Source organism: Streptomyces sp. ATexAB-D23 (assembly GCF_000373645.1).
Taxonomy (GTDB): domain Bacteria; phylum Actinomycetota; class Actinomycetes; order Streptomycetales; family Streptomycetaceae; genus Streptomyces; species Streptomyces castrisilvae.
In genome coordinates, this window is record NZ_KB892019.1 from 1 (window position 1) to 57671 (window position 57671).

50 protein-coding genes, 1 pseudogene and 1 riboswitch (1 of these 52 running past the window's edge) are annotated in these 57671 nt (G+C 73.0%); of the genes and pseudogenes, 24 read left to right on the forward strand and 27 right to left on the reverse strand.

Annotated features, from left to right (window positions below):
* Positions 1-377: 377 nt before the first annotated feature.
* Together B082_RS0118335 and B082_RS0118340 are read left to right on the forward strand one after the other, a co-directional pair.
* Positions 378-1337 carry a 5-dehydro-4-deoxyglucarate dehydratase gene (locus B082_RS0118335; protein ID WP_018553276.1) on the forward strand — a complete coding sequence of 320 codons (960 nt, stop codon included), beginning with the start codon at positions 378-380 and terminating at the stop codon, positions 1335-1337.
* Entirely contained in the window at positions 1334-2509 is a 1176-nt protein-coding gene (locus B082_RS0118340) for a hypothetical protein (protein WP_018553277.1), read from the forward strand. Before B082_RS0118335 ends, B082_RS0118340 begins: the two co-directional genes overlap by 4 nt.
* On the opposite strand, the gene B082_RS0118345 is transcribed toward B082_RS0118340, so the two are convergent.
* On the reverse strand, positions 2495-3700 hold the full coding sequence (locus B082_RS0118345; RefSeq protein ID WP_018553278.1) for an MFS transporter: 1206 nt from the start codon (positions 3698-3700) through the stop codon (positions 2495-2497). The genes B082_RS0118340 and B082_RS0118345 overlap by 15 nt on opposite strands.
* Positions 3701-3965: 265 nt before the next feature.
* Between B082_RS0118345 and B082_RS0118350 the strand changes: the two genes are divergently transcribed.
* The 11 genes from B082_RS0118350 to B082_RS0118405 all read left to right on the forward strand — a co-directional run bounded on the left by B082_RS0118350 (position 3966) and on the right by B082_RS0118405 (position 17264).
* Positions 3966-4622, forward strand: a complete 657-nt coding sequence (locus tag B082_RS0118350; protein WP_018553279.1) for a GntR family transcriptional regulator — start codon at positions 3966-3968, stop codon at positions 4620-4622.
* Between the two features lie 29 nt (positions 4623-4651).
* A complete protein-coding gene (locus B082_RS0118355) occupies positions 4652-5554 on the forward strand; it encodes a dihydrodipicolinate synthase family protein (protein WP_018553280.1) in 903 nt (300 codons plus the stop codon).
* A complete protein-coding gene (gene araD, locus B082_RS0118360; protein ID WP_018553281.1) occupies positions 5551-7281 on the forward strand; it encodes an L-arabinonate dehydratase in 1731 nt (576 codons plus the stop codon). Before B082_RS0118355 ends, araD begins: the two co-directional genes overlap by 4 nt.
* A 138-nt stretch (positions 7282-7419) precedes the next feature.
* Complete coding sequence (locus B082_RS0118365; protein WP_018553282.1) at positions 7420-8349, forward strand: carbohydrate ABC transporter permease; 930 nt, start codon at positions 7420-7422, stop codon at positions 8347-8349.
* Positions 8346-9263 carry a carbohydrate ABC transporter permease gene (locus B082_RS0118370; RefSeq protein ID WP_018553283.1) on the forward strand — a complete coding sequence of 306 codons (918 nt, stop codon included), beginning with the start codon at positions 8346-8348 and terminating at the stop codon, positions 9261-9263. Before B082_RS0118365 ends, B082_RS0118370 begins: the two co-directional genes overlap by 4 nt.
* A 5-nt stretch (positions 9264-9268) precedes the next feature.
* Positions 9269-10450 (forward strand): Gfo/Idh/MocA family protein, encoded by a 1182-nt coding sequence (locus tag B082_RS0118375; protein WP_037710449.1) that lies wholly within the window; start codon positions 9269-9271, stop codon positions 10448-10450.
* Positions 10447-11271, forward strand: coding sequence for a PmoA family protein (locus B082_RS0118380; RefSeq protein ID WP_018553285.1), 825 nt, complete (start codon positions 10447-10449; stop codon positions 11269-11271). The genes B082_RS0118375 and B082_RS0118380 overlap by 4 nt, the downstream gene beginning before the upstream one ends.
* Positions 11268-12815: a glycoside hydrolase 43 family protein gene (locus B082_RS0118385; protein WP_018553286.1), complete on the forward strand. Its 1548-nt coding sequence runs from the start codon at positions 11268-11270 to the stop codon at positions 12813-12815. Before B082_RS0118380 ends, B082_RS0118385 begins: the two co-directional genes overlap by 4 nt.
* 86 nt (positions 12816-12901) lie before the next feature.
* Positions 12902-14236 (forward strand): ABC transporter substrate-binding protein, encoded by a 1335-nt coding sequence (locus B082_RS0118390; protein ID WP_018553287.1) that lies wholly within the window; start codon positions 12902-12904, stop codon positions 14234-14236.
* 505 nt (positions 14237-14741) lie between these two features.
* Positions 14742-16076, forward strand: a complete 1335-nt coding sequence (locus B082_RS0118400; RefSeq protein ID WP_026249927.1) for a pectate lyase family protein — start codon at positions 14742-14744, stop codon at positions 16074-16076.
* Between the two features lie 96 nt (positions 16077-16172).
* Entirely contained in the window at positions 16173-17264 is a 1092-nt protein-coding gene (locus B082_RS0118405; protein ID WP_026249928.1) for a pectinesterase family protein, read from the forward strand.
* Between the two features lie 42 nt (positions 17265-17306).
* Here the strand turns inward: B082_RS0118405 and B082_RS0118410 are convergent, their stop codons facing one another.
* The 7 genes from B082_RS0118410 to B082_RS0118440 all read right to left on the reverse strand — a co-directional run bounded on the left by B082_RS0118410 (position 17307) and on the right by B082_RS0118440 (position 23489).
* The gene (locus B082_RS0118410; RefSeq protein WP_018553291.1) at positions 17307-18026 is read right to left on the reverse strand and encodes a hypothetical protein; all 720 of its coding nucleotides are present in this window, start codon (positions 18024-18026) and stop codon (positions 17307-17309) included.
* Positions 18027-18108: 82 nt separating this feature from the next.
* Positions 18109-18756 carry a SigE family RNA polymerase sigma factor gene (locus tag B082_RS0118415; RefSeq protein WP_018553292.1) on the reverse strand — a complete coding sequence of 216 codons (648 nt, stop codon included), beginning with the start codon at positions 18754-18756 and terminating at the stop codon, positions 18109-18111.
* 117 nt (positions 18757-18873) lie between these two features.
* Positions 18874-20319, reverse strand: coding sequence for a peptidoglycan D,D-transpeptidase FtsI family protein (locus tag B082_RS0118420; protein ID WP_018553293.1), 1446 nt, complete (start codon positions 20317-20319; stop codon positions 18874-18876).
* A gap of 95 nt (positions 20320-20414) precedes the next feature.
* On the reverse strand, positions 20415-21074 hold the full coding sequence (locus tag B082_RS0118425; RefSeq protein WP_018553294.1) for a response regulator transcription factor: 660 nt from the start codon (positions 21072-21074) through the stop codon (positions 20415-20417).
* Entirely contained in the window at positions 21071-22336 is a 1266-nt protein-coding gene (locus tag B082_RS0118430; protein WP_018553295.1) for a sensor histidine kinase, read from the reverse strand. Before B082_RS0118430 ends, B082_RS0118425 begins: the two co-directional genes overlap by 4 nt.
* Positions 22333-22632 carry a hypothetical protein gene (locus B082_RS0118435; RefSeq protein WP_018553296.1) on the reverse strand — a complete coding sequence of 100 codons (300 nt, stop codon included), beginning with the start codon at positions 22630-22632 and terminating at the stop codon, positions 22333-22335. Before B082_RS0118435 ends, B082_RS0118430 begins: the two co-directional genes overlap by 4 nt.
* An 86-nt stretch (positions 22633-22718) precedes the next feature.
* The gene (locus B082_RS0118440) at positions 22719-23489 is read right to left on the reverse strand and encodes an IclR family transcriptional regulator (protein ID WP_018553297.1); all 771 of its coding nucleotides are present in this window, start codon (positions 23487-23489) and stop codon (positions 22719-22721) included.
* 169 nt (positions 23490-23658) lie between these two features.
* Between B082_RS0118440 and B082_RS0118445 the strand changes: the two genes are divergently transcribed.
* From B082_RS0118445 to B082_RS0118475, 6 genes are all read left to right on the forward strand, one after another.
* Positions 23659-25179 (forward strand): aldehyde dehydrogenase (NADP(+)), encoded by a 1521-nt coding sequence (locus tag B082_RS0118445; RefSeq protein ID WP_078622598.1) that lies wholly within the window; start codon positions 23659-23661, stop codon positions 25177-25179.
* Positions 25176-25787 (forward strand): DUF1349 domain-containing protein, encoded by a 612-nt coding sequence (locus B082_RS0118450; protein WP_018553299.1) that lies wholly within the window; start codon positions 25176-25178, stop codon positions 25785-25787. Before B082_RS0118445 ends, B082_RS0118450 begins: the two co-directional genes overlap by 4 nt.
* A gap of 114 nt (positions 25788-25901) precedes the next feature.
* Positions 25902-26630 carry a hypothetical protein gene (locus B082_RS0118460; protein WP_018553300.1) on the forward strand — a complete coding sequence of 243 codons (729 nt, stop codon included), beginning with the start codon at positions 25902-25904 and terminating at the stop codon, positions 26628-26630.
* 45 nt (positions 26631-26675) lie between these two features.
* Entirely contained in the window at positions 26676-27161 is a 486-nt protein-coding gene (locus B082_RS0118465) for a GNAT family N-acetyltransferase (protein WP_026249929.1), read from the forward strand.
* Between the two features lie 113 nt (positions 27162-27274).
* On the forward strand, positions 27275-27994 hold the full coding sequence (locus B082_RS0118470) for a DsbA family oxidoreductase (RefSeq protein ID WP_018553302.1): 720 nt from the start codon (positions 27275-27277) through the stop codon (positions 27992-27994).
* A gap of 100 nt (positions 27995-28094) precedes the next feature.
* Positions 28095-29156 (forward strand): aminotransferase class V-fold PLP-dependent enzyme, encoded by a 1062-nt coding sequence (locus tag B082_RS0118475; RefSeq protein ID WP_018553303.1) that lies wholly within the window; start codon positions 28095-28097, stop codon positions 29154-29156.
* 152 nt (positions 29157-29308) lie between these two features.
* On the opposite strand, the gene B082_RS0118480 is transcribed toward B082_RS0118475, so the two are convergent.
* Genes B082_RS0118480 through B082_RS0118495 form a run of 4 tightly spaced genes read right to left on the reverse strand, consistent with a single transcriptional unit; the run spans position 29309 to position 33493 of the window.
* Positions 29309-30343: a LacI family DNA-binding transcriptional regulator gene (locus B082_RS0118480; protein ID WP_018553304.1), complete on the reverse strand. Its 1035-nt coding sequence runs from the start codon at positions 30341-30343 to the stop codon at positions 29309-29311.
* Positions 30344-30384: 41 nt separating this feature from the next.
* Positions 30385-31251 (reverse strand): carbohydrate ABC transporter permease, encoded by an 867-nt coding sequence (locus B082_RS0118485; protein WP_018553305.1) that lies wholly within the window; start codon positions 31249-31251, stop codon positions 30385-30387.
* The gene (locus B082_RS0118490) at positions 31248-32174 is read right to left on the reverse strand and encodes a carbohydrate ABC transporter permease (protein WP_018553306.1); all 927 of its coding nucleotides are present in this window, start codon (positions 32172-32174) and stop codon (positions 31248-31250) included. The genes B082_RS0118485 and B082_RS0118490 overlap by 4 nt, the downstream gene beginning before the upstream one ends.
* Positions 32171-33493, reverse strand: a complete 1323-nt coding sequence (locus B082_RS0118495; RefSeq protein WP_018553307.1) for an extracellular solute-binding protein — start codon at positions 33491-33493, stop codon at positions 32171-32173. The genes B082_RS0118490 and B082_RS0118495 overlap by 4 nt, the downstream gene beginning before the upstream one ends.
* A 179-nt stretch (positions 33494-33672) precedes the next feature.
* On the opposite strand from B082_RS0118495, the gene B082_RS0118500 reads away from it, so the two are divergent.
* Entirely contained in the window at positions 33673-35718 is a 2046-nt protein-coding gene (locus B082_RS0118500; protein ID WP_018553308.1) for a beta-galactosidase, read from the forward strand.
* A gap of 169 nt (positions 35719-35887) precedes the next feature.
* Here B082_RS0118500 and B082_RS0118505 read toward each other — a convergent pair whose 3' ends face one another.
* The 7 genes from B082_RS0118505 to B082_RS0118535 all read right to left on the reverse strand — a co-directional run bounded on the left by B082_RS0118505 (position 35888) and on the right by B082_RS0118535 (position 42792).
* Positions 35888-36913 (reverse strand): VOC family protein, encoded by a 1026-nt coding sequence (locus tag B082_RS0118505; protein WP_018553309.1) that lies wholly within the window; start codon positions 36911-36913, stop codon positions 35888-35890.
* 97 nt (positions 36914-37010) lie between these two features.
* Positions 37011-37961, reverse strand: a complete 951-nt coding sequence (locus B082_RS0118510) for a hypothetical protein (RefSeq protein WP_106435511.1) — start codon at positions 37959-37961, stop codon at positions 37011-37013.
* A gap of 157 nt (positions 37962-38118) precedes the next feature.
* Positions 38119-39012 carry an ectoine hydroxylase gene (gene thpD, locus B082_RS0118515; protein ID WP_018553311.1) on the reverse strand — a complete coding sequence of 298 codons (894 nt, stop codon included), beginning with the start codon at positions 39010-39012 and terminating at the stop codon, positions 38119-38121.
* 4 nt (positions 39013-39016) lie between these two features.
* Complete coding sequence (locus B082_RS0118520) at positions 39017-39415, reverse strand: ectoine synthase (RefSeq protein ID WP_018553312.1); 399 nt, start codon at positions 39413-39415, stop codon at positions 39017-39019.
* Between the two features lie 71 nt (positions 39416-39486).
* On the reverse strand, positions 39487-40749 hold the full coding sequence (gene ectB / locus B082_RS0118525) for a diaminobutyrate--2-oxoglutarate transaminase (RefSeq protein WP_018553313.1): 1263 nt from the start codon (positions 40747-40749) through the stop codon (positions 39487-39489).
* A gap of 86 nt (positions 40750-40835) precedes the next feature.
* Positions 40836-41300, reverse strand: coding sequence for a diaminobutyrate acetyltransferase (ectA, locus tag B082_RS0118530; protein WP_018553314.1), 465 nt, complete (start codon positions 41298-41300; stop codon positions 40836-40838).
* 385 nt (positions 41301-41685) lie between these two features.
* Positions 41686-42792, reverse strand: coding sequence for an aminotransferase class V-fold PLP-dependent enzyme (locus tag B082_RS0118535; RefSeq protein WP_018553315.1), 1107 nt, complete (start codon positions 42790-42792; stop codon positions 41686-41688).
* Positions 42793-42928: 136 nt separating this feature from the next.
* Here B082_RS0118535 and B082_RS0118540 point away from each other — a divergent pair, with 136 nt between their 5' ends.
* Together B082_RS0118540 and B082_RS0118545 are read left to right on the forward strand one after the other, a co-directional pair.
* Positions 42929-44029 carry an amidohydrolase family protein gene (locus B082_RS0118540; RefSeq protein ID WP_063831062.1) on the forward strand — a complete coding sequence of 367 codons (1101 nt, stop codon included), beginning with the start codon at positions 42929-42931 and terminating at the stop codon, positions 44027-44029.
* Between the two features lie 322 nt (positions 44030-44351).
* A complete protein-coding gene (locus B082_RS0118545; protein ID WP_018553317.1) occupies positions 44352-45473 on the forward strand; it encodes an SCO1860 family LAETG-anchored protein in 1122 nt (373 codons plus the stop codon).
* Positions 45474-45912: 439 nt separating this feature from the next.
* Here the strand turns inward: B082_RS0118545 and cobC are convergent.
* Positions 45913-47459: pseudogene (gene cobC / locus B082_RS0118550) on the reverse strand (Rv2231c family pyridoxal phosphate-dependent protein CobC).
* Positions 47460-47573: 114 nt separating this feature from the next.
* On the opposite strand from cobC, the gene B082_RS0118560 reads away from it, so the two are divergent.
* Complete coding sequence (locus tag B082_RS0118560; protein ID WP_018553320.1) at positions 47574-48296, forward strand: ZIP family metal transporter; 723 nt, start codon at positions 47574-47576, stop codon at positions 48294-48296.
* Positions 48297-48301: 5 nt separating this feature from the next.
* Here B082_RS0118560 and B082_RS0118565 read toward each other — a convergent pair whose 3' ends face one another.
* The 7 genes from B082_RS0118565 to B082_RS0118595 all read right to left on the reverse strand — a co-directional run bounded on the left by B082_RS0118565 (position 48302) and on the right by B082_RS0118595 (position 57005).
* Positions 48302-49813, reverse strand: coding sequence for a cobyrinate a,c-diamide synthase (locus B082_RS0118565; protein ID WP_018553321.1), 1512 nt, complete (start codon positions 49811-49813; stop codon positions 48302-48304).
* Positions 49807-50406, reverse strand: a complete 600-nt coding sequence (gene cobO, locus B082_RS0118570) for a cob(I)yrinic acid a,c-diamide adenosyltransferase (protein WP_018553322.1) — start codon at positions 50404-50406, stop codon at positions 49807-49809. The genes B082_RS0118565 and cobO overlap by 7 nt, the downstream gene beginning before the upstream one ends.
* A complete protein-coding gene (locus tag B082_RS0118575; RefSeq protein WP_018553323.1) occupies positions 50406-52457 on the reverse strand; it encodes a putative cobaltochelatase in 2052 nt (683 codons plus the stop codon). The genes cobO and B082_RS0118575 overlap by 1 nt, the downstream gene beginning before the upstream one ends.
* Positions 52454-54016 carry a cobyric acid synthase gene (locus B082_RS0118580; RefSeq protein ID WP_018553324.1) on the reverse strand — a complete coding sequence of 521 codons (1563 nt, stop codon included), beginning with the start codon at positions 54014-54016 and terminating at the stop codon, positions 52454-52456. Before B082_RS0118580 ends, B082_RS0118575 begins: the two co-directional genes overlap by 4 nt.
* Positions 54013-55026, reverse strand: coding sequence for a cobalamin biosynthesis protein (locus B082_RS0118585; RefSeq protein ID WP_018553325.1), 1014 nt, complete (start codon positions 55024-55026; stop codon positions 54013-54015). Before B082_RS0118585 ends, B082_RS0118580 begins: the two co-directional genes overlap by 4 nt.
* 143 nt (positions 55027-55169) lie before the next feature.
* Positions 55170-55301: riboswitch (cobalamin riboswitch) on the reverse strand.
* 148 nt (positions 55302-55449) lie between these two features.
* Positions 55450-55683 (reverse strand): hypothetical protein, encoded by a 234-nt coding sequence (locus B082_RS0118590; protein WP_018553326.1) that lies wholly within the window; start codon positions 55681-55683, stop codon positions 55450-55452.
* Positions 55684-55733: 50 nt separating this feature from the next.
* The gene (locus B082_RS0118595; protein ID WP_018553327.1) at positions 55734-57005 is read right to left on the reverse strand and encodes an inorganic phosphate transporter; all 1272 of its coding nucleotides are present in this window, start codon (positions 57003-57005) and stop codon (positions 55734-55736) included.
* A 132-nt stretch (positions 57006-57137) separates the two neighbouring features.
* On the opposite strand from B082_RS0118595, the gene B082_RS0118600 reads away from it, so the two are divergent.
* Positions 57138-57671: the 5' portion of a class II aldolase/adducin family protein gene (locus B082_RS0118600; RefSeq protein ID WP_018553328.1), read on the forward strand. It continues 126 nt past the right edge of the window; 534 of the gene's 660 nt are visible here — the first part of the coding sequence; its start codon is at positions 57138-57140; its stop codon lies beyond the right edge, outside the window.

Consider the following 57671-nt stretch of genomic DNA (forward strand, 5'->3'; position numbering starts at 1 on the left):
CGGTCCGGGGGCGTGCAGGGGAGTCCCCGCAGGACGACGAACGGATACCCGGGTACGACTGCGTACCGGCGGAACGTTCGTCGTTTGAGGAGACGCCCCGGAGGGACCCCGGNCCCCACCCACGGCGCGCAGGCGTGCTTTTGAGCCCGTCCGGCGATTGGGGACGGAACCCTCCACCCCGGGACGGGGCAAGCCCGCGGGGGCCGGCGGCGCGTTCAAGCCTGTCCGGCGGTTGAGGACGGAACCGGTCGGCCCGGGACGGGGCGAGCCCCCGGGGGTGCCGCCCGCCTTGACCGCGGCGCCCGGAGGGGCCTAGCTTGGAGGGCGTTCATATGTGTGGACGTTAATCAGAGATGCGCACGCTTCAGGGAGCGCCCGTGAGCTCAGATCCGCTTGCCGTCCGGCTTACCGCTGTCGCCGGGCCGCTGTTCTTCCCCGTTACCGCCTTCCGCGCGGACGGCTCCGTCGACGTGGAGGCCTTCCGGGCCCACGTCCGCCGGGGCGTCGACGCCGGTGCGGCGGCGGTGTTCGCGTGCTGTGGCACGGGGGAGTTCCACGCGCTGACGCCGGAGGAGTTCCGGCTCGTCGTCGCCGCCGCGGTGGAGGAGACCGCGGGACAGGTGCCGGTCGTGGCGGGAGCCGGATACGGCACCGCGCTGGCGGTCCGGTTCGCGGAGCTGGCCGAGGAGGCCGGCGCGGACGGGCTGCTGGCGATGCCGCCGTACCTGGTGCAGGCGGACCAGGCGGGGCTGCTGGCGCACTACACGGCGCTGGCCGGGGCCACCGGCATCGAGACGATCGTGTACCAGCGCGACAACGCGGTCTTCGCCCCGGAGACGGTCGTCGCCCTGGCGCAGACGCCGGGGATCATCGGCCTCAAGGACGGCTACGGCGACCTGGACCTGATGCAGCGCATCGTCAGCGCGGTCAGGACCGGGCTGCCGGGGCGGGACTTCCTGTACTTCAACGGGCTGCCCACCGCGGAACTCACCGGCCTCGCCTACCGCGGCATCGGCGTCACGCTCTATTCGTCCGCCGTCTTCGCCTTCGCCCCGGACATCGCCCTGGCCTTCTACCGGGCCCTGGACTCCGGCGACGACGGGCTGGTCAACGCGCTGCTGGACACGTTCTACCGGCCGCTCGTCGAGCTGCGGGCCCGGGGGCGCGGTTACGCCGTGTCGCTGGTCAAGGCGGGCGTCCGGCTCCAGGGGCTGGACGTCGGGGAGGTGCGCAGCCCGCTCACCGAGCCGCCGGCCGCGCACATCGAGGAGCTGACGGAGATCATCGCGAGCGGCCGCGCGCTGCTGGAGCGGCACGGGGCCGGGGGGCGCGCGTGAGGGCCTCCGTCTTCCTCTATCCGTGGGACGTCGTGGGGGACCCCGACGCCGCCGCCCGCATCGCGGACCTCGGAGTCCAGCAGGTGACGCTCGCCTCCGCCTACCACTCGACCCGGGCGCTGACCCCCCGCCATCCCGCCCGCCGCATCGTCACCGCCGAGCACGCGGCGGTGCTGTATCCGCCGGACGCCTCGCGGTGGGCGGGGCGGGCGCTGCGCCCGTACGAGCAGGCGTGGGTCGCCTCGGACGACCCCTTCGCCGAGGCAGCGGGCGCGCTGGCCGGTGCCGGGCTCGACGTGCACAGCTGGGTGGTGCTCGCGCACAACTCCCGGCTGGGCGCGGAGCATCCGCGGACCTCCGTGGTCAATGCCTACGGGGACCTCTACCCGTGGGCGCCCTGCGTCGCGCAGCCGGAGGTCCGGGCCTATCTGGTGGACCTGGCGGCGGAGGCCGCGGTGCGGGAGGGGGTGCGGGGCACCGAGCTGGAGTCCTGCGGCTGGTACGGCTTCGCCCATCTGCACGCCCACGACAAGGTGGCGGGCGTCGGGCTCGGGGACGCGGCGCAGTATCTGATGTCGCTGTGCTTCTGCGGTGCCTGCCGGGCCGGTTACGCCGGGCAGGGGCTGGACGCCGAGGAACTGGGCGCGGCCGTACGGGGTGCGCTGGAGCCGGTCTGGGCCGGTGGCGGGGCCCCGGACGCCGGGTGGGACGCGGTCGGCCGGCTGCTCGGCGCCGATCTCGCGGCGGCCACCCTGCGGTGGCGGACCGAGGTGGCCCAGGGGCTTCAGGAGGCGGTGGCCGGTGCGGTGCGGGAGGCCGCGGCGCCCGGGTTCCAGGTGCTGCTGCACGCCGATCCGGCACCGTACAGGTCCGGGGCGAACGTGGGAGTCGAACCCGGGCACGTCCTGACCGTGGCGGACGGGGTGGTGCTGCCCTGCACCGGTACCGACGCGGTGCGGGAGGCCGTGCTCGGGCCGTTCGCCGGCCGGGACGGGATCATCGCGGCCAACCTCACCGTGGTGCGGGGAATGGGCGGCAGCCCGGACACGCTGGAGCGGGACGCCGCCCACGCGGCCTCGCTCGGGGCGGACCAACTGCGGCTGTACCACGGGGGGCTGGCCTCCGGCCCGGACCTGGAAGCCGTCGCCGGGGCACTCTCACGCCTCGGGTGACACGCGCGGGCCGGCGGGGACGGGTTCCCGCCGGCCCGTGAGCAGGAGCGCCGCCGTCAGCAGGGCCACCGCGCCCACCAGCGGCAGCAGCACCGCCATCTCCACCCGGGCCACCAGTACCGCGCCGATACCCAGCGCCACCGCGTTCGGCGACATCATCAGCGTGTCCGCGCTCGCCGCCGTACGGCCCAGCACCGCGTCCGGCGTCTCCCGCTGCACCGCCGTCAGCGCGGCGATCAGCACGCACGGCAGCCCGGCCCCGATCAGGGCGCAGGCGGTGAGCGCCACCGCGTCGTCGGGCACCGCCCGCAGGCCCACCGCCAGCCCGAACACGGCGATCCCGGCCGCCGGGAACACCCGTCCCGGCAACCGGCGCATCAGCGGGCCCGCCAGCAGCCCGATCGCGACGGACCCGACGCCCTGCGCGACGGAGAGCAGCCCCGCGAACGTGGGGGAGTGGCCCAGCGTGCCGTCCACGACGGCGTACAGGGTCGCCCCGTTGAGCCCCGCGCACAGCATCGTGGCCGAGGCGGCGAGGACCAGGGGGCGCAGCACCGGGGAGCCCCACAGCTGCCGAAGCCCGGCGGACCAGCCGCCCGCGCCACGGGGTGCGGGGGCCGTCCGCCGCACCCGCAGCAGACCGTAGAGTCCGGCGGCCAGGGTGAAGGAGACCGCGTCCAGCAGGGCCACCGCGCCGCCGCCGAAGCGGGCGTACAGCGCGGCGCCGGTCAGCGGGGCCACCAGCTTCATGCCCTCGTTGGCCGTCATCCGCAGGCCGTTGAAGTCCCCGAGCAGGGCGGGGGCCACGGCCCCCGCGACCAGGGCCGATTCGGCGGAGTCCAGCAGGACCGAGGCGCAGCCGTACAGCACCAGGACCGCGAACAGCAGCCAGACCCGTCCCGCCGAGTCCACCGTCGTGAGGGTGGTCAGCAGCGCGGCCATGGTGAGGTTCGTGCCCACGAGGAGCGGCTTGCGCGGCAGGCGGTCGGCCAGTGCGCCGAGCAGCGGGCCGCACAGGACCGGGAGCCAGACGGCGAACAGCGCGAGCGCGGCCAGACTGTCCGAGCCCGTCAGCGACTTGACCCAGATCCCGGCTGCCAGGGTCATCGCCGAACTGCCGAATCCCGACACGACGACCGCCGCGAGGAACAGCCCCGCCGTCCGGTCCCTCAGTACCCGCCCCGCCGCCATCGCACCCACCGAACCTTCCTGACCTGCGCATCCGTTGCCCAGTCAGGCTGGCGACTGAGGCCCCCGCGAGGCATCGGGCAGTTGCCGTACCCCGCCGGGCCCCCGGGAGGGGACGCGGAATACGTGTACGGCGCATGTCCTGGTTCCGCGAAGTTCTTTTGTCAGAAGCGTTGACGAAACATTTGCGGCGCCTCTAGCTTCATCGCGTCGTACTTCGTACGTCATATATGAGACGCGATACGCGAGATGTGAGAGCCCTTCACCCATGACCTTTGCGCCCACCCCGATTCCGTCCCGCACCCAGTACGTGCTGGAGGCGATCAAGCACGCGATCCTCACGGCGCAACTGAGGCCGGGGCAGGCGCTCGTGGAGACCGAGCTCGCCGCACAGTTCGGGGTCTCCAAGACCCCCGTCCGTGAGGCGCTCAAGACGCTCGCCGGCACCGGGCTCGTCGTCATGAGCCAGTACAAGGGCGCCACCGTGCGGCTGGTCGACGCGGCCATGGCCCGCGAGGTGTATGACGTACGGCTGCTGCTCGAACCCGAGGCGCTGCGCCGCGCCATCACCCGCAAGGCGTCCCTCGACGCGGCGCAGGAGGCCCTGGAGCGGGCGGACTCGGCGGGCGACAAGGCCGACCGCTCGCTCGCCAACCGGGACTTCCACCGGGCGCTCTACCTGCCCTGCGGCAACCCGCTGCTGGCGCGGATGCTCGACGAGGTCCGCGATCAGGCGGCGCTCGTGTCGACGGTCGCCTGGTCGGCCATCCCGTCCTGGGAGCGGGAGGCGGCCGAGCACCGGGAGATCCTGCGGCTCGCGCTCTCCGACGACGCGGACGCGGCCGCCGGGGCTCTGCACGACCACATCGCGTCGTTCGTCCGCCGCGCCTTCCCCGACGACGAGGACGGGGGCGACGCGGCGTGACCCCGCACACCGACGAAAGGCCAGTCCGCATGGACCTCACACCGCTGAAGGCGGCCCTCGCAGATGTCGTGGCGATCCCGGTCACCCCGTTCGCCGAGGACGGGACCATCGACACGGCGGCGCACCGCGCCCTGCTGCACCGGCTGCTCGACGGCGGCGTGCGCATCGTCACCCCGAACGGCAACACCGGGGAGTTCTACGCGCTCACCCCCGAGGAGCGGCGCACCGTCACCGAGCTGACCATCGAGGAGGCCGGCGGCCGGGCCACGGTCCTGGTCGGCGTCGGGCACGATGTGCCGACCGCAGTCGCCGCCGCCGAGCACGCCCGGGACGCGGGCGCCGAGATGGTGATGGTGCACCAGCCCGTCCACCCGTACGTCTCGCAGGACGGCTGGGTCGACTACCACCGGGCCATCGCCGAGGCCGTCCCCGGACTCGGCGTCGTCCCCTACATCCGCAACCCGCACCTCGACGGCGCCTGCCTCGCGGCCCTCGCCGACAGCTGCCCCAACGTCATCGGCGTCAAGTACGCCGTGCCGGACGCCGCCCGGTTCGCCGCGTTCGCCCGGGACGCGGGGCTGGAGCGGTTCGTCTGGGTCGCCGGGCTCGCCGAGCTGTACGCGCCGTCCTACTTCTCCGCCGGGGCCACCGGATTCACCTCCGGTCTCGTCAACGTGGCGCCCGGCGTCTCGCTGGCCATGCTGGAGGCGCTGCGGGCCGGGGACCACCCGGCCGCCATGAAGGTCTGGGAGCAGATCCGCCGCTTCGAGGAGCTGCGCGCCGACCGGCAGTCCGCCAACAACGTCACCGTCATCAAGGAGGCCCTGGCCGCCCTCGGGCTGTGCGACCGCGCGGTGCGCCCGCCCAGCCGGGAGCTGCCCGAGGCCCAGCGTGCCGAGGTCGCCGACGAGATCGCCGGGTGGTCCATATGACCGCCGCCCGCATCGCCCCCGAGGAACTGCGCAGCCACCAGTGGTACGGCACCGACGGGCTGCGCTCCTTCAGCCACCGCGCCCGCACCCGGCAGCTCGGCTACCTCCCCGAGGAGCATCTCGGCAAGCCGGTCGTCGCGATCCTCAACACCTGGTCCGACATCAACCCCTGCCACGTCCACCTCCGCGAACGCGCGCAGGCCGTCAAGCGCGGGGTCTGGCAGGCGGGCGGCTTCCCGCTCGAATTCCCGGTCTCCACGCTCTCGGAGACGTTCCAGAAGCCGACCCCGATGCTCTACCGCAACATGCTGGCGATGGAGACCGAGGAGCTGCTGCGCTCCTATCCGGTCGACGGCGCGGTGCTGCTCGGCGGCTGCGACAAGTCGACCCCGGCGCTGCTGATGGGCGCCGCGTCGGTCGACCTGCCGACCGTCTTCGTACCGGCCGGGCCGATGCTCCCCGGGCACTGGCGCAACGAAGTCCTCGGCTCCGGCACCGACATGTGGAAGTACTGGGACGACAAGCGCGCCGGGCTCATCGGCGACTGCGAGATGGGCGAACTGGAGAACGGCCTCGCCCGCTCACCCGGCCACTGCATGACCATGGGCACCGCCTCCACCCTCACCGCCACCGCCGAGGCCCTCGGCGTCACCGTCCCCGGCGCCTCCTCCATCCCGGCCGTCGACTCCGGCCACGACCGGATGGCCGCGCGGTCCGGGCTCCGGATCGTCGAACTGGTGTGGCAGCAGCGGAAACTGTCGGAGATCCTCACGGCGGAGGCGTACGAGGACGCCGTCGCCACCGTCCTCGCTCTCGGCGGCTCCACCAACGCCGTCATCCACCTCATCGCGATGGCGGGCCGCTCCGGGATCAAGCTGACGCTGGACGACTTCGACCGCATCGCCCGTACCGTCCCCGTGCTCGCCAACCTCCGGCCCGGCGGGCAGTACCTCATGGAGGACTTCCACTTCGCCGGCGGGCTGCCCGGCTTCCTCGCCCGGCTGACCGACGTCCTGCACCTGGACCGGCCCACCGTCGCCCACGACACCCTGCGCGAACAGCTCGACGGGGCGCTCGTGCACAACAGCGACGTCATCCGGGAGCGCGACCACCCCCTCGCCGACGAGGGCGGGGTGGCGGTGCTGCGCGGCAACCTCTGCCCGGACGGCGCGGTCATCAAGCACATCGCCGCCGAACCGCACCTGCTGCGCCACACCGGTCCCGCGGTCGTCTTCGACGACTACAAGGAGATGCAGCGCACCATCAACGACCCGGCGCTCGCGCTCACCGCGGACCACGTCCTGGTGCTCCGCAACGCCGGTCCCAAGGGCGGTCCTGGCATGCCCGAGTACGGCATGCTGCCGATCCCCGACTACCTGCTGAAGCAGGGCGTACGGGACATGGTGCGGCTCTCCGACGCCCGGATGAGCGGCACCAGCTACGGCGCCTGCGTGCTGCACATCGCGCCCGAGTCCTACGTCGGCGGGCCCCTCGCGCTCGTCCGTACCGGTGACCTCATCACCCTGGACGTCGAGGCGCGGCGGCTGGACCTCGGCGTGTCCGACGAGGAGCTGACCCGGCGCCGGGCCGAGTGGACCCCGCCGCCCCAGCGGTACGAGCGCGGCTACGGCGCGCTCTACCAGGACCAGATCACCCAGGCCGACACCGGCTGCGACTTCGCCTTCCTGGCCCGGCCGGGAGAAGTGCCCGACCCGTACGCCGGCTGAACGGCCCCAGAGGAATTCCGGCGCCCGCCTTGTTCGGCATACCGAACACCATGCGGTAAGCGCTTGCGCACTGCACGCACCGCCCGGCACCACCCCCGCACCACCCGCACCCCCGTACAGAGAGAACGGAGACGTGTCATGGCCCAAGCCTCCGCCGCGGCCACACCGCCCAAGGTGCCCAGGCGCCGCTCCGCGAGCCCCCGCCGGCTGCCGTATCTGCTGATCGCCCCCGCGGGGCTGCTGATGCTCGGCTTCATCGCCTACCCGGTGGTCAGCGTCTTCTATTACAGCCTGCAGAACTACAACGTCACCAAACCCTGGCGGAACGGCTTCGCGGGCTTCGACAACTTCACCCGGATCTTCACCGAGGACGACCAGTTCTGGACGACGCTCGGCTTCAGCGCCCAGTGGGTCGTGGTGCAGGTCGCGCTCCAGCTCACCCTCGGGCTCGCACTGGCCCTGATCGTGAACCAGAGCTTCATCGGCCGGGGCATCTCCCGCGCCATGGTCTTCTCGCCCTGGGCCGTCTCCGGCGTGCTGACCAGCACCATCTGGATCCTGCTCTACAACTCCTCGACGGGCTTCAGCCGCTACCTCGCGGACGCCGGGATCGGCGACTACGGCACCTCCGTGCTCTCCGACACCGGAACCGTCTTCTGGGCCGCGACCGTCGCCGAACTCTGGCGCGGGGTCCCCTTCTTCGCCATCCTCATCCTCGCCGACCTCCAGTCCGTCTCCAAGGAGCTGTACGAGGCGGCCTCCGTCGACGGCGCCGGACGGATGCGGCAGTTCTTCCACATCACCCTGCCCCACCTGCGCGACGCGATCATCCTGTCCACGCTGCTGCGCGGCGTCTGGGAGTTCAACAACGTCGACCTCCTCTACACGCTCACCGGCGGCGGACCGGCCGGCGAGACCACCACCCTGCCGCTCTACGTCGCCAACACAGGCATCGAGGGCCACGACTTCGGCTACGCCTCCGCGCTCACCACCGTCGCCTTCGTGATCCTCCTCTTCTGCTCGATCGTCTATCTGCGCCTGAGCAAGTTCGGAGGCGACCACAAGTGACTGCCGCCCTCGCCGAGAAGAACGGCACCCACTCCGCTCGGCCGGCCGCCCCCGCCGGCCCGCCGCCCGCCACGCCCCGCCGCAGGCCCGGCCGTGAGCGCGCCTTCGACGAGGTGCCGCGCTGGCAGATCTACGTGCCGCTCGGCGTCTACCTGGTCTTCACACTCGTCCCGTTCTACTGGATGTTCCTCTTCGCCGTCCGGCCCGCCGGCTCCACCTCGCTGGTGCCGTGGCCGATGACCGGGGAGCACTTCTCCAAGGTCTGGAACGAGCGCAGCTTCGCCCTCTTCTTCCAGAACAGCATGATCGTCGGGATCTGCACCCTGATCAGCACCACCCTCGTCGCGCTGGCGGGCGGTTACGCGCTCGCCCGGTTCGACTTCAAGATCAAGAACGGCTTCATGCTGGCGCTGCTGTGCTCGCAGTTCATCCCCGGCGCGCTGATGCTCGTACCGCTCTTCGAGATCTTCAAGAACCTCCAGCTGATCAACTCCCTGGGGAGCGTGGTCATCGCCGAGACCGTCTTCCAGCTGCCCCTCTCCATCATCCTGATCAGCGGATTCATCAAGAACGTGCCCCCTTCGCTGGAGGAGGCCGCCTGGGTGGACGGCTGCTCGCGCTTCCGGGCCTTCTGCGCGGTCGTGCTGCCGCTGCTGCGGCCCGGCCTCATCGCCGTCGGCTCCTTCGCCTTCGTGCACAGCTGGAACCACTTCCTGTTCGCGCTGATGTTCCTCAGCGAGCAGGACAAGCAGACGATCCCGGTCGGCCTGAACACCCTCATCGGCGCGGACAGCGTCGACCTGGGCGCGCTGGCGGCGGGCGGGGTGATCGCCGCGGTCCCCGTGGTGATCGTCTTCGCCTTCATCCAGAAGTGGCTGATCACCGGCTTCAGCGCCGGCGCCGTGAAGGGGTGACGGACATGAACACGCCGCTCGCCACCACGCCCGTCCCGATCGTCCTCGCCGGCGCCCGGGGACACGGCCGCTGGCACCTCGCCAACATCCGCCGCCTCCAGCACCAGGGCCTCGTCCGGCTCGCCGGCATCTGCGAACTCACCCCGCTGGACGCCTCCGAACTCGACGCCTTCGCCGGTGAACTCCCCGAGCAGTCAGCCGACTTCGGCGCCCTCCTGGACTCCACCGGGGCCCGCGCCGCCGTCATCTGCACCCCCATCCAGACCCACACCGACCTCGCCCTCACCGCGGCCGGACGCGGCGTCCACCTCCTCCTGGAGAAGCCGCCCGCCGCGACCCGCGCCGACTTCGACCGCATCCTGGCCGGGGTGCGCGACGCCGGCATCGCCTGCCAGGTCGGCTTCCAGTCCTTCGGCTCGCACGCCGTACCCGCCATCCGCGAACTCGTGCGCACCGGAGCCATCGGCACCGTACGGGGCTACGGGGCCGCGGGCGCCTGGGTCCGCGACGACGCCTACTACCGGCGGGCGCCCTGGGCCGGGCGGCGCAGGCTCGGCGGCACCGACGTGGTCGACGGCGTCCTGACCAACCCGCTCGCCCACGCCGTCGCCACCGCACTCGAACTCGCCGGCACCACCACCGCCGAGGACGTCGCCTCCATCGACCTGGAACTCTTCCGCGCCCACGACATCGAGGCCGACGACACCTCCTGCGTACGCGTCACCACCACCTCCGGCCCGCCCGTCACCGCCGCCGTCACCCTCTGCGCGGAACAGGCCGGGGAGCCCTACGTCATCGTCCACGGCGACCGCGGCCGCATCACCTTCTGGTACAAGCAGGACCGCGTCCTCGTGCAGCGGGCCGGGCACGGCCCCCTGGAGACGGTGCACGGGCGGACCGACCTTCTGGAGAACCTGGTCGACCACCTCGTGCGGGACACGCCGCTCCTCGTACCGCCGCGGAACACCGGCGCGTTCATGGAGGTCGTCGAGGCCGTACGAACCGCCCCCGAACCCCGCGCCCTGCCGTCCGGCGCCTGGCACACCGCCGCCGCGCCCGGCTCCGGCGCCACCCGCCGGGTGGTGCGCGGCATCGACGCCCTCGTCGCGTCCGGCGCCGAGACCCTCGCGCTCTTCTCCGAACTCGGCGCCCCCTGGGCACTCCCCACGGAGGTGAGCTCCCCGTGACCACCGCACTCCTCAGCTGCGCCGGCCGCCCGGTCGGCCGCTACACCTACCTCCCCGCCACCGCGGGACGCCCCTACCTCCACCCGGTCACCACCCTCGGCGGCACCCCCGTCACCGAGGAGCGCCCCGCCGACCACCTCCATCACCTGGGCGCATCCGTCGCCGTCCCCGACGTCGCCGGGCGCAACTTCTGGGGCGGGCGCACCTTCGTTCGTGGCCGGGGGCCGACCGAGCTGGACAACCACGGCGTGCAGCGCCACCTCGGCTGGAAGCTGTGCGACCCGGACGGATTCGTCCAGGAGCTGAGCTGGGAGGCCGACGGCGGCGAACTGCTGCGCGAACACCGCACGGTGGCCACCGTCGCGCTCTCCGACACCGCCTGGGCGCTCGACCTCTCCTTCTCGCTCACCAACCCCGGCTCCACGGACCTGTCCATCGGCAGCCCCGCGACCAACGGCCGCCCCGGCGCCGGATACGGCGGCTTCTTCTGGCGCGCCCCCAAGGAGCCCGCGCCGCCCGCCGTGTTCAGCGCTTCGGCGGACGGCGAGGAGGCGGTGCACGGGCGGGCCGCCGACTGGGTCGCGCTCCGCGGCGACGGCTGGTCCCTGGTCTTCGCCGGGGCGACCGACGAGACCCGCCGCGACCCGTGGTTCGTGCGGACCGCCGAGTACCCGGGCGTCGGCTCGTCCCTCGCCGCCGCCGAACGGCTCCCCGTCCCCGCGGGCGCCACCCTCGTCCGCCGGATCGTCACCGTCGTCGCGGACGGCCGGCTCGACCGGGCCGGCGCCGCCGCCCTCGTCCGCCGGGCGGTGACCGCGTGAACGCCCCCGCCGAGCGCCCCCGGACCGCCGATCAGGGCGACGGCACCTACCGCAACCCGGTGCTCGACGCGGACTGGTCCGACCCCGACGTCGTGCGGGTCGGCGACGACTTCTACCTCACCGCCTCCAGCTTCGGCCGCGTCCCCGGGCTCCCGCTGCTGCACTCGCGCGACCTCGTCAACTGGACCCTGACCGGGCACGCCCTGGACCGCCTGGAGCCGGCCGCCGACTTCGCCGTGCCCCGCCACGACTGCGGGGTGTGGGCGCCGTCGCTGCGCCACCACGCCGGACGGTTCTGGATCTTCTGGGGCGATCCCGACCACGGCATCCAGCAGATCAGCGCCGAGGACATCCGGGGCCCGTGGACCGAGCCCCACCTCCTCAAGGCCGGCCAGGGGCTGATCGACCCCTGCCCGCTGTGGGACGAGGAGACCGGCGAGGCCTATCTCGTCCACGCCTGGGCCAAGTCCCGTTCCGGCGTCAAGAACCGGCTCACCGGCCACCGGATGAGCCCCGACGGGCGGGAACTGCTCGACGAGGGCAGGATCCTGATCGACGCCGACACGCTGCCCGGCTGGTTCACGCTGGAGGGCCCCAAGCTCCACCGGCGCGACGGCGAGTTCTGGATCCTGGCCCCGGCGGGCGGGGTGGCGACGGGCTGGCAGGGCGCCTTCCGCTCGCGCGAGTTCTTCGGACCGTACGAGGAACGCGTCGTGCTCGCCCAGGGCCGCACCGACGTCAACGGCCCGCACCAGGGCGCCTGGGTCACGACCCCGGCCGGTGAGGACTGGTTCCTGCACTTCCAGGAGCGCGGGGCCTACGGGCGGGTGGTCCACCTCCAGCCGATGCGCTGGGACAGCGACGGCTGGCCGGTCATCGGCGACGCGGGCGAACCCGTCACCAGGCACACCAAGCCCGCTCTGCCCGCCCAGCCCGTGGAAGCCCCGGCCTGCGACGACAGCTTTCCGGGCGGCCGCCACGGCAGGCAGTGGCAGTGGACCGCCAACCCGCGCCCCGGCTGGACCGTCGAGCACGCCGGGGACGGGCTGCGGCTCAGCTGTGTACGGACCGCGTACGCGCACGACCTGCGGGCCCTGCCCCACGTGCTGGTCCAGCGGCTGCCCGCCGAGACGTTCACCGTCGAGGTCGCGCTCGCCCTCGACAGCGAGGCCCCCGGGGCGAAGGCGGGGCTGGCGGTGCTCGGGGACGCGTTCGGCTGGATCGGCCTGGAGCGGCCGGCCGGGGGCGGGGTACGGCTCGTGCACCGGTTCGCCGAGCCGGGCGCCACCGCCGAGCGCGACGCCGCGCCCGGCAGGCCCGCGCCCGGGGCCACGGCCCGGCTGCGGATCGAGGTCGCCCCGGGCGCCCGCTGCCGGTTCTCTGCCGACACCGGGGACGGGGCCGGGTTCCGGCCGTCCGGCCAGGTCTTCGCCGCCACCCCGTGGCGCTGGGTCGGCGCGCTGCTCGGCCTGTTCGCCACCGCGCCGCCCGGTACCGGCCCGGCCGGGACCGCCCGCTTCACCCGCTTCCACGTCACCGCGTGACCGCACCCGTACCGGCCGGGACCACCGGCCACCGAACCCCCCACTCATGCGTACGAACCGAGAGAACCGAGAGAGAAGAGCCGATCATGAACATCTCGAAGTCGCAGCGGGGGCGCGCCACGGCCGCCGTTTCCCTCGCGGCGGTGCTCGCCCTGACCGCGACCGCGTGCGGCGACGACGGCAGCGACACCGGCAACGAGGGCAGCGGCAAGGGCGAGATCACCTTCTGGGACAACAACGGCGGTCCCCGTACCGCCGTCTGGACCGAGATCATCAAGGACTTCGAGAAGAAGTACCCGGACATCAAGGTCAAGTACGTGCCGATCCCGATCGCCGACGTGCAGTCCAAGTACGACACGGCCATCGCGGGCGGCGGCCTGCCGGACGTCGGCGGCGTCGGCACCGCCTACCTCGCCAACATGGTGTCGCAGGAGGCACTGGAGCCGCTGGGCGACCGGATCAAGGACTCCTCGCTCGACGGCAAGCTCGTCGAGGGCATGGTCGAGAGCGTCAAGGACGCGGCGGGGCGCGGCGACGACATGTACACCGTGCCGACCTCGGCGAACAACGGCGCCCTCTGGTACCGCACCGACCTGTTCGAGGCGGCCGGTCTCGAAGCGCCCACCACCTGGGCCAAGTTCTACGAGGCGGCCGAGAAGCTCACCGACTCCAAGCACAACAAGTTCGGCTACACCATCCGCGGCGGCGCCGGCTCCATCGCCCAGGCCATCGACGCGGCCTACGGGCAGTCGGGCATCACGGAGTTCTGGAACGGCGACAGGACGACCCTCAACGACGCGAAGAACGTGACGGCGCTGGAGAAGTACGTCGCGCTCTACAAGAAGACGACGCCCTCCGCCGACGTCAACAACGACTTCACCAAGATGGTCGCCCAGTTCGACACCGGCACCATCGGCATGCTCAGCCACAACCTCGGCTCCTACCAGGACCACCTGAAGGCCCTCGGCAAGGACAAGTTCGCCGGCGTCCCCAACCCGATCAGCGACGGCGGGACCCGCGTCCAGGTCTCCAACCCGGTCGACGGCCTCGGCCTGTTCCGGTCGAGCAAGAACAAGACGGCCGCCTGGAAGTTCATCGAGTTCGCGGCCTCGCACGAGGCCAACAGCAAGTGGAACGAGTCCGCGGGCGCCATCCCGGCCAACACCGAGGCCGCCAAGGACCCGTGGATCAGCGAGGCGGCGCCGACCGAGCTCGCCGCCAAGGCCCTCACCGACGGCTCCACCAAGATCGTGCAGCTGCCGTACTACCTGCCCGACTGGAACAACATCAGCAAGGCCGACAACGAGCCGGAGTTCCAGAAGCTGCTGCTCGGCAAGACCACGGCCAAGGACTTCCTGGACAAGATGGCCGACGAGCTGAACAAGGCCCAGAAGGAGTGGAAGGAGATCGGCAACGGCTGACCCCGGCCCGAGTACCGGCCGGCCCCCGTGACGCGGGGCGGGCGGCGGGACACACCGTACGAACGGACCCGCCGCCGCCCCTGCCCCGGGCCCCGAGCCCTGGCATCCGCTCTCCTGATCCGCCGAGCACGACCTCTGCGTACGCACCCACGAGAGAGGCAGCTCCAACCGTGTCACTCACCCGCCGACAGACCGCGGCCGCGCTCGCCGCACTGCCCCCGGCGCCCGCCGCCACCCCCGCCCCGGCGCACGGCGCCGCCCGCCGGCCCCGCACCCGGGCGGCCGGCAGGACAACACCCACTTCCGCCCCGCCGGTGCCATCGAGGTGGCCCGGATGACGGCCCGCGCCCTGCTCGACGCGCGGGCACTCGCCCCGTACTGGCCGCGCCGCCTGGGCGGACACGTACCCGGGGCGTGGATCGGCCGGCCGCAGGCCTGACGCTCCACGCCCGGCAACCCCCCTCTCCCTTTCCCGCAGGTCCCGCACGAGAACCGAGGATTTGTCATGTCCACACACAGAATGCGCGCCCGTGCCATCGCCGTCGCGATGGGCTGCGCGTCGCTGTCCCTCGCCCTGGCCATCCCCGCCCAGGCCACCACCCCGCACCCCGGCACGAAGGGCATCGAGCGCGCCGTCCTCGCCAAGGGCGACGGCTGGGCCTCCGCCGAGGGCTCCACGACCGGCGGCGCCGCCGCCACCCCCGACCACGTCTACACGGTGCGCAACCGCGCCGAACTCATCGCCGCCTTCAAGGACGCGGGCGACGCCCCGAAGATCGTCCGGATCGACGGCACCATCCACGGCAACGCCGACGCCGAGGGCAACCCGATCGACTGCGAGGCGTACCAGACCGACGGCTACACGCTGGACAAGTACCTCGCCGCCTACGACCCCGACACCTGGGGCCGCGATGAGGTCCCCTCCGGTCCGCTGGAGGACGCCCGGCTCGCCTCCGCCAAGCTCCAGAAGGCCGCCGTCAACGTCTACGTCCCGTCCAACACCACCCTCGTCGGCGTCGGCCGGAACGCCACGGTCATCGGCGCCGGCCTCCAGATCCAGAACGTCTCCAACGTCATCGTCCGCAACATCTCCTTCGAGGACACCTACGACTGCTTCCCGCAGTGGGACCCGACCGACGGCGACACCGGCCACTGGAACTCCGAGTACGACAACCTCGTCGTCTACGGCTCCGACCACGTCTGGGTCGACCACAACACCTTCAGCGACGGCGACCGCCCCGACGCCGACCAGCCCTCCTACTTCAACGAGCTGTACCAGCAGCACGACGGCCTCTTCGACATCGTCAAGGGCGCCGACCTCGTCACCGTCTCCTGGAACGTCCTCAAGGACCACGACAAGACGATGCTCCTCGGCAACAGCGACGGCGCCGGGGACACCGACCGGGGCAAGCTCCGCGTCACCCTGCACCACAACCTCTTCAAGGACGTCAACGAGCGCGCGCCCCGCGTCCGCTTCGGACAGGTCGACTCGTACAACAACTACTTCGTCGCCACCCGGGGCAGCGTCTACGGCTACTCCTTCGGGGTCGGCGCCGAGTCGCACCTCGTCGCCGAGCACAACGCGTTCACGCTGAGCGGCGAGTTCGACAAGGCGAAGATCCTCAAGAAGTGGTCCGAGTCCTCGCTCACGGCCGGCGACAACTACGTCAACGGCCGCCGGACCGACCTGATCGCCGTCCACAACGCGGGCGTCCCCGAGGAGCACCTCACCTCGGGCGCCGGCTGGACGCCGACCCTGCGCAACCGGATCGACCACCCGCTGCTCGTCCCCCTCGTCGTGGGCATCGGAGCGGGCACCGGCCGGCTGCCCGGCGCCTGACCCGTACCACCCCTCCCCGCCGGCGCCCCCGGGCGCCGGCGGGGCCCTCGCACCCGCAAGGAACGCCAGGAACGCAAGGAAGTGGAGTACCCGCCCATGCCCAGCAGACGAACCGCTCTCGCCCTCCTCGCGGGCGGCACCACGGCCCTCGCTCTCGGCACCGCCCCCGCGGCCCTCGCCCACGACCGACCCTTCGGGCGCTACGGCACACCCGCCCGCCGCCTCGACCCCGCGACCCTCTACGTCGACGCGCGCGGCCGCGGCGACCACACCCGGGTCCAGGCGGCCGTGGACGCCGCGACCGGCACCGGCCGCACCCTGGTCATCGCGCCCGGCACCTACCGGGAGACCGTCGACATCCCCGCCGCACGCACCGGACTCACCCTCATCGGCGCGAGCGGCGACCCGCGCGACACCGTGATCGTGTACGACAACGCCAACGGCACCCCGCTGCCCGACGGTTCCGGCACGTACGGCACCAGCGGGTCCGCCACCGTCACCGCCCGGCCCGCCGGACTCACCGCCCGCCACCTGACCTTCGCCAACGACTGGCTGCGCGCCGGCCACCCCGACTACACCGGCACCCAGGCCGTGGCCATCAAGGTCACCGGCGACCGCTCGGCCTTCCACGGCTGCCGCTTCCTGGGCCACCAGGACACCCTGTACGCCGACTCCGCCTCCCTCACCGACTTCGCCCGCCAGTACTACCGCGACTGCTACGTCGAAGGGGACGTCGACTTCGTCTTCGGCCGCGCGTCGGCCGTCCTGGAGCGCTGCCACTTCCGCACCCTGGCCCGCACCGACCTGTCGGCCCCGCCCCACGGCTTCGTCTTCGCGCCCAGCACCGCGGGGACCAACCCGCACGGCTTCCTGGTGCTGCGCTCCCGCGTCACGAGCACCGCCCCCGACGGGTACTTCAAGCTGGCCCGCCCCTGGGTGCCCTCGTCCGACCTCACCGCACACCCCATGCTGACCGTGCGCGACAGCCACCTCGGCGCCGGCATCGACACCGACGAGCCGTACGGGACGATGTCGGCCGGCTTCCCGTGGCAGGAGCAGCGCTTCGCCGAGTACCGCAACACCGGCCCCGGCGCGCGCGTCACCGTACCCGCCAACCGCCCCCGGCTGACCGCCGCCGAGGCCCGCCGGCACACCCCGGCCGCCTGGTTCGGCGACTGGCGTCCCTGAGGAGTGCCATGCCGGCCGGCGGTCCGCCGGTCAGCGGTCCGGTCAGCGGTCCTGGCCGAAGCGGTCGCCCACCGCGGCCGGCCGGCCGGTGACCCGGACGGCGTGCGCGGTCACGTAGTCGCCGGTCGCGTCCCGCTCGCCCTGCGCGTGGTTGTACTGCCCGGCGAACGTGTGCGTGCCGGCCGGGACCGTCCGGCCGGCCCTCAGCGTCCACCGGTAGACCAGGTAGCCGCCGTCCTCGGTCGCCGACACGGTGAAGTCCGGCTCCGGCAGCGAACGCCAGGAGCCGGTGCTGTTCACCCCGCCGGTGAGCGCGATCCGCAGTTCCACGGTGAGCGAGGACAGCGGCTCGGTCGTCCGCAGCGTCACATTGCTCTGCGCCCAGTACGCGTTGCTGTGCGGGTCGACCACGCCGCCCGTCCACAGCGGCCCGTCCTCGGGGCGCAGCGCGCCGAGCGCCGGCGCCTTCCCGGGGGGCGAGGGCGAGGCGGACGAGGGTGCCGCGACTACCTGTCCGCCGCGTGCGTCACCCTTGCCGCCCGCCGATGTGACGGCGAACGTACCCGCCGCCAGCACCCCGCAGACCGCCGCTGTTGCACCCGCGACCCGCAGCCACGGGTGCGCGGCACGCGCCGGGCGTACGGCCCCGGTCACCGGGGCACCGGCCATGCCCCGCTCGACCCGGGCCAGCATCCGCTCCCGGTCGGGGCGGTGGGCCTCGGCGGCGTCCCGCAGCCGCCCGGTCAGCTCCTGGTCCTTCACCGGTCTCCTCCGCTGTGCCGCGCCGCGACGGCCACCCGGACCCGCGCGGCGGGCGTCTCGGGCCTGGGGGACGTCCTGCCGATCAGGGTCGGACAGGCCGCGATGTCTGGTGCGGCACCTCGCCGCGTTGCCGGAGCATCCCGACAGCTCCGCTATCACGATGCTCCGGCGCCTTGCGATGCACCGCACCAGACGCCCCGGCCTGTCCGACCCTGATCGGCAGGACGTCCCCCAGCAGCCGTTGCAGTTCCGCGACGGCGCGCGAGGTCTGGCTCTTCACCGTACCCACCGAGATCCCCAGCACCAGCGAGGTGTCCCGCTCCGAGAGGTCGAAGGCGTGCCGCAGCACCACACAGGCGCGCTTGCGGAACGGCAGCCGGCGCAGCGCCTCCTGGACGTCGATCACCGCCGGCACGTCCGGACCGTCCGAGGTGCCGCCCTCCCCGCCGCGCGGCGCCCAGAACAGCGCGATCCGGCGGCGTTCGCGCACCGCGCTGCGGATGCGGGTCCTGGCGAGGTTGGCGACGACCCCGCGCGCGTACGCCACCGGGTGGCCGGCCTCGCGGACCCGGTCCCAGCGGTGCCAGAGCGCGAGCAGCGCGTCGGCCGCGAGATCGTCGGCGGCATCGGCCTCACCGGTCAGCAGATGGGCGAGGCGGGCGAGTTCGGCGTAGTGGGCCTCGAAGAACTCATGGAACTCGGCGGCGGCATCGTCGACGGCTGCGCCCACAGCTACCTCGTCCCTGCGCTCGATCCCGTGCACCCCCGGCCCGTGCGGTGACGTCACCGCCCGGAGTGCGGGGCGGGGCGTGAGCGTACCGCGTCCCGCAAGCGCTTCGACACGCCCCTACCGCCGCAGCGCCGCCTCCATCATCTTCCGGGCGATCGGCGCCGCGAGGCCGTTGCCGCTGACCTCGGAGGCGGCCGCGCCGGAGTCCTCCACGACCACCGCGACCGCCACCTCCTGGCCGCCGGACTTCGCGTACGAGGTGAACCAGGCGTACGGGGTGCTGCTGTTGTCCACGCCGTTCTCGGCGGTGCCCGTCTTGCCGCCCACCTCGGCGCCGGAGATCCGGGCGTTGGTGCCGGTGCCCTGCTCCACCACGGTGACCATGGCGCTGCGCAGCTGCTCGGCGGTGGACGCGGAGACGATCCGCTCCGTGTCGCCGTCCGCGAAGTCCTCCAGGGTGCCGCCGTCCCCGTCGGTCACCTTGGAGACCATGTGCGGGGCTGCCAGCTCACCGCCGTTGGCCAGAGCCGCCGAGACCATCGCCATCTGCAACGGGGTGGCGGTCACCTCGAACTGGCCGATGCCGGTGAGCGCCGTCTGCGCCTTGTCCATCTTTGTCGGGTACACGCTCTTCGAGGCCCGGACCGGCACGTCGAGCTTCTCGGTGTTGAAGCCGAACTTCTCCGCCATCGCCCGCACCTTGTCCTGCCCGAGGTCGGCGGCGACCTTGCCGAAGACGTTGTTGCACGAGTACTGGAGCGCCACGCGCAGCGAGGCGTTCTCGCAGGGGGCGGAGGCGCTCTCGTTCCTCAGGGGGGTGCTGGTGCCGGGCAGCGTGTACGGGCTGGGGCTCTTCGTCGGCTCGTCGACCGAGCCGTAGAGGCCGTTCTCCAGCGCGGCGGACGCCACCACCAGCTTGAACGTCGAACCGGGCGCCAGCGGCTGCCGCAGCGCCCGGTTGACCAGCGGCTTGTCCGGGTCGGTGAGCAGCTTCTGCCAGGTGTCGCCGTCGTTGGTCCCGCTGATCGTGGACGGGTCGTAGGAGGGCGAGGAGACCATGCCGAGGATCTGTCCGCTCCGCGGGTCGATCGCCACGGCCGCGCCCTTGTCGTCCCCGAGCGCGTCGCGCGCCGCCTTCTGGACGTCCGGGTCGATCGTGGTCACGACGTCGCCGGGCTCGGCCTGCTTGCCGGTCAGCGCGTCCAGCGGATTCTTCAGCCGGTCGTCGGTGCCGTCGAGGACCGAGCTGTAGATCCCTTCCAACTGGGTGGAGCCGTACGCCTGCGAGCCGTAGCCGGTGACGGCCGAGTAGAGGTCACCTTGCGGGTAGGTCCGCTTGTACGCGAGGTCGCTGCCCTCCGTCCTCTTCGAGCCCGTGACCGGGGAGCCGGCCACGATGATGTCGCCCAGCGGCTGCGCGTACTGCGCGATGGTCTTCCGCCGGTTGTGGTCGTCGTCTGCGAGCGCCCGTGCCTGGTACGCCTGCACCCAGGTCGCCCGCCCCAGGAGGGCGAGGACCAGCAGCAGGCAGAAGACCGAGGCGCGCCTGATCGTCTTGTTCATCCCGCTGGTGGGACGAGCGGGGCCCGGCGCTTCGTTCCCCGTTGTGCCGCTTCTCACCGATTCCTCATGTGGGGCGGGAGCGGGTGCCGGGCCACTCAGCCGGGCGTGACGAACCCCGACTCGTACGCCGTGATGACGGCCTGTGTGCGGTCCCGGGCCCCGGTCTTCGCGAGTACCGCGGCCACATGCGTCTTGGCCGTCGCCGCGCCCACCGCCAGCCGGCCGGCGATCTCCGCGTTGGTCAGCCCCGCCGTCATCAGCCGCAGCACCTGTGCCTCCCGCTCGGTGAGCCGGGCGGCCCAGGGCGGGGCGGGGGCCGGCCGGGGCGTCCCGTACGCGGCGGCCAGCCGCCGCACGGCGGACGGGAACAGCAGCGAGTCGCCGCACGCCACCAGCCGCACCGCCCGCACCATCTCCTCGGCCGCCGCCCGCTTCAGCAGGAAGCCCGCCGCCCCCGCGCGCAGCGCCTCGTACACGTAGGCGTCGTGCTCGAAGGTGGTGACGACCAGGACGCGCGGGGCCGGGTCGGGACCGGCGAGGATCTGCTCGGTGGCCCGGATGCCGTCGGTCTCGGGCATCCGGACGTCCATCAGCACCACATCGGGCCGCAGCGCCCGCACCACGGAGACCGCCTCGGCTCCGGTGGCGGCCTCCCCGACCACCTCAAGGCCGTCCTCCGCGTCCAGGATGGCCCGCAGGGCGGTGCGCACCATCTGTTCGTCGTCGGCCAGGACGATCCGGACCGTCGTGCTCATCGTCGCTCCTTCACGGGTGTGTTCAGGGGGAGGCGGGCGGCCAGCCGCCACACGCCGTCGTCGCGGGGCCCGGACTCCGTCGTGCCGCCCAGCAGCAGGGCGCGCTCCGCGATGCCGGTCAGGCCGCGCCCGCCACCGGGGCGGGCCGTCGGCGGACCCGGCGTCAGCGCGCTGTCCAGGACGAGCCCCAGCTCCCGGGGGCCGACGTCGACGCGCAGCCGGACCGGCGAACCGGGCGCGCCGTGCCGCAGCGCGTTGCTCAGTCCCTCCTGCACGATCCGGTACGCCTCGGCCGACACCGGTCCGGGGACCGTGCCCGGGTCGCCGTCGGCCGTGTACCGCACGGGCACCCCGCACCGGGCCAGCAGGTCGCCCAGCGCGTCGAGCCCCGGTCCGGCGGGTGTGCCGGGCCCTTCGCCGCCCTGCCGCAACAGCCCGAGCACCGCGTCGAGTTCGCCGACCGTGCGGCGCGTGGTCTCCTCGATCGCGGTGAGCGCCCGGCGGGCGAACTCCGGGTCGCTGTCCAGGACCCGGCGGGCCGCCCCCGCCTGGAGGGTGACGGCGCTCAGCGCGTGGCCGACCGAGTCGTGCAGCTCGCGGGCGAGGCGGTTGCGTACGGCGAGATCGGCGGCCCGGCGTTCGGCGGCGGCCAGCCGGTCGTCCGGGGTGGGGCCGAGCAGCACCGGGGCCCGGCCGGCGAGCAGGGCCCCGGCCGCCGTCGCGCAGCCCGCCAGCGCGAGGAGCATGGCCGCCCCGGCCGGGGGCGCGAGGACCAGGATCCAGGGCCGGTCCAGGGCCGGGGGGACGTGCGGGACGAAGGAGTCGCGCAGGGCGGCGAAGAGCGGCAGTCCCATGACGCAGACGGCGAACGGGACGAGCGCCAGGGTCATTCCGCTGATGACGCCGCCGAGCCCGACGTGCAGCGTGAACCAGGCGGAGCAGCGGACCCGCGCCTGCCGGGAACGGCCGGGGCCGTCCGCGAGCGGCCGGTCCGGGGCGAGATCGCACAGGGCGCGGGCGGCGGCCACCGAGAGGGGCCGGGCGGTGGGCAGCAGGGCGGTGACGGCGGCCATCGGCAGGGCGCAGGCCAGAGCGGTGAGTTGGGCGGGCAGCGAGGTGAAGGCGCTCGTGCCGGGCGCGTACAAGCCGACGAACACCGTTCCGACCAGGAAGTACGGCATCAGCAGGGCGCCGCCGACGATCAGGTGCAGCCAGCGCATCCGGGCCCGCCGGCCCAGGAGCCGGCCTATGAGCGGGGTCATGCGGGGGCGCCCCGCGAACCGGCCGCGCGCTCCGCGAGGAAGTACGCGCCGAGGGCCACCACCAGCGTTCCGACCAGCATCCGCACAGCGTAGGTGAGCGCCATGCCGGGGGTGTCCCCCTCGGCACGGCCCGGTGAGGCGGGGCTCGGCCGGCCGCCCCGGCAGGCCGCCGCCCCGGAACCGCACCACTCCGGTGCGCGCGGCACCGGCAGCGCGGACCGGCGGAAGGCGGGCAGCGCGGTGCGCAGGGGGCGGGGGGCCGTCGCGGGAACGGGCGGGGCGGAGACCGGCGTCATGCCCCCACGCTGCCGGACGGCGCGTCGCCGCACGTCCTGCCGGATGACGATCCGCCTCCGCCGCGCGGGGGAGGCCGGCCGGGCGGTCAGAGCCGCCGGGTGGCGAGCGTCAGGCGGTCGCGCGCGTCGAACAGCGCGTCCTTGACCATCTGCTCGTGTGCGGGCGTCAGCCGGGCGACCGGCACCGAGCAGCTGATGGCGTCCCTGGCCGGGGTGCGATAGGGGACGGCGACACCGAAGCAGCGCAGCCCCAGGGTGTTCTCCTCGCGGTCCACCGCGTACCCCTGCTCGCGGATCTGGTGCAGCTCCCCGATGAGCTTCTCCCGGTCCGTCAGGGTGTGTTCGGTGAGCGCGGGCAGCGTCTCGGGCAGCATCTTGCGGACCTGCTCGTCGCTGTAGGTGGCCAGCAGCGCCTTGCCGAGCGAGGTGGAGTGGGCGGGCAGCCGGCGGCCGACGCGGGTGAAGGGGCGCAGGTAGTGCTGGGACTGGCGGGTGGCGAGGTAGACCACGTTGGTCCCGTCGAGCCGGGCCAGGTGGATGGTCTCGGTGGTGTCGTCGGAGAGCCGGTCCAGGGTGGGGCGGGCCGCGGCGACCACCTCGTCCCCGTCGATGTACGAGGTGCCGACGAGCAGGGCCCGTACGCCGATCCCGTACCGGGTGCCCGTCGCGTCCGTCTCCACCCAGCCCAGCTCGACCAGGGTGCGCAGCAGCATGTAGAGGCTGGACTTGGGGTATCCGACGGCCTCCTGGACCGCGGCGAGCGAATGCATGCCGGGCCGCCCGGCGAAGTACTCCAGCAGTTCCACCGTCCGTACCGCGGACTTGACCTGCGCTCCACCCGACTCGGCAACCGACATCGCCCTACGCCCCTTCCAGCCCACCGACGAAACCCCGGGACTTCTTGCCAACACCGAACGCCCGGAAATAGAGTCGCTTCATATTCACGATCAGGAACTCTGTTCAGAATACCGAACAACTTATACCGGACAGCGTCTGATGTGCGGCAGTGGAGCGGAAGGAATCATGGTGGCAGCAGCACCAGTCTGGAGCGTCGACCCCCGCACCGGGAACCCGCGCGAGCAGGTTGCGGTGGAGGCCACAGCCGAGGAGGTCGACCGCGCGGTCAGGGCCGCCCACGCCGTACGCGGCTCGCTGGCCGACCGCACCGTGCGCGCCGCCTTCCTGCGCACCGCGGCCGAGCTGCTCACCGAGGCCGGTGACCACGTCATCGAGGCCGCCGACGCCGAGACGGCCCTCGGCCCGGCCCGGCTGACCGGTGAACTCGCGCGCACCGCAGCCCAGTTGCGGGCCTTCGCGGAGGTCGTCGACGAGGGCGCCTACCTCGACATCCACATCGACCACGAGGACGCCACCCGCACCCCGCCCTGGCCCGACCTGCGCCGCTACAAGATCCCGCTCGGTGTCGTCGCCGTCTACGCGGCCAGCAACTTCCCGCTCGCCTTCTCCGTCCCCGGCGGCGACACCGCCAGCGCCCTCGCGGCCGGCTGCCCCGTCGTCGTCAAGGCCCACCCCGACCACCCCGCGACCTCCGAGCTGTGCGCCTCCGTGCTGCGCCGGGCCGCCGCAAGGGTCGGCCTGCCCGAGGACGTCGTCACCCTCCTGCACGGCTTCGAGGCCGGAGTCGCCCTCGTCAAGCACCCCCTCGTCGGCGCCGCGGGCTTCACCGGCTCGGTGCGCGGCGGACGCGCCCTGTTCGACGCGGCGGCCGCCCGGCCGGTCCCCATCCCCTTCCACGGCGAGCTCGGCTCCCTCAACCCCGTCGTCGTCACCGGGGCGGCCGCCGCCGAGCGCGGCGAGCAGATCGGTACGGGCCTGGCCGGCTCGATGACCATGGGCGCGGGCCAGTTCTGCACGAAGCCCGGATTCGTCCTGGCCCCCGAGGGCGAGGGCGGCGACCGCTTCCTGAAGTCCCTCACCGAGGCCGTCAGCGACAGCGAGGCCGGCGTCCTGCTCGACCACCGGATGCGCGACGCCTTCCTCGCCGGGGTCACCGAGCGGACCGCGCTCCCGGACGTGGACGCCCCGGTCACCCCCGGCGCGGGCGGCGAACACACGGTCGCGGCCGGCTTCCTGACGGTCCCGGCCCGGCTGCTCACCGCCGAGGGCCCGCACGACGCGCTCCTGGAGGAGTGCTTCGGCCCCGTCACCGTCGTCGCCCGCTATGCCTCCGAGGACGAGATCACCGCCGTCCTGTCCCGGCTGCCCGGCAACCTCACCGCCACCCTCCACATCGCCACCGACGAGGCCGGCGGCAGCGCGTCCGGGCTCCTCGCCGAGCTCACCCCCCTCGCCGGCCGCGTCCTCGTCAACGGCTGGCCGACCGGCGTCGCCGTCGCCCCCGCCCAGCACCACGGCGGCCCCTACCCGGCCACCACCTCCACCTCCACCTCGGTCGGCGCCACCGCGATCGAACGCTGGCTGCGCCCCGTCAGCTACCAGACCACCCCCGAAGCGCTGCTCCCGCCGGAGCTGCGCGAGGACAACCCGCTGGGCCTGCCCCGCCGCGTGAACGGACGACCCGCATGACCACCACCCTCCCCGAACTCCCCTTCGCTCTGGAGCCGTTCGGCCCGGACGCCGGATGGAGCTACGAGAACGGCGTGCTCACCGGCCGTGCCGGTGCCCGCCAGGACCGCTTCGTCCCGCCGGGCGGCGACAGCCTGGAATCCGTCAGCGACGCGCCCCGGCTGCTGGGCCCCGCCCCGGAGGGCGACTTCCAGCTGGTCGCCCGGGTGCGGGCCGGCTTCGCCGCCGCCTTCGACGCGGCCGTCCTCTACCTGCACGTCGGCGACCACGAGTGGGCGAAGCTCTGCCTGGAGCTCTCCCCGGACCACCCGACCATCTGCACCGTCGTCACCCGCGGTCACTCCGACGACGTCAACTCCTACGTCGTGGACGGCGACAGCCACTGGCTGCGCCTGAGCCGCACGGGCCACTCCTTCGCGTTCCACGCGTCGGCCGACGGCGAGAAGTGGACCTTCGTCCGCGTCTTCGCCCTCGGCACGCCGGAGCGGTCGGCCGCCGCCTCCATCGGCTTCCTCGCCCAGTCACCCACGGGCGAGGGCTGCGAGGTGTCCTTCGACCGGATCGCGTTCCGGCCGGCCGCCCCGGCCGACCTCCGCGACGGCAGCTGACGGAGCGCCGGAGACGGGCGGCGCACGCGGACGGGAAACCCGTACCGCCGCGCCGCCCGGCCATGAGAGCCTGCCCCACGGCCTCGGGGACCGGAACGTGGGGGAGGGACCGCCGTGAGCGTGCATCTGATCGGGGGCGGCTGGGACGAGGACGCCGCGCCACTCGTGTACGGGCCGTTCCTCGCCGAGGCGGGGGACGAGGGCGTGGTGGGCTGCCTGCTCGTCGACGAGGGGGACGGGGCCGGGCAGTTCACCCGCTGGGCCACCGTGCTGCGCCGGGTCGCGCCGGGCGTCAGGCCCGTCCCGCTGCTCGTACCGGAGGGCGGCGTGTTCGACCCCGGGGAGCTTGCCGGGCTGGACGGGCTGCTCGTCGGCGGCGGACTGACCCCCGCCTATCAGGACGCCCTCGCCCCGGTGCGGGAGACCGTCGCCCGGATCATCACCGAGCGGTCGCTGCCCTACGCGGGCTTCTCCGCCGGCGCCGTCGTCGCGGCCCGCCGCGCCCTCGTCGGCGGATGGCTCGACCGGGGCGTCCCCGTCTGCCCCGACGACGCGGCGGAGGACCTGGACGAGATCGAGGTCCGCGACGGCCTGGGACTCCTCCCGCACACCGTCGATGTGCACACCTCGGCGTGGGGGACGCTCGGGCGGCTGATCGCGGCGGTGGCCCGGGGCGAGGCGCCCTCCGGCGTCGCCCTCGACGAGAACACCCTGCTGTCCGTCACGGCCGACGGCCGGGCGGCGGTGGCCGGGGCGGGGCAGGTTCGCCTCGTGCGCGCCGGGGCGGAGCCCGGTTCCGTCGTCGTACGCGCGCCGCGCGCGGGGGAGCGGTTCGCCCTCTGAGCCCCGTTCGGCAACCGGCCGCGGGCCGGGCGCGTCCCTCACTTCATGATCCGTACAGCTACCGCCGCCGATCTCGACGCCATAGTCACCTTGCACACCGAGGCACGCGCCACCTACTACCGGGGCCACCTGCCCGAGGAGGAGTACGCGGGCACCGCCGAGGTGGCCCGCAGCCGGGACGGCTGGGCGGGAGCCATCGGCCGGGACGACGCCACCGTGCTCTGCGCGGAACGGGACGGCGCCCTCGTCGGTATCGCCGCCTACTCCGTACGCGAAGGCTCCGCGCACCTCTCCCAGTTCCATGTGTCCCCGGCCCACTGGCGCGAGGGCGTCGGCAGCGCCCTGCACATCGCGTGCGTGGCCGGCTGGCAGCGCCACGGCGTGACGGAGGCCCGCCTGGAGGTCTTCGCCCCCAACACGGGAGCCCAGGCCTTCTACTCCGCCTGCGGCTGGACCCCCGACCCGGACCATCCCCGCTCGGGCGACCACCTGGTGCTGTGCCGCGCAGTGCCGCCGGCCGGGCAGCGCTGAGCGGGAGAGCGGCGGCGGGAATGGCACGGGCCCCGCGTGCGTTGGGGCGGGGAGCGGAGGGTGCCTCCGCGCTGTGTGAGCAGCCTTCCGAGAGTCCGGAGAGAAGAAGAGTCATGCGCGTCGAGATCTGGAGCGACATCGCCTGCCCGTGGTGCTACATCGGCAAGGCCCGCTTCGAGAAGGGCCTCGCGGGCTTCGCCCACCGCGACGACGTCGAGGTGGTGCACCGCTCCTTCGAGCTGGACCCCGGGCGCGTCAAGGGCGACACCGGGCAGGTCATCGACATGCTGGCGCAGAAGTACGGGCGCACCCCCGAGGAGGCCCGCTCGATGGAGGCCAACGTCGCGTCCAACGCGCGGGCCGAGGGGCTCGGCTACCGCGCCGAGGGCCGCGACCACGGCTCCACGTTCGACATCCACCGGCTGCTGCACCTGGCCAAGGCACGCGGCCGCCAGGACGAGCTGCTGACCCTCGCCTACCGGGCGAACTTCGCCGAGGAACGTTCCGTCTACGACGACGCGGTGCTGGTGGAGCTGGCCGTCGAGGCGGGTCTCGACGCGGACGAGGCGCGCACGGTGCTCGCCGACCCGAACGCGTACGCCGCCGAGGTGCGGGCCGATGAGCGGGAGGCGTCCGAGCTGGGCGCCGGCGCCGTGCCGTTCTTCGTCTTCGACCGGCGTTACGGCATCTCCGGCGGACAGCCCGCCGAGGTCTTCGCCCAGGCGCTGGAGCAGGCGTGGAAGGACCGTCCGGTGACCGCGTCCGGCACGGACGCGGCGGCCTGCGACGCCGACGGGGCGTGCGAGGTGCCGGGGGCGGCCGGGAACGCCTGACCCACGCGGGTCGCGGCAGCCCGAGATATAAGCATTGCTCAGGGTTTTCCGTGAAATATTATCAATTGACCGGAGGTCGGGGAGGCGCCAGGCTGGGCGCATGATGACGTCTTCGCTCAGCCGTGCCGTGGCCGACGAGTTCGCGCCGGAGACCACCTACCTCAACACCTCCACCTGCGGGCTGCTGCCCCGCCGCACCGTCGACGCCGTGAAGGCCCTCGCCGAGGAGAACGCCCGTGGCAGCAGGGCCGGGTCGGGGGACTTCGAGGCGGTGGACCGGGCCCGGGACGGGTTCGCCCGGATCGCCGGGGTCGCGGCCGGCCGGGTCGCCGTCGGCAGCTCGGTCGCGGGCCACGTCGGGCTGATCGCGTCCTCGCTGCCGCCCGGGGCCGAAGTCCTGGCGCCCGAGGGTGAGTTCAGCTCGGTGGTCAGCCCGTTCGCGGTCCGGGGCGACCTCACCGTGCGGTACGTGCCGCTGGCGGAGCTGGCCGACGCCGTGCGGCCCGGAACCGCGCTGGTCGCCTTCTCGTCGGTGCAGTCCGCCGACGGCCGGCGCGCCGACCTGGACGCGGTCCGGGCCGCGGCCGCCGCCCACGGCGCCCGGACGCTGCTGGACGCCACCCAGTCGGCCGGCTGGCTGCCGCTGGACGCCGGGGCGTACGACTACACGGTCACCGCGGGCTTCAAGTACCTGCTCTGCCCCCGGGGCACGTCGTTCCTCACCGTCACCGAGGAGGCGCAGGCGGAGCTGAGGCCCGTCTTCGCCGGATGGGTCGCGGCCGAGGACCCGTGGGGCAGCACCTACGGGCCGGTCACCGAGCTCGCGTCCGACGCCCGCCGCTACGACGAGCCGCCCGCCTTCCTCGCGTACCACGGCGCCGAGCAGTCCCTCGCGCTGCTCCACGAGACCGGCATCGAGCCGCTGCACGCCCACGCCACCGGGCTCGCCGCCCGCTTCCGCGCGGGGCTGGCGGAGCTGGGCCGCACCCCGGTCCCGGCGGACACCGCCGTCGTCGCGGTGCCGGGGCTCGGCGACCGGGCGCCGGAGCTGGAGCGCGCCGGGGTGATGGTCGCCGGGCGGGCCGGCAACCTGCGGGCGTCCTTCCACCTGTACAACACCGAAGCCGACGTCGACCGCGCGCTGGAGGTCCTCGCAGGCTGACGCACCGGAGCACCGGAGCACCGGAGCACCGGAGCGCGGGGCATGGGGGCACGGGGACACCGGAGCGCGGGGGCACAGGAGCGCCGGCGGTCCGCCGCGTCAGCCGGGCGGGCCGTCCGGCCTGCGCACCGGACATCCGGCGGTCCGCCGCGTCAGGCCGAGTCGCGGCGGACCAGCTCGGTCGGGAGTATCACCGCGGCCGGGTCCTCTCCGCCGATCTGCGCCAGCAGCACCCGCACCATCTCGGCGCTGATCCGGTCCCACGGCTGCCGGATCGTCGTCAGCGCGGGCCGGGAGGCGAGCGCCGCGGGGGAGTCGTCGAAGCCGCCGACCGCGACATCCTGCGGCACCCTGCGCCCCGCCTTCTCCAGCGCCGCGAGCACCCCCTGCGCCATCAGGTCCGAGGCGACGAACACCGCGTCCAGATCCGGCACCCGCTCCAGCAGCAGCGCGGCGGCCGCCTCGCCGCCCGCCCGGCTGTAGTCGCCCGGCACGATCAGCGCGTCGTCGGCGGGCAGCCCGCAGTCGGCCAGCATCTCGCGGTAGCCGGCGAGCCGCTCCACCCCGCCCGGGGTGTCCAGGGGGCCGCTGACCGTGCCGATCCGGCGGCGCCCCGACTCGTACAGGTAACGCACCATCTCCCGGGCACCGTCCCGGTCGGCGGCCGCCACGTAGCTGACCTTCGACCCCTGCCCCGGCGGCTTCCCGCAGGCGACCAGCGGCACCCCGGCCTCGTGCAGCCGGGCGGCGACGGGGTCGCCGGAATGGCTGGAGACCAGCAGCACCCCGTCCACGTGCCCGGCGATGTAGCGCATGTTGCGTCGGCGCTCGGCCTCCGTGCCCGCGATCATCAGCAGCAGCGGGATGTCGTGCGCGGCCAGCGCGGTCGTGCAGCCGCGCAGCAGCACGTTGAAGTTCGGGTCCTCGAAGAACCGCTCCTGCGGCTCGGTGAGCAGGAACGCCACCGAGTCCGAGCGGCCGGTGATCAGCGAGCGGGCGTGCCGGTTCACGGTGTAACCGGTCTTGCGGATCGCGGAGTTGACCGCGTCGAGCGCCGCCGGGCTGACGTTGTGACCGCCGTTCAGCACCCGGGAGACCGTGCCCCGGGAGACCCCGGCCTCCCGCGCCACGTCGTGGATCGTCGGCGGCCGTCGGCGTCCCGTGCCGGTCTGTTCTGTGCGGCTCATGGTGCGTGATCTTTCATCGGATGACGTCCTGGCGGGGCCCGTCAGGACTTTACGGCGCCGGAGAGCAGGTCGAGGCTCCAGAACCGCTGGACGACCAGGAACAGGGCGATCAGCGGGACGATCGCCAGCAGCGCGCCCGTGATCACCAGCGTATAGAGGGCCGGGGTGGTGGCGCCCTGCTGGAGCAGCGTGAACAGCCCCAGGGTGACCGGGAATTTCTCGTCGTCGCCGAGCATGATGTAGGGCAGCAGGAAGTTGTTCCAGATCGCGACGAACTGGAACAGGAAGACGGTCACCAGGCCCGGCAGCATCATCGGCAGGGCGATGGTGCGGAAGATCCGCCACTCGCCGCCGCCGTCCATCCGCCCGGCCTCGATCACATCGCCGGGGACGGCCGCCGCCGCGTAGATCCGCGCCAGGTACACCCCGTAAGGGGAGAGGATCACCGGCAGCATCACCGACAGGTAGGAGTCGGTCAGATCGGCCTTCGCCATCAGCAGGTACTGCGGCACGGCGAGGATCACGGGAGGCATCAGCACCCCGGCGAGCAGGATGTTGAAGATGCTCTCCCTGCCCCGGAAGCGGTACACGGCCAGGGCGTATCCCGAGACCGCGGAGACGGCCGTGGACAGCAGCGCGCCCACGCCGGCGTACAGGGCGGAGTTGGCCATCCACCTCCAGTACACCCCGTCCCGGTACGCCGACAGGTCCGCGATGTTGTCCGCGAAGCCGGAGCCGGGCAGGAAGGTGAAGGTGGAGAACAGTTCGCTGCCGGACTTGGTCGAGGCGACGACGACCCAGGCGACGGGCAGCAGGCAGTAGAGGGCGCCGAGCAGCAGCGCGGCGGTCGGCACGAGGGCGAGGCGGCGCGGGGCGGTGGGCGCCAGCCGGAGATGCGGCGTGGTCACTGGGGGTCCCCCTGCTTCGTACGGGAGTTGGCCGCCTTCAGGAAGCCGAAGGACAGGGCCAGGGTGACGGCGGCGATGATGACCGCCTGGGCGGCCGCCGTGTAGATGTCGTTGTTGACGAAGGCGTCCTGGTAGACCTTCATCAGCGGACTCCAGGTGGTGGTCAGGGAGTTGGTGAGCGGCTTTAGCGTCGTCGGTTCGCTGAACACCTGGAGGGTCGCGATGATCGAGAAGAAGAACGTGAGCACCAGCGACGGCGCCACCATGGGGATCTTGATCCGGAGCGCGATCTGCCACTGCGAGCAGCCGTCCAGCCGTGCCGCCTCGAAGATCTCGGCGGGGATCGCGCGCAGCGAGGTGTAGATGACGATCATGTTGAAGCCGGTACCGCCCCAGACCGCGATGTTGGCGAGCGCGAGGTAGAGCGGCCCGCCGTCCAGCAGGTCCGGCCGCGGCAGGCCCGCCTTGTCCAGGACGAAGTAGAACGGGCTGACGTCCGGCAGGTAGAGGAAGCCCCACATCAGGGCGGCGACGACGCCGGGGATCGCGTACGGGAGGAAGATCGCCAGCCGGGTGAAGCCGCGCAGCCGGAGCCGTTCGGTGTCCAGGAGCAGGGCGAAGAGCAGGGCCAGGCCCAGCATGACCGGGACGACGATCGCGCCGTAGCCGAGGATGCGCAGCGCGCCGTGCAGCAGTTCGGAGTCGGTGAGCGCGTCGGCGTAGTTGCCGAGGCCGGCCCAGACCTCCTTGCGGGCGCCCTTGCCGAGGCCGAGCCCGCTGACCTCGGTGCGGTGGAGGCTCAGGTGGAGGGCGTAGCCGATGGGCAGGGCGAAGAAGAGCAGGAACAGCACGGTGGCGGGGATCAGGAAGGCGTACGGGGCGCTCTTGACCCCGTACGGCTTCCGGCGGCGCGCGCGTGTCACTCGGAGACTCCGAAGCCCTGCTTCTTCAGGTCGGCGACGGTGGCGTCCTGCATCGCGGCGAGGGCCGGCGCGAAGGCGGACCTGTTCTTGGCGGCCCCGGCGAAGTTGTCCTTGAAGGCGGAGTACGCGACGTTCACGTTGGGGCCCCAGGAAGCGGGTGCGGTGCCCTTGGCGATCTTCGCGGCCTCGGTGTAGAAGTCCGGCTGGTTGGCGAAGTAGGCCGGGGGCTCCGCGAGGGCGCCACCGGTCTGGGCGGCCGTGGCGGCGGGGTAGACGCCGCTCTCCTTCACCAGCGCGGCGAGCGCGGCCGGGTCGGTGTTCAGCCACTTCGCGAAGGCGGCCGCGGCCGCCTTGTGCTTCGAGTCGTTGGTGACCGCGGTGGAGGAGCCGCCCCAGCTGCCGGTGACGCTCTCGCCGGCCTTCCACTGGGGGAGCGGGGCCATGGCCCACTTGCCCGCGGTGTCGGGCGCCGCGGTCGTCAGCGTGCCGGGCGCCCAGACCGCGCTGACCCAGGCGATCTGCTTCCCGGTGTTGAGCGCCTTGTTCCACGCCGGGGTGTACATCGGCTGGTTGTCGATGGCGCCCTCCGCGACCAGGCCGCCCCAGAAGTCCGCCACCTTCCGCGTGGCCGGGTCGTCGATGGCGACCTTCCACTGGTCGCCGCCGGTGGTCCACCACCGGGCGCCGGCCTGCTGGGCGAGGCCCGCGAAGAGCCCCGAGTCGTTGGAGGAGAAGGTGGTGAGGTCCTTGTCCGGCGCCTTCTTCTTCAGGGCGCGGGCGGTCTCGGCGAACTCGTCCCAGGTGGTGGGCACGGACAGCCCGTACCGCTCGAACAGGTCCTGGCGGTAGTAGAACATCAGCGGGCCGGAGTCCTGCGGCAGCGCGTACAGGGCGTCCGAGCCGAGCGTCGCCTGCTGCCAGACCCCTTCGGCGAACTCGCCCTTCGCGTCGCCCGCCTCCTTCGCTATGTCGGCGAGCACGTCGTTGGAGACCAGCGTGGGGAGCGCCTGGTATTCGGCCTGCACCAGGTCGGGGGCCTTGTGCGCCTTCGCCGCGGTGATGATCTTGGTGACCAGGTCGTCGCCCGAGGCCTGCTTCTTCACCGTGACCGTGATGCCGGCCTTCTTGCCCTCGCCCTTGTTCCAGATGTCCGCGACCTTGTCCAGGCCGGGGGCCCAGGCCCAGTAGGTGAGCGACGCGGGACCGGCCGCGGCCGGGCCGTCACCGCTGCCGTCGCCGTCCGACGATCCGCAGCCCGTGAGCAGGGCGGTGGCGGCGAGCGAAGCGGCCGCGGACACCGCGACGATGCGGTACTTCATGGGTTTCTCCCCTGACGAGAAGCGAGGGTGCAGCGCCGATCTGCGCTGTGAGCGTTCACAGTAGAGAAACGAAACCGACACTTGTCAATGGTTGTTGCTGTGCGGTTATGTTGGGCCAGCGCCGCCGGGATGGTGTGTGCACGTTCCCAGAAGTTGTCCCAAGAGCCCAGGAGACGCCCATGCCGCACACCCCTCGCGCGACTGCCCCGAAGGGTCTGCACCAGCTGGCCTTCGGCGGCGACTACAACCCCGAGCAGTGGCCCGAGGAGGTCTGGCACGAGGACATGCGCCTCATGCGGGAGGCCGGCGTCACCCTGGTCAGCGTCGGGATCTTCTCCTGGGCGCTCCTGGAACCCGACCCCGGCAGGTACGACTTCGGCTGGCTCGACCGGCTCCTGGACCTGCTGCACGTCAACGGCATCCGCGCCGACCTCGGTACCCCCACCGTCGCCCCGCCCGCCTGGTTCTACCGCGACCACCCCGAGGCCCTGCCCGTCAGCAGGGAGGGGACGCGGTACGCCTTCGGCTCACGCGGCGCGATCTGCCACAGCAACCCCGACTACCGGGCCGCCGCCGCGAACATCACCGAACAGCTCGCCCGCCGGTACGCGAACCACCCGGCCCTCGCCCTGTGGCACGTCCACAACGAGTACGGCGTCCCCGTCAGCGCCTGCTACTGCGAGAGCTGCGCCGCCCACTTCCGCCGCTGGCTCACCGCCCGGCACGGCAGCGTGGACGCCGTCAACGAGGCCTGGGGCACCGCCTTCTGGGGCCAGCGCTACCGGGGCTTCGACGAGATCGACCCGCCCCGCGCGACCCCGACCGTCGGCAACCCCGCCCAGCAGCTGGACTACGCCCGCTTCGCCGACGCCACCATGCGCGAGAACTTCCGCGCCGAACGCGACATCCTGCACCGGCTCGCCCCCGGCATCCCCGTCACCACCAACTTCATGACCGCCCTCAGTCAGTGCGAGTCCGTCGACTACTGGGCCTGGGGCCGCGAGGTCGACCTCGTCTCCAACGACCACTACCTGATCACCGACGGCCGCCGCACCCACGTCAACCTCGCCATGGCCGCCGACCTGACCCGCTCGGTCGCGGGCGGCGCCCCCTGGCTGCTCCTGGAGCACTCGGCCGGCGGCGTCAACTGGCAGCCCCGCAACCCCGCCAAGCGCCCCGGCGAGATGGCCCGCAACAGCCTCTCCCATGTCGCCCGGGGCTCCGACGGCGCGATGTTCTTCCAGTGGCGGCAGTCCCGGCGCGGCGCCGAGAAGTTCCACTCGGCGATGCTCCCGCACGCCGGCACCGACTCCCGGATCTGGCGCGAGGTCTCCCGGCTCGGCGCCGGCCTCGCCGTGCTGGACGAGATCCGCTCCACCCGGACCGTGGCGGACCTGGCCATGGTCTGGGACTGGCAGTCCTGGTGGGCGCAGTCCCTGGAGTGGCGCCCCAGCCAGGACCACGACGCCCGCGAGCGCGCCGACTCCTTCTACGCCGCGTTCTTCGACCGCCACCTCACCGTCGACTTCGCCCACCCCGACGCCGACCTGTCCGGCTACCCCCTGGTCGTCGTCCCGGCCCTCTACCTCGCCACCGAGGAGACCGGCCGCAACCTGCGCCGGTACGTGGAGGGCGGCGGCACCCTCGTCGTCTCGTACTTCTCCGGCATCGTCGACACGAACGACGCCGTGCACCCCGGGGCCTGCCCAGGCGCGCTCCGGGACGTCCTCGGGCTGACCGTCGAGGAGTTCGCACCGCTCGGCGAGGGGGAGACGGTCCGGCTGGTCTCCCCCGAGGGCGCACCCGAGGGTCCGGAACTCACCGGGGACCTCTGGTCCGACGTGGTGATCCCGCGCGGTGCCGAGACGATGTGGTCCTACGCCGACGGCATCGCGGCCGGCCGCCCCGCCGTCACCCGCCACCGCCTCGGCGAGGGCAGCGCCTGGTACGTCTCCACCCGGCTGAGCGGCGCGGACCTGGACGCGGTGCTCGACCGGGCCTGCGAGGACGCCCGCATCGCGTCCCGCACCTCGCTCCCGTACGACGTCGAGGTGGTGCGCCGCACCGGGGACACCGGCAGCTACCTCTTCGTGATCAACCACTCCGACACCGACGCCGGCGTGGCGCTGGAGGCACCCGGCACCGAACTCCTCACCGGCGAGCCCGCCGCGGACAAGCTCGCCGTTCCGGCGGGGGCGGTCCGCGTCGTACGGCTCGACGGCTGAGGCACCCATCCGGCAGCCGCACCGGGAGCCGGCCTGGACCGCCGTCAGCGGCAGCGGCCGGGACCCGGCCGATCAGGCGTCGGGCAACGCCGGGGAGAACCAGGCCCTGTTCGGCTACGACACGAAGCCGCTCCCGGCGGCGAACCGGCTCTCCACAGGTAGCCGCGGGTCACGCCTGCGGGGCGGCGTCGAGCGGGGCGCCGTGCCACTTCCACGAGGTGACGCGCTCGCGGCCAGGCAGGTCGCCGCGGCCGGTGGACCAGAGCAGGACGGCCCACCGGTCCGCGTCGTCCGGGGCGTCGGGGAAGAGCCGGGCCAGCACCCGGTCGCACAGCGCGGCGGGCGGCTCCCAGGAGACGCGCAGGCCCGACGCGATGTCATGGGCGTGCACCAGGGTCTCCACGACGCCCATGGCCGCGAAGCCCTCCGGGTCGGAGACCCCGTACCCGTGGTACGAGCGGAGGGCCGGCGAGGCCGTACGCACCATCGCCGCCAGCAGCGCGCCGCTCGCCTCCAGGGTCTGGAGCAGCCCCGCCGTGCCGGCCTCCGGGTCGGCGAAGACCGCGTTCCACGGTCCGCCCTCGCGCCGGGGTCCCCAGTGGTAGGGCACCTCCGTCTCCAGCGGCGGAGTGCGCGGGCCGAGTTGGACGGCGTACGCGAACAGGTCGTCGCTCAGATGCTCCGCGGTCTCCCAGCAGTCCCAGGTCAGCGTGGAGGCCGGGACACGCCAGTCGGCGTCCGCGGCGGCGGCGAGGGTGTCGACCGTCAGCCGTACCGCCTCGGTCACGTCGTCGGCGGTGACCGGCAGGCGCGTACCGGTGAGCGCGGCCCGTTCAGCGGCGCCGCACTCCACGCAGAACTCGTTGCCCTCCGGGTCGGCCAGGGTCGCCCAGCCGCGGCCGTTCGGCTTGCGGTGGTCGGCGACCAGGGTGGCGCCGAGGGCCAGCAGCCGTTCGACCTCCTCGTCCCGGGTGCGGTCGTCGGGCTGGACATCCAGGTGGACGCGGTTCTTGGTGGCCTTCGGGTCGGGCACGGTGACGAACAGGAGGGCCGCGCCGGGCGTTTCGAGCAGCGCCTCGGGATCACCGGGAAAGTCGTCGTCGGCGAGCGATCCGCCCAGCACCCGCGCCCAGAACGATCCGAGCTCGTAGGCGTCCGCGCAGTCGACGGTGACGTGATGTACGTGAGAGGTCATTCGCCCACTGTCGCCGCCGGACCGTGCCGCGGTCCAGCGAGTTGATTCCGGTGCCGGTGCCGGTGCCGGTGCCCGCGGACGGCCGCCCCGGGACCGGTCACCTCCGTTCCTCCACGGTGTACGGCCGCCGTCCCCGCCCCTCCTCGTCCGGGCCCCAGAAGTCGGTGTACTCCGCGTCGTCGACCGAGCCGGAGACCCGGAAGACGCCGACGGGGGTACTGGGCTCCTTCACCTGGAGCGAGCGCTGCTCGCCCTTCGCGTCGATGTAGTCCACCCTCAGGTGGTACTCGACGTACTCCTCGCCCAGGAGCTTCGCCTCCACGGCCATGACGAAGCCCTTTCCCGCTTCGAGGACCTGTGACGTGCTGGCGAAGTACGGCCTTCCGGCCCGGGTGAACGTGGGAGACCGCTCGTCCAGGTCCAGCCTGACCTCGACGCTCTCCTCGGCCTCGCCTCCGAGGGGTTCGATCATCGTGGCGTGGAGCGCCCCGGAGCGGCGCGTGATCACGGGGACGATGTCGACGACCCGGACCGTGGAGGAGGAGACATTGGTGACGGCGATCTTGTACGCGGTCTTGTGTATCGAGGTGGCCCGGATCTTCCGCAGCAGGCTGTTCCATTCCTCCTGGGTCGCGTTTCCATGGGTCACCGCGTCCGTGTCCGCGCCCGTCACGCGGTGCTCGGAGACGAGGAAGGTGCCGCCCTCCTCCGGTATGACCGCCACCTTGACCGGGACCGCCGGGTCCGGGCGCGACGACGCGGGTGCCGGCGACGTCCCGTCCTGCGGCGCGGCGGGGGCCGGTGACGTCCCGTCCCGCGGCGCGGCGGGGGCCGGTTTCCCGTCACCGCTCAGCGCGTCCGTGACGGCGTCCTGGAGTGTGGTGCCCAGGCCGGTGATGAGGCCGACGATCACGGCGGACACCCCGGCCAGCACCGACGCGGTGATGACCGTACGGGCCGAATTCCGCTCGGCCGGCGGGCCGTCCGTGCTCCGTCGCCGTTCGGACACCCGTCGGAGGCGCTCGCCCTGACCGGTCCGTCGCGCCATGGTTCCCCCCCCACACACACAGTCACACACACATTCGGAGCTCCATGATTCTAATGGGGTGTCCGGCGGCGGCCCAGGGGGTTGTCCGGTGTGCGGTGATCAAGCCGAAGGGCGGTACGCGCAGCCGCGTACCGCCCCAACAGGCCTTTCGGGAAAGCTACTTCACCGGCGTGAAGTCGCGCGCCCCGATGAACTCCGGGCGGCGGATCGGAGCCGCGAAGGGCTCCTGGGCCGTGTTCTCCACACTGTTGAACACGATGAACACGTTGCTGCGCGGATACGGGGTGATGTTGTCGCCCGAGCCGTGCATCGCGTTGCAGTCGAACCAGGTCGCCGAACCGGCCCTGCCCGTGAAGAGCTTGATGCCGTGCCGGTCGGCCATCTTCGTCAGCGCCTCGTCGGACGGGGTGCCGGCGTCCTGCATCTGGAGCGACTTCTTGTAGTTGTCCTTCGGCGTCTCACCCGCGCATCCGAGGAACGACTTGTGCGAACCGGGCATGATCATCAGCCCGCCGTTGGTGTCGTAGTTCTCGGTCAGCGCGATCGACACGGACACCGTCCGCATGTTCGGCAGACCGTCCTCGGCGTGCCAGGTCTCGAAGTCCGAGTGCCAGTAGAACCCCGAGGCACCGAAACCGGGCTTGACGTTGATCCGCGACTGGTGGACGTAGACGTCCGAGCCGAGGATCTGGCGGGCCCGGCCCACCACCCGCTCGTCGCTGACCAGCCGGGCGAAGACCTCGCTGATCCGGTGGACCTCGAAGACCGACCGTACGGACTGCGACTTCGGCTCGATGATCGAGCGCTCGTCCGCGCGTACGGCGGGATCGGCGATCAGGCGCTCCAGCTCGGCGTGGTAGCCGGCCACCTCGTCCGGGGCGATCAGCTGCTCGACGGTGAGGAAGCCGTCGTGCTCGTAGCCCTGCAGTTCCTTCGCGGTGATGGGACCCGGCGCGCCCGGCGCGGACCAGATGACCGGGTCCTGGCGGGGAGTGGTCATCTCGGCGGCGCCGCGCGAGGGGTACAGGTCGTTGCGTGCGTCGGTGGTCATGGGCTCAGCCCTCCTCGGTCAGCAGTGGATAGACACCGTTCTCGTCGTGCTCCTCCCGTCCGGTGACCGGCGGGTTGAAGACGCAGACGCAGCGGAAGTCCGTCTTGGGACGCATCGTGTGGTGCTCGTGGCCGTTGAGCAGATACATCGTGCCCGGCGTGATCCAGTGCTTCTCACCTGTCTCGTCGTTGGTCAGCTCGGCCTCGCCCTCCACACACAGGACCGCCTCGATGTGGTTCGCGTACCACATCGACGTCTCGGTCCCGGCGTACATCGTGGTCTCGTGGAGCGAGAAGCCGACCTTCTCCTGGGCGAGCACGATGCGCTTGCTCTCCCAGGTGCCGGAAGCGGCCTTCACATGCCGGTCGGTGTTCTCGATGTCGGCGAACGATCGGACGATCACGGTGGCTCGGTGCCTTTCTCTCTACGACGTGTTACGTGCCGGGGGGCCGCCGCGGCGGCCCCCCGGTGGTCTCAGGCGGTCTCGCGGACGGCGCGGGCCAGCGTGCGCAGGCCCTCGTCCAGCTCCTCCGGAGTGATGGTGAGCGGCGGCAGCAGCTTCACGACCTCGCTCTGCGGGCCCGAGGTCTCCAGCAGCAGCCCCAGCTGGAACGCGCGGGCGCAGACGGCCGAAGCGCGCGCCGGGTCCTCGAACTCCAGGCCCCAGACCAGGCCCCGGCCGCGGAAGCGCGCGGTCTCGTGCTCGCCGCAGATGGCCAGCATCGTCTGCTCGACCTGCTCGCCCCTGGCCAGCGTCTGCTTCTCCATCTGGCCGTCCGACCAGTAGGCGTCGAGCGCGGCGGCGGCGGTGACGAACGCCGGGTTGTTGCCCCGGAAGGTGCCGTTGTGCTCGCCCGGCTCCCAGACGTCCAGCTCCGGCTTGAACAGGCACAGGGACATGGGCAGCCCGTAGCCGCTGATGGACTTCGACAGCGTCACGATGTCCGGCGTGATGCCGGCCTCCTCGAAGGAGAAGAAGCCGCCGGTACGGCCGCAGCCCATCTGGATGTCGTCGACGATCAGCAGCATGTCCTGGCGGTGGCACAGGTCCTGGAGCGCGCGCAGCCACTCGGCGCGGGCCACGTTGATGCCGCCCTCGCCCTGGACCGTCTCCACGATCACGGCGGCCGGGTGGTTGAGGCCGGAGCCCTGGTCCTCCAGCAGCCGCTCGAACCAGAGGAAGTCCGGGACCTGGCCGTCGAAGTAGTTGTCGAACGGCATCGGCGTGCCGTGCACCAGCGGGATGCCGGCGCCGGCCCGCTTGAAGGCGTTGCCGGTCACGGCCAGTGAACCGAGCGACATGCCGTGGAAGGCGTTGGTGAACGAGACGACGGACTCGCGGCCCTTGACCTTACGGGCCAGCTTCAGCGCCGACTCGACGGCGTTGGTGCCCGTCGGGCCGGGGAACATCACCTTGTACGGCAGGTCGCGGGGCCGCAGGACGACGTTCTGGAAGGTTTCGAGGAAGGCCCGTTTGGCGGTGGTCGCCATGTCGAGGCCGTGCGTGATGCCGTCGCGTTCGATGTAGTCGATCAGCGCGCGCTTGAGCACGGGGTTGTTGTGGCCGTAGTTGAGCGAGCCGGCGCCGGCGAAGAAGTCCAGGTACGAGTGGCCGTCCTCGTCGGTCAGCCGGGCGCCCTGGGCGCGGTCGAAGACGGCGGGCCAGCCGCGGCAGTAGCTCCGTACCTCGGACTCAAGGGTCTCGAAGACACTGAGGGCGGGCGGGGTGATGGTCACAGCGGGTCTCCTGCGTGAGGTGGTGTGACGGGCGGCGGTGAAGGTTGGCTGCGGCGGGCCTGCGGCCCGGCGGGGGAAGTGCCTGCTCAGGCGTGGAACGGGCCGATGCGGTAGAGCACTTCCGGCAGATGGGTGCCTTCGGGGAACAGGCCGCCGTCGAAGAGCACCTCGCGCTCCAGAGCCACGTCGTGGCGCTGCGCGTAGGAGGTGAACAGGCGGTCCGATGCGGTGTTGTCCGGGGTGACGGTCGTCTCGACCGAGGCCAGACCCTGTTCGGCGGCGACGCGCGCGGTCAGGGAGTCCAGCAGCTTCGCCGCCAGACCGGTCCCGCGGTGGCCGTGGTCGACGGCCACCTGCCAGACGACGAGGGTCTCGGGTCGGTCGGGCCTGATGTACCCCGTCACGAAGGCGACCGGGTCACCGGTCTCGTCGCGAGCGACCACGGAGGTCGCGGCGAAGTCACGACACCACAGCAGGTAGCTGTACGAGGAGTTGAGGTCCAGTACCTCGGAGTCGCGGGCGATGCGCCAGATCGCGGCTCCGTCCTCCACTCGTGGGGTGTCGATGGTGATGAATTCGCTTCGGGCACTTGCAAAATCTGCTGGTGCGGCGGTCATGGCAATTGAATTTACCCAGCAAATTTCGAAATTGCATCGACGTCAGGGGTTGGGCGGGAAGCTTCTCTGTGTTATCAGGCGGGTGCGCGCACCAGCGCGAATCGCTTCCGCTTCCTCCCGTTTTGACCCTCATTTATCGGGCAAATCGCCGTGTGTGTGGAGTCGGTCACAAGCTCATAACTCTCTCCACACACAACCGAAATGCGCCCCACGAGTCCCTCTGGAACTGGGGTGTTTAGCCTCGGGGAAAGCGGGCAGAAGAATGCGGGGAGCTGCTCTGAATAAGGCAGCTCCCCGCATTTATGGATGACGTCGCGATTTATGCGCTGGGCCAGGTTTCCGAAACGGCCTTCCGGGCAGCTTCCAGATCGACCCGCCGGCCGGCGTCGGCCAGCGCCGCCCCCAGAGCCGCGAGCGAGGACAGCACCGCGCCCCGCGTCGCATCCACCCCGTAGTGATTGACCCGGATCATCTCCTTGGACAGCGCCCCGCCGCCCGCGATCAGCGGCAGCGAGGGCTCACCCGCGAGCGCCCGCGCGACCAGCTCCGATCCATCGACACCCTCGGGCGTGCGCAAGGTCGTCGCCACCGGGGCCGCGTCCCGTGCCTCGTGCACGTACGGGGTCAGACCGCCGCCCAGTGCCAGTGCCCCGGCCCGGGTGGCCGCGGCGGCCGCCGCGTGACGGGCCATCAGCGCGTCCTTGCCCTCCGCCTCGATCCGCTCCACACACGCCTCCAGGGCCAGCATCTCCAGCTGCGCCGGGGCGTGCGGCAGCGCCTTGCGGCCCCCGTCGATCCAGCGTTCCTTCCAGTCGAGCAGCGACAGGTAGGAGCGGCGGGGGGCCTGCGGGTTGGCGGCGATCCGCTCCCAGGCCCGCGCGCTCACCGACACCGTCGACACCCCGGCGGGACCGCCCATCGCCTTCTGCGCGCCGATCACGCACAGGTCCACGCCCCAGACGTCCGGCAGCAGCGGCTCGGCGCCCACCGAAGCCACGGCGTCCAGCATGAACAGCGCTCCGTGCGCCCGTACGACCTCGCCGATCTCCGCGACCGGATTGGTGTTCCCGGTCGCCGCCTCGGCGTGGACCAGCGAGACGAAGTCGATCTCCGGGTGCGCGGCCAGCGCGTCGGCGACCTGCGCGGCGGTGACGGCCGTGTGGAACGGCACCTCCAGGTCGACCACCTCGGCCCCGCAGTCGCGCAGCCAGTTGCCGAAGGTCTGCCCGTAGGGGCCGGTCACCACGTTCAGCGCCGTCGAACCGGGGCGGGCGCCGCCCCTGATGCAGCCTTCGAGGGGGAGCAGCGCCTCGCCCTGCATGATGACGACGTCCTGCTCGGTGGCCAGCAGACCGGCCACCCGCCGCTCGATCGCCGCGAAGTGCGCGGCCGTCAGCGGGGCGAGGTCGAGGAAGGGGTGCGTCACGGCGGTGCTCTCTTCGCGTTCGGATCACTGGACGCCCGGCCTGCGGGCCGGGCCTGCTCCGAGAGTACCCAGCGCCCGCCGCCCGGCCCCGGCCCGTCCGTGGGGGCCGGCCCCGGCCCCTCGTACAGTGCTGTCCATGAGTGATCACGAGGCGCCACGGGTGCTGCATGTGAAGGGGCGGGTGCTCATCGGGCCCGATGAGGTCAGGGACGAGCTGTGGGCGGTCGGCGGCCGTGTCACCTTCGAGCGGCCGCCCGGGGCGGACGACGCGCTCGTCGTCACCGGCTGGGCACTGCCCGGCCTGGTCGACGCCCACTGCCACGTCGGCCTCGACCACCACGGCGCCGTCGACACGGCGACCACCGAGCGGCAGGCGCTGGACGACCGGGAGGCCGGCGCGCTGCTCCTGCGCGACGCGGGCTCGCCCGCCGACACACGGTGGATCGACGACCGCGAGGACCTGCCCAAGATCATCAGGGCCGGCCGCCACATCGCCAGGCCCCGCCGCTACACCCGTAACTACGCCTACGAGATCGAGCCCGACGAACTCGTGGCGTACGTCGCCCAGGAGGCGCGCCGGGGCGACGGCTGGGTCAAGCTCGTCGGCGACTGGATCGACCGAGAGGTGGGTGACCTGACCGCCTGCTGGCCGCGCGAGGCGGTCGAGGCGGCCATCGCCGAGGCCCACCGGCTGGGCGCCCGGGTCACCGCGCACTGTTTCGCCGAGGACTCGCTGCGTGACCTAGTGGAGGCCGGCATCGACTGCGTGGAGCACGCCACGGGGCTGACCGAGGAGACCATTCCGCTCTTCGCGGAGCGCGGCGTGGCGATCGTCCCGACCCTGGTCAACATCGCCACCTTCCCCTCCCTGGCGATGGGCGGCGAGGCCAAGTTCCCGCGCTGGTCCGCCCATATGCGCAGGCTGCACGAACGCCGCTACGACACCGTGCGCGCCGCCTACGACGCCGGGGTGCCGGTGTTCGTCGGCACCGACGCGGGCGGGGTGCTGGCGCACGGGCTGGTGGCCGACGAGGTCGCGGAGCTGGTCAAGGCGGGCATCCCGCCCCTCCAGGCGCTGTCGGCGACGACCTGGGGCGCCCGCGCGTGGCTCGGCAGGCCGGGCCTGGAGGAGGGGGCGCCGGCCGACCTCGTGGTGTACGACGAGGACCCCCGGGCCGATGTCCGCGTGCTGGCCGGGCCGCGCCGGGTGGTCCTGAACGGGCGCGTGATCGGCTGACGCGCGGGGTTGACCGGCCGTGACCCGGGGGTGGCCCGCTCGTTGAACCCCTTCCGCCCGCGCGGGAGGTGGTGGCCGTGCGCCGCTCGTGCGCGTCCCGAAACGCCGTGAAGCTCAGCGATACGGGTGAACGTGACACGTACACGTGCCGGAATATTCGAATACAGGGGCGGAAACCCCCCTTTGGAGTGAACTCACCTCAGGTGTCCGCCAGTTCACCCTCTGTGCGTAAAGATTCACGGAGTCGAGGCCACCGGTGCCCGCGATGTCCCCCATTGGACGGCGCCGGTGGCTCCATGTCTCTTGTGGGGGTTCCACCATCTTGAACAGCAACACCTTCCGCCTCGCCGCCCTGGCGGTCGCTGCGGCTCCCGTCGCCCTGCTGGTCACCGTTCCGGCTCACGCCGCCACCGCGACCACCGCCACGGCCGGCGGCGACGGGAAGGCGAGTGCGGTCGTGCTCCGCACCGCGCTCGACGTCTCCCTCCTGAACAAGACGGTCGACGTGCCGTTGAAGGCCACGCTCAACGAGGTCCAGGCTCCGCGCAGCGCCGAGCGGACCGCGCTCAGCGTGCGGCTCGACGGCGTGGACCAGGGAAGGCCGGTCGACATCCTGCGGGCCGACGTGGCCACCGCGAAGGCGACCGTCGACGAGCACCGCGCCGAGGGCTACAGCAACCTGGCGAAGGCGCGGGTCCACGTGCCCGGACTCGCCGCGCTTTCGCTGATCGAGGTGGAGAAGGTCACCTCCAAGGCGGTGTGCGAGGTGGGCGCCGAGCCGGTCGCCGAGTCCAATGTGCTCGGGCATGTCACGGTCCTCGGCAAGCGCGTCACGCTCACCGCGGGCGGCACCACGCGGGTCGCGGTGCCGGAGGTCGGCGATGTGACCCTCGACCTGTCGAAGGCGGAGACCACGTCACGCACGGCGGCGGCGGTGGCGCTCCGGCTGAAGGTCTCCGTCAACCCGCTCCACCTGAACGTCGCGGAGGTCGAGGGCGAGGTCACGCTCGCCGAGGCGACCTGCGAGACCCCGAAGCCGGGCCACGGTCACAGCGGGGGCGGTGGGAACGGCGGTGGCGACAACGGGGGCGGTGAGAACGGAGGCGGTGAGAACGGCGGTGGCGGCAACGGCGGTTCCCCCGGGGGTGGTTCGACCGACGGCGGCTCCGGGAACGGCGGTGCGACCGGGGGCGGCGACACCGGAAACGGAGGCTCCACGGGGGGCGGGGACACGGCCGGCGACACGGCCGGTGACACCGGGGGCGACGGTGGCGGCGACGTGAAGACCCAGACCGGCACGGACCGGGCGCCCGCCGCCGCGACCGGTGATCTCGCCGAGACGGGCAGCAGCTCCAGCACCCCGTACATCGCGGGCGGCGCGGCCCTTCTGCTGGCGGCCGGCGCCGGCGCGATGGTCGTAACCAGGCGCCGCGCGCGCGGCTGACGAAGCCGGGGGGAACGGGGGGCCGGGGAGGGGGACGGGAAGCGGGGGAGTGGGGGAGAGGAAAGCGGGGGTGGTGAGCGGTGCTCCGGACGCGGGGCACCGCTCACGCGTGTGTGCACCGACACGGTTACAGAGCGCTGCTCACTACAAGGGCTGGCGCTCCAGGAGTAGAGCACCGCTCACTACCCGTGCGCCGTCCCGCAAGCGGAGCACTGCTCACCACCTGGGCGCCGTCCCGCAAGCGGAGCACTGCTCACCACCTGGGCGCCGTCCCGCAAGCGGAGCACCGCTCACTACCCGGGCGCCGTCCCAGAAGCGGAGCACCGCTCACCACCCGGGCGCCGTCCCAGAAGCGGAGCACTGCTCATCACCTGGGCGCCGTCCCGCAAGCGGAGCACCGCTCACCACCCGGGCGCCGCCCACCCCGCAAGGCAGTCGGCTACCGCCCCGCCACTGTCAGTGCCTGGAGGGCCAGGTCGAGTGCCTGGAGGAAGCGATTCGTCGTCGTGCGGTCGCGCACCGCCAGCCGCAGCCACTCGGTGCCGAGCCCGGGAAACGTATCGCCGCGCCGGGCCGCGAAGCCCAGCATCCGCAGCCGTTCCCGTATCTCCGCGGCCCCTTCGAGGCGGACCAGTACGAACGGCCCCTCGGCCGGCTCCACCACCCGGATCTCGGAGAACTCCCGCAGGCCGGCGACCAGATGGGCCCGGTCGACCGCGATCCGGTCGGCCGCCGCTGATGCCTCGGCCAGCGCCCGGGGCTCCACGCACGCCTCCGCCGCAGCCAGCGCCGGGGACGAGACAGGCCACAGGGGCTGCGCCTCCTCCAGGGTGCGGATGGTCTCCGGCGCGGCCGCCACGTATCCGACGCGCAGCCCAGCGAGACCCCACGTCTTGGTGAGGCTGCGCAGGACGACGAGCCCCGGGACGTCCGTACGCCCGCACAGCGCCTCGCGCTCGCCCGGGACCGCGTCCATGAACGCCTCGTCGACCACCAGGGTCCGCCCGGGACGGGCCAGCCGCTCCAGGACGCCGACGGGATGCAGGACGGAGGTCGGGTTGGTCGGATTGCCGACGACGATCAGGTCCGCTTCGGCGGGCACGTCCGCCGGGTCCAGCCGGAAGCCGTCCTCGGGGCGCAGCAGCACCCGCCCCACGTCGTGCCCGGCCGCGCGCAGCGCCGCCTCCGGCTCGGTGAACTGCGGATGGACCACGTACGGCCGCCGGGCCGGCAGGGCGCGCGCGATCAGCACGAACGCCTCCGCCGCGCCGGCCGTCAACAGGAGCCGTTCGGGCGGCAGTCCGTGCCGCGCGGCGACCGCAGCGCGCGCCTGACGCCCGTCCGGGTACGCGGCGAGCGTGGCCAGCGAGGCGGCTATCCGCTCCTTCAGCCAGGCCGGCGGGGTACCGGCTCGTACGTTGACGGCGAGATCGGTCAGATCCCGGTCCTGTCCCCGTACTTCCGCGTCGCCGTGATGACGCAGATCGTGCGCGCCCGCGCCTGTCGCGTCGGGACTCTCAGTGGGAGTGTGCATGACCGCCATGGGGGGGTGGGTGTGGGGGTGATGGCCGTCGTCGGGGGTCAAGTCCGGCAGGACGACTATGCGCCCCGCACCGGGTTTCACGCAACGGTCCGGAGGGGCCGGCGCACGACCGCGCAGGTGGCCATGGGCGGGCGCCCGTCGCCGGGCGCCGACTTGCGTTTGGGGACGAGGAGTTGGCCGCCGCCGGCGAGTGCCGCGGCCTCGGCGACCGATCCGGTGCCGACGGCACAGAGCGGGGCGCCGGAGGGGTGCGGCACCTCGATGCGGGCCAGCACCTCGGCCGGGTGGGTACGCAGCGGGACGCCGAGCCGGGCGGCGGCGGCCACGAGCCCCGGTTCCCCGGCCTTCGCGTCGACGGTCGCCAACTCCACGACCTCGCGCGGCGAGAGACCCGCCGTGCGCAGGGCATCGAGGACCAGCCCGGTCACCTCGTCCTCGGACACACCCCGGGACGCGCCGACGCCGACGACGAGGCGGCCGGCCGCCGGGGCTCCCGCGACCGGCTCGGGCGGGCGGCTGAGATGCGGGGACCGGGGTGCATCGGCTAGCAAGAGCGCATGGCGGTGTTCGTCGCGCTCGGCGCGTTCCTGATGACCCTGGCCGGCGGCTGGGTCGCCCAGCGCGTCAGCGACCGCCGCCACCTGGTCCTCGGTTTCGCCGGCGGACTGATGCTCGGCGTGGTCGGCCTGGACCTGCTGCCGGAGGCGGTGGAGGCCGCGGGCGGCCTCGTCTTCGGCGTACCTGCGGCGCTGCTGCTGTTCGTGGGCGGATTCCTCGTCGCCCACCTGGTGGAGCGGCTGCTCGCGGTGCGCCAGGCGGCACACGGCGCGGCGGAGGAGCGGGTCCCGCAGGTCGGGCTGACGGCGGCGGCCGCGATGGTCGGCCACAGCCTGATGGACGGGGTGGCGCTCGGCGCGGCCTTCCAGGTCGGCGGCGGCATGGGGGCGGCGGTCGCCCTCGCCGTGATCACGCACGACTTCGCCGACGGCTTCAACACGTACACGATCACCAGCCTGTACGGGAACGCCCGCCGCAGGGCCCTGACGATGCTGTACGCGGACGCGGCGGCGCCCGTCGTCGGGGCGGCGACGACGCTTCTGTTCACCCTTCCGGAGGAACTCCTCGGCTGCTATCTCGGCTTCTTCGGCGGCGCCCTGCTCTACCTCGCCGCCGCCGAGATCCTGCCCGAGGCGCACCACGACCACCCGGCCCGCTCCACCCTGCTGTGCACGATGGCCGGAGTGGGCTTCATCTGGCTGGTGGTGGGCCTCGCCCAGTGACCGGCTCACCCCCGGCACCGCCCGACGAACCGCAGCGCCGCGCCGGGCGCCGAGGCCCAGTGGGTGTGCAGGTAGCTGGCGTGCACCCCCCGCCGGACGAACCCCTCCACGCGCCGCTCGGGCCGGTGCATGCCCCAGGCCGGATCCTCGCCCGCACCCGGTTCCAGCACGGAACGGTGGAACTCGTGCCCCCGCATCCGTGCCCCGGCCGGTGCCAGCACGTTGTCCACGAGCGCCACGGCGTCCCGGTAACCGAGCGTCAGCCGCTTCGACATCCGCGCCTCGGCGTCGAGGACCCCGCACATCGGCAGCCCGTCCAGCGACCGCGCCAGATACAGCAGCCCCGCGCACTCGGCGGCGACCGGCGCCCCAGATTCCGCCAGCTCCGCCACGGCCTTGCGCAACGGCTCGTTGGCCGACAGCTCGGGCGCGTACACCTCCGGAAACCCGCCCCCGATCACGAGCCCCCGGGTCCCCTCGGGCAACGCCTCGTCCCGCAACGGATCGAAGACCACGACCTCGGCCCCGGCGGCGGCAAGCAGTTCGGTGTTCTCGGCGTAGGAAAACGTGAAGGCGGCCCCACCGGCAACAGCGACGACAGGCGGCCCCGCCGGAGCCCCCACCAGCCCCTCCGGAGCCGGATCCAGCCCCCTCGGCGCCCGTTCCAGCCGCTCCGGCGCCCGCTCCGGCACCTCCGGCGTTCGAGGAGCGGGGTCCGGGGCGGAGCCCCGGTTACGGGCAGGGGCGGGGAGGGGAACAGCACCCCCACGGAAGGCGCCGCCCACCGCCTCGCCGGCCCCCCAGACCTCACCCGACAGGGGCCCGGCGGACCGCGCCAACGCCAACAGCCCCTCCAGATCGCACCCCGCAGCCACCTGCCCCGCCATCGCCGCGACAGCGGCCACCGCGTCGGCACGCCGCTCCGCCACCGGCACGAGCCCCAGGTGCCGCGAAGGCACCGACACCCCTTCGGCCCGCCGCAGCGCCCCCAGCACCGGCACCCCGGACTCCTCCAACGCCTCCCGGAGCAGCGCCTCGTGCCGGTCGGAGCCGACCTTGTTGAGGATCACCCCGCCGATCCGCACCCCGGTGTCCCACGAGGCGAAGCCGTGCACCAGGGCCGCCACCGACCGGGACTGCGAGGACGCGTCCACGACCAGTACCACCGGCGCCCGCAGCAGCTTCGCCACGTGCGCGGTCGAGGCCAGCTCGCCGAGGCCCGACGCCCCGTCGTACAGCCCCATCACGCCCTCGACGACGGCAAGCCCGCACCCCTGCGCCCCGTGGGCGAACAGCGGTGCGATCAGATCGGGCCCGCACATGTACGCGTCGAGATTGCGGCCCGGCCGGCCGGTGGCCAGGGTGTGGAAGCCGGGGTCGATGTAGTCGGGGCCCACCTTGTGCCCGGACACGGCGATCCCGCGCGCGGCGAACGCGGCCATCAGCCCCGTCGCGACGGTGGTCTTGCCGCTGCCCGACGAGGGAGCGGCGATGACCAGGCGTGGCACATTCACCACTCGATGCCCCTCTGGCCCTTCTGCCCGGCGTCCATCGGGTGCTTGACCTTCGACATGTCCGTCACCAGGTCCGCGGCATCGAGCAGCGCGGCGGGCGCGTTGCGGCCGGTGATCACCACGTGCTGGTTGCCGGGCCGGTCGCGCAGCACCCGGACGACCTCGTCGGTGTCGATCCACCCCCAGTGCAGCGGGTAGGCGAACTCGTCGAGCACGTACAGCCGGTACGTCTCGGCGGCCAGGTCGCGCTTGACCTGTTCCCAGCCCTCGCGGGCCTTCGTCTCGTTGTCCTGCTGGTCGTCGCGCTGGACCCAGGACCAGCCCTCGCCCATCTTGTGCCAGTCGACGGACCCGCCCTCGTCGCCGGCGCCGAGCACCTTCAGGGCGTTCTCCTCGCCGACCTTCCACTTCGCCGACTTCACGAACTGGAAGACGCCGATGGGCCAGCCCTGATTCCAGGCGCGCAGCGCGAGCCCGAAGGCCGCCGTCGACTTCCCCTTGCCGATGCCGGTGTGCACCATCAGCAGCGGGCGGTTGCGCCGCTGCCGGGTGGTGAGTCCGTCGTCCGGCACGCTCTCCGGCTGTCCCTGCGGCATTACGCGGCCCTCCTGTCGCTGTTCCCGGGGCCCGCGCCCCGGACGTCCTTGACGAGCCCGGCGATCGATTCGGCGCGCAGCTCGTCGAGCGTGACGGCGGTGCCGCCCAGCTCGCCCGCGAGGCTCGCCGCGAGCCCGAGCCGCACAGGGCCCGACTCGCAGTCCACGACGACCGACGCCGTGCCCTCGGCCGCGTGCAGCCGGGCGGCCCGCGCCGCCAGCGCCACCGGGTCGGGCCCGCCGGTCGCCCGCCCGTCCGTCACCACGACCAGCAGCGCCCGCCTCGACGGGTCGCGCAGCCGTTCCACCCGCAGCACGTCATGGGCCTTCAGCAGCCCGGCGGCCACCGGGGTCCGCCCGCCGGTCGGCAGCGTCTCCAGCCGGGCGGCCGCCGCGTCCACGGACGAGGTCGGCGGCAGCGCCAGCTCGGCGTCCCGGCCCCGGAAGGTGATCAGCCCGACCTTGTCGCGCCGCTGGTAGGCGTCCATCAGCAGGGACAGCACCGCGCCCTTCACGGCGCCCATCCGCTGCCGGGCGGCCATCGAACCGGACGCGTCCACGACGAACAGCACGAGGTTGCCCTCGCGCCCCTCCCGCGTCGCCTGCCGCAGATCGTCCCGCCGCACCACGAGCCCCCGCCCGGACCGGCCCCTGGCCCGCTGGTGCGGGGCGGCGGCCCGCACGGTCGCGGCCAGATGCAGCTTGGTCAGCGCGCCCCGCGGCCGCCGCGCACCGGTCGTCCGCCCGTGCTCGGTGCGCGCCCGGGACCGCCGCCCCGCCGCGCCCTCGCCGAGACCGGGCACGCTCAGCATCTTCGTACGGAACGGCTCACCGGCCCGTACGGGCTGCTGCTCGCCTCCCTGGCCCGGCACCGAGGGAGCGGGGCCGGGCGGCTCGGCTTCGGGCCGGCCGGGCGTGTCGTCGGCGCTCTCCGCGGGCGGGGGCGGCGTGTCGGGGCCGTCCCCCCGCGGCGGCAGGCCACCGCCGCCTCCGTCGCCACCGCCGTCACCGGGCCCGTCCGGCTCCGGGTCCTCGTCCCCGCCGCCGTTCTCCTCCAGCGTGTCGTCCAGCTTGTCCTCGTCGAGCCCCGGCGCGTCGAACGGATTGCGCCGGCGCCTGTGCGGGAGCGCGAGCAGTGCCGCCTGCCGGACGTCCTCGGCGAGCACATCGGTGCGGCCCGCCCACGCGGCCAGCGCGGTGGCGGTCCTGGCCATCACGATGTCGGCACGCATCCCGTCGACCTCGAAGGCCGCGCAGGTCGCCGCGATCTGCCGCAACGCCTGGTCACCGAGCCGGACTTCGGGCAGCAGGGCCCGCGCGGCCACGATCCGGGCCCGCAACTGGGCCTCCTCGTCGGCCCAGCGCGCCGCGAAGGCCGCCGGGTCGTCCTCGTACGCGAGGCGCCGCCGCACCACCTCCACCCGCTGGTCGGTCTCCCGGGACGCGGCGACCTCGACGGTCAGCCCGAACCGGTCGAGCAACTGCGGGCGCAGTTCGCCCTCTTCGGGGTTCATCGTCCCGACGAGCAGGAACCGCGCCGCATGCCGTACGGAGACACCTTCGCGCTCCACGTACGAGGCGCCCATCGCGGCCGCGTCCAGCAGCAGGTCGACCAGGTGGTCGTGGAGGAGGTTGACCTCGTCCACGTACAGGATTCCGCGGTGGGCGTCGGCGAGCAGCCCCGGTTCGAAGGCCTTCACGCCCTCCGAGAGCGCCCGTTCGATGTCGAGCGCCCCTACGAGCCGGTCCTCGGACGCGCCGACGGGCAGCTCCACGGTCCGCGCCGGCCGCGACACGCCGGAGACGTCCTCGTGGGGTCCGTCCGGACACGCCGGGTCGGGTGAAACGGGGTCGCAGGAGAACCGGCAGCCGGGGACGACGGAGACCTGGGGCATCAGCGCCGCCAGCGCGCGCACGGCGGTCGACTTGGCGGTGCCCTTCTCGCCGCGCACGAGGACTCCGCCCACCGCGGGGCTCACCGCGTTGAGCAGCAGACCGAGCCGCAGATCGTCCTGCCCGACGATGGCGGTGAACGGGTAAGGCGTACTCATATGCACTCCTTGGCGGGGGTTGCGGGTGCCGCGGGCGCGCCCGGCGGGATGAACGGAAGCCCGGCCGGCGCGCCCGACTCGATGAGCCGCCACAGCGCGTCGGTGTCGGCGTGTTCCTCGATCAGGTCGCCCAGGCGGTCGAGCTGTTCCTCGCGCAGCGCGGCGAAGCAGGTGTCCGGGGCGGGCACGAAGCGGCGGCCGGTGAGCCGGGCGGTCTCGGTCAGGAACCGGCGGCGGAACGCGTCGCTCTCCAGCGAGCCGTGCCAGTGGGTGCCCCACACGGCCCCGGAGCGGCAGCCGTCCAGCGGTGTGCCCCGCCCGTCCGTGAGGAACGGTTCGCCGCCGCGCACATCGGCGACGCCGTGGTGGATCTCGTACCCCTCGACCGGTGCGCCGAGCGCCTCACCGGCCGGCCGGGCGAGGGTCTTCTCGCGGTCGAACCGCACGCGTACGGGCAGCAGGCCCAGCGCGTCGACCTGCCCGGCGCGCGACTCCACCTCGTCCTCGATGTGCTCGCCGAGGATCTGGTAGCCGCCGCAGATGCCGAGCACCGGGCGGCCTTCGGCGGCGCGCCGCCGCAGCGCGTCGGCGAGGCCCCGCTCGCGCAGCCAGGCGAGCGCCTTCACGGTGCCCCGGGTGCCGGGCACGATGACGAGGTCGGCGTCGGCCAGCTCCTCGGCCCGGTCCACGAACCGCACGACGACGCCCGGTTCGGCGGCCAGCGCGTCCACATCGGTGAAGTTGGACATCAGCGGCACCGCGCACACGGCGACGCGCAGGATGTCCTCGCCGTGCGGCGGGGCGACGGCCGACTCGCGCACGGTGCCGCGCAGCGAGACCCTGAGGCCGTCCTCCTCGTCGATGCCGAGCCCGTGCGCGAAGGGCAGCACCCCGTAGGTGGGGCGGCCCGTCAGATCGCGCAGCATGTCGAGGCCCGGTTCGAGCAGCGAGACGTCGCCGCGGAACTTGTTGACCAGATAGCCCGCGATCAGCTCCTGGTCCTCGGGCGCCAGCAGCGCGGTCGTCCCGAAGAACGAGGCGAAGACCCCGCCGCGGTCGATGTCACCGACGACCACCACCGGGAAGCGCGCCGCCCGTGCGATGCCCATGTTCACGATGTCCGTGCGCCGCAGGTTGATCTCGGCCGGACTGCCCGCCCCCTCGCAGATCACCGCGTCGTACGTGCCCCGGAGCTGCTCCAGGCAGTCGACGACGGTGGACAGGAGCTTCTCCTGCCGGCCGCCGTGGTAGCCGCGGGCGCTCATCTCACCGACGGGCCGCCCCATCAGGACGACCTGGCTGGAGCGGTCGCCGCCGGGCTTGAGGAGGACCGGGTTCATCAGGGCGGTCGGCTCCACCCGGGCGGCCTGGGCCTGCATCGCCTGGGCGCGCCCGATCTCGGCGCCCTCGCGGGTGACGAAGGAGTTCAGCGACATGTTCTGCGCCTTGAACGGGGCGACCTTCACGCCCCGGCGCACCAGCCAGCGGCAGATCCCGGCAGTGACGACGCTCTTGCCCGCGTCCGACGTGGTCCCGGCGACCAGCAGTCCACCGCTCATCCCGCTCTCCGTCCAGAAGTCCGTCCGGGCGCGTGGGGACCTGGGACCCGCCCCGCTCCCGAGATCCGTCGCGCGACCGCCCCCGCGCCCAGCCGGGCCGCCACGCTGACCCCGAGGGCCAGCACGCTCACCCGGCGCGAGAGGCGCACGGCGCGCTCGATGTCGCCGGTCTCCACCGCGCGGCCGGAACCGCCGTTGAGCACCGGCCGGTGTTCGATCCGCCCGCCGTAGGCGAGGGTGCCGCCGAGCCGTACGCCGAGCGCGCCGGCGAACGAGGCCTCCACCGGGCCCGCGTTGGGGCTGGGGTGCCGGGCCGCGTCCGCCCGCCAGGCGCGTACCGCTTCGCGCGGCCGGCCCCCGGCGGCCACGGCGAGCAGGGCCGTCAGCCGGGCGCCCGGCCAGCCCGCGAGGTCGTCCAGCCGGGCCGATGCCCAGCCGTAACGCCGGTAGCGGGGCGACTTGTGGCCGACCATCGCGTCCAGCGTGTTGGCGGCGCGGAAGCCGACGAGCCCGGGGACGCCGCCCAGGGCGCCCCACACCAGGGCGCCGACCACGGCGTCGGAGGTGTTCTCGGCGACGGACTCCACGACGGCGCGGGCGATCTGCGGGGCGTCCAGGGACTGCGGGTCGCGCCCGCACAGATGGGGCAGCCGCTCCCGGGCCAGCTCGACATCGCCCGCCGCGAGGGCCGCGCCGATGGACCGCGCCTCGCGCCCCAGCGAGGTACCGCCGACGACGGACCAGGTGGCGGCGGCGGTCAGGGCGACGGACGCGGCGGGTTGGCGGCGCAGGGCGCGGGCGGCCAGCGCGGCGCTCCCGGCGGCGCCTCCGGCGCAGAGCAGGGTGTGCAGTGCGCCCCAGCCCCGGTGGTCGCGCCAGAGCCGGTGTTCGACGCCTGCCGCGGCCCGCCCGAAGGCGGCGACCGGGTGCCCCCTGCGGGGGTCACCGAGCAGCAGATCGCCGATCAGACCGGCCGTGGCGCCGTACGCGTAGATGCGATCGGCACGCACGGTTCAGCCGGCCGTCACGCCTCGGAGGACCTTCGTACGGGCAGCCGCCCGCGGGGGCGGCGGGGGAACGGTCGCACGGCAGCCGGGCATGGCGATATGTCCTCACTCAGGGTCCGCGCCCTGGTTCGACGTGACGGCGGCGAGAGTCTCCTGGCTTCCGGATCGGCGGTTTCCCCGGTCTTCCAGTCCGCCTCGGCGGGCCGTGACGTGCGGTGGTGGGGACCGCTCCCCGGTGACAGTGGCGGGACCGCGCCGGATTCGCACCGGCTTCCTCTGCTGTCGCCGTAATGGCTCCGGCAGTCCACCACGCCCCGCGAACGCCCGTCAACTTGCTGTTGACCTGCGGCGGCGCAGTGTGCGCAGACGCACATCGGGCCGGAAGCGCACGAGGTGCGTCCGGCCCGATGCGAGGGGGAGGAGGTGTCAGGCGACGATCAGATAGATGCCGTACACGACCGCCGCCGCGCACAGCCCGAAGCAGACGTACGCGCCGGCGCGGGCCAGCAGGAGCGAGGTGCCCGCCCGGCCGCCCCGCGCGGCCGGCTCGGGCTGCTTGGAGAGGCCGACGATGCCGAGGGTGAAGAGGCCCACCAGAGCGACGGTGGTGACGAGGGAGACGCCGAAGACGGTTCCCAGGGCTGCCCAGTCGATGTTCATGCGGAGTGTCCTTACCGAGTACCGGAGTACCGGGATGAGTGCCGGGTCGCTCAGACCGTGGCGGGCCGGGGAGGATCGGCGACGGGTGCCGCGGGGGCCGGGATGGTGGCGGTGAGGTCGTGGGCCTGGGCGGCGATGGTGGGCGGCGGGCTGACGGCCGCGATGGCGGTGGTGACGACGCCCGCGGGTTCGGCCGCGATCCCGTCCCCGGAACCGGGCGCGACATCGCCGTGGCCGACGGGCTTACGGCGGGAGAGCACCCAGATCGTGCCGGAGCCGGCGACCAGCAGGGCCGCGACGACCACGACGCCCCAGGTGCCCTGCTTCGTGAGGAACTCCGCGCCCGCGCCGACCAGTCCCGCGGCCGGCAGGGTCAGTCCCCAGGCGATGAACATCCGGGTGGCGGTGGACCAGCGGACCACGCCTCCCTTGCGGCCGAGGCCCGCGCCCATCACGGCGCCGGAGCAGGACTGGGTGGTGGAGAGGGAGAAGCCGAGGTGCGAGGAGGCCAGGATGACGGTGGCCGCGCCGGTCTGGGCGGCGAAGCCCTGCGGCGGCTTCAGCTCGGTCAGGCCGCTGCCCATGGTGCGGATGATGCGCCAGCCGCCCAGGTAGGTGCCCATCGCGATGGCCAGGCCGGCGCTGACGATGACCCAGACCGGCGGGTTGGAGCCGGGGGAGAGGACGCCGCCGGTGACGAGGGCCAGGGTGATGATGCCCATCGTCTTCTGCGCGTCATTGGTGCCGTGGGCGAGCGAGACGAGCCCGGCCGACGCGATCTGGCCGGCCCGGTAGCCCTTGGCGGTCGCCTTCTCCTGGGCGTCGTTCCGGATCTTCCCGCCGATCCGGTACGTCAGCCGGGTGGCCAGCAGCGCGGCCAGGCCGGCCACGATCGGGGCGGCGACTGCGGGCAGCAGCACCTTGGTGACGACGGTGCCGCCGTTGACCGACGACCAGCCGGCGGACATCACCGCGGCGCCGATGAGGCCGCCGAACAGTGCGTGGGAGGAGCTGGACGGGAGCCCGACCAGCCAGGTCAGAAGATTCCACAGGATGGCGCCGACGAGCGCCGCGAAGATGACCTCGGTTCTGAGGCCGTTCTCATTGACGATCCCGCCGGAGATCGTCTTGGCGACCTCCACGGACAGGAACGCGCCGACCAGATTGAGAACGGCGGACATCGCGACCGCCGTCTTGGGTTTGAGTGCGCCGGTCGAGATGGTGGTGGCCATCGCGTTGGCGGTGTCGTGGAAACCGTTCGTGAAATCGAACACTAGAGCTGTCACGATCACTATCGCGAGCAGCAGCGTGATGTGTTCCATTTACCCAGGCAATCGTTCGACGTCATTGGCACGTGGAACGTAGGCAACTTGAGTGAACGGAAGATGAACTGAGCAGGGCGTTGCGGTGACCCCATCCGGAGCGGGCCGCTCATCCATCGAAAGGATCTTCGTATGAGTGACCGGGACGCGATCGCGCAGGCATGGGAAGCGGTCGTCGCCACGGCCCGCAGAACGGCGGCCGAAGGGCTGGTCGTCGGGACCTCCGGAAACGTCTCCGCGCGGGTCGGTGACACCGTGCTCGTCACTCCCAGCGGAGTGGCCTACGAACGGCTCCGCCCCGAGGACGCGGTCGGCGTCGATCCGGAAGGCAACCAGATACTCGGCGAACTTGCCCCCACCAGCGAACTCCCCCTCCACCTCGCCGTCTACCGGAACACCGGGGCGACCGCCGTCGTGCACACCCACGCGGTGCACGCCACCGCCGTCTCCACACTCGTCACCGAGGTCCCCACCGTCCACTACGCCGCGGCCGTCCTCGGCGGCACCGTCCGGGTCGCGCCCTACGCCAGATACGGCACCGCCGAACTGGCCGAGAACATGCTCACCGCCCTGCGCGACCGCACCGGCTGCCTGCTCGCCAACCACGGCACGGTCACCTACGGCGCCACACTCGACGAGGCGTACGACCGCACCGCCCAGCTCGAA

Excerpts from the sequence above, each read along its gene's own strand:
- B082_RS0118345 (WP_018553278.1), bottom strand. The coding sequence starts at position 3,700 with ATGGCGGCGGGGCGGGTACTGAGGGACCGGACGGCGGGGCTGTTCCTC.
- B082_RS0118350 (WP_018553279.1), top strand. The coding sequence starts at position 3,966 with ATGACCTTTGCGCCCACCCCGATTCCGTCCCGCACCCAGTACGTGCTG.
- B082_RS0118355 (WP_018553280.1), top strand. The coding sequence starts at position 4,652 with ATGGACCTCACACCGCTGAAGGCGGCCCTCGCAGATGTCGTGGCGATC.
- araD (WP_018553281.1), top strand. The coding sequence starts at position 5,551 with ATGACCGCCGCCCGCATCGCCCCCGAGGAACTGCGCAGCCACCAGTGG.
- B082_RS0118365 (WP_018553282.1), top strand. The coding sequence starts at position 7,420 with ATGGCCCAAGCCTCCGCCGCGGCCACACCGCCCAAGGTGCCCAGGCGC.
- B082_RS0118375 (WP_037710449.1), top strand. The coding sequence starts at position 9,269 with ATGAACACGCCGCTCGCCACCACGCCCGTCCCGATCGTCCTCGCCGGC.
- B082_RS0118390 (WP_018553287.1), top strand. The coding sequence starts at position 12,902 with ATGAACATCTCGAAGTCGCAGCGGGGGCGCGCCACGGCCGCCGTTTCC.
- B082_RS0118400 (WP_026249927.1), top strand. The coding sequence starts at position 14,742 with ATGTCCACACACAGAATGCGCGCCCGTGCCATCGCCGTCGCGATGGGC.
- B082_RS0118405 (WP_026249928.1), top strand. The coding sequence starts at position 16,173 with ATGCCCAGCAGACGAACCGCTCTCGCCCTCCTCGCGGGCGGCACCACG.
- B082_RS0118420 (WP_018553293.1), bottom strand. The coding sequence starts at position 20,319 with ATGAACAAGACGATCAGGCGCGCCTCGGTCTTCTGCCTGCTGCTGGTC.
- B082_RS0118425 (WP_018553294.1), bottom strand. The coding sequence starts at position 21,074 with ATGAGCACGACGGTCCGGATCGTCCTGGCCGACGACGAACAGATGGTG.
- B082_RS0118430 (WP_018553295.1), bottom strand. The coding sequence starts at position 22,336 with ATGACCCCGCTCATAGGCCGGCTCCTGGGCCGGCGGGCCCGGATGCGC.
- B082_RS0118435 (WP_018553296.1), bottom strand. The coding sequence starts at position 22,632 with ATGACGCCGGTCTCCGCCCCGCCCGTTCCCGCGACGGCCCCCCGCCCC.
- B082_RS0118440 (WP_018553297.1), bottom strand. The coding sequence starts at position 23,489 with ATGTCGGTTGCCGAGTCGGGTGGAGCGCAGGTCAAGTCCGCGGTACGG.
- B082_RS0118450 (WP_018553299.1), top strand. The coding sequence starts at position 25,176 with ATGACCACCACCCTCCCCGAACTCCCCTTCGCTCTGGAGCCGTTCGGC.
- B082_RS0118465 (WP_026249929.1), top strand. The coding sequence starts at position 26,676 with ATGATCCGTACAGCTACCGCCGCCGATCTCGACGCCATAGTCACCTTG.
- B082_RS0118470 (WP_018553302.1), top strand. The coding sequence starts at position 27,275 with ATGCGCGTCGAGATCTGGAGCGACATCGCCTGCCCGTGGTGCTACATC.
- B082_RS0118475 (WP_018553303.1), top strand. The coding sequence starts at position 28,095 with ATGATGACGTCTTCGCTCAGCCGTGCCGTGGCCGACGAGTTCGCGCCG.
- B082_RS0118480 (WP_018553304.1), bottom strand. The coding sequence starts at position 30,343 with ATGAGCCGCACAGAACAGACCGGCACGGGACGCCGACGGCCGCCGACG.
- B082_RS0118495 (WP_018553307.1), bottom strand. The coding sequence starts at position 33,493 with ATGAAGTACCGCATCGTCGCGGTGTCCGCGGCCGCTTCGCTCGCCGCC.
- B082_RS0118500 (WP_018553308.1), top strand. The coding sequence starts at position 33,673 with ATGCCGCACACCCCTCGCGCGACTGCCCCGAAGGGTCTGCACCAGCTG.
- B082_RS0118505 (WP_018553309.1), bottom strand. The coding sequence starts at position 36,913 with ATGACCTCTCACGTACATCACGTCACCGTCGACTGCGCGGACGCCTAC.
- B082_RS0118510 (WP_106435511.1), bottom strand. The coding sequence starts at position 37,961 with ATGGCGCGACGGACCGGTCAGGGCGAGCGCCTCCGACGGGTGTCCGAA.
- thpD (WP_018553311.1), bottom strand. The coding sequence starts at position 39,012 with ATGACCACCGACGCACGCAACGACCTGTACCCCTCGCGCGGCGCCGCC.
- B082_RS0118540 (WP_063831062.1), top strand. The coding sequence starts at position 42,929 with ATGAGTGATCACGAGGCGCCACGGGTGCTGCATGTGAAGGGGCGGGTG.
- B082_RS0118560 (WP_018553320.1), top strand. The coding sequence starts at position 47,574 with ATGGCGGTGTTCGTCGCGCTCGGCGCGTTCCTGATGACCCTGGCCGGC.
- cobO (WP_018553322.1), bottom strand. The coding sequence starts at position 50,406 with ATGCCGCAGGGACAGCCGGAGAGCGTGCCGGACGACGGACTCACCACC.
- B082_RS0118575 (WP_018553323.1), bottom strand. The coding sequence starts at position 52,457 with ATGAGTACGCCTTACCCGTTCACCGCCATCGTCGGGCAGGACGATCTG.
- B082_RS0118580 (WP_018553324.1), bottom strand. The coding sequence starts at position 54,016 with ATGAGCGGTGGACTGCTGGTCGCCGGGACCACGTCGGACGCGGGCAAG.
- B082_RS0118590 (WP_018553326.1), bottom strand. The coding sequence starts at position 55,683 with ATGAACATCGACTGGGCAGCCCTGGGAACCGTCTTCGGCGTCTCCCTC.
- B082_RS0118595 (WP_018553327.1), bottom strand. The coding sequence starts at position 57,005 with ATGGAACACATCACGCTGCTGCTCGCGATAGTGATCGTGACAGCTCTA.